General features: G+C 57.7%; 63 protein-coding genes (2 of these 63 only partly in view). 35 read left to right on the forward strand and 28 right to left on the reverse strand.

Features of this window, described 5'->3' with window-relative positions; genetic code table 11:
* The 13 genes from AADJ11_RS06390 to AADJ11_RS06450 form a co-directional block, all read left to right on the forward strand.
* A protein-coding gene (locus AADJ11_RS06390) for a TRAP transporter substrate-binding protein (protein ID WP_341233726.1) crosses the window boundary here: on the forward strand, window positions 1-119 show its 3' end. Its footprint begins 916 nt before the window's first position; 119 of the gene's 1,035 nt are visible here — the last part of the coding sequence; the start codon falls outside the window, past its left edge; the stop codon is at window positions 117-119.
* Window positions 120-203: 84 nt separating this feature from the next.
* Complete coding sequence (locus AADJ11_RS06395; protein ID WP_341233727.1) at window positions 204-785, forward strand: TRAP transporter small permease; 582 nt, start codon at window positions 204-206, stop codon at window positions 783-785.
* A 1-nt stretch (window position 786) separates the two neighbouring features.
* Window positions 787-2,106 (forward strand): TRAP transporter large permease, encoded by a 1,320-nt coding sequence (locus AADJ11_RS06400; RefSeq protein WP_341233728.1) that lies wholly within the window; start codon window positions 787-789, stop codon window positions 2,104-2,106.
* A gap of 78 nt (window positions 2,107-2,184) precedes the next feature.
* Entirely contained in the window at window positions 2,185-3,999 is a 1,815-nt protein-coding gene (locus AADJ11_RS06405) for a feruloyl-CoA synthase (protein WP_341233729.1), read from the forward strand.
* An 86-nt stretch (window positions 4,000-4,085) separates the two neighbouring features.
* Window positions 4,086-5,630: a benzoate-CoA ligase family protein gene (locus AADJ11_RS06410; RefSeq protein WP_341233730.1), complete on the forward strand. Its 1,545-nt coding sequence runs from the start codon at window positions 4,086-4,088 to the stop codon at window positions 5,628-5,630.
* Entirely contained in the window at window positions 5,627-6,454 is an 828-nt protein-coding gene (locus AADJ11_RS06415; RefSeq protein WP_341233731.1) for an alpha/beta hydrolase, read from the forward strand. Before AADJ11_RS06410 ends, AADJ11_RS06415 begins: the two co-directional genes overlap by 4 nt.
* A 33-nt stretch (window positions 6,455-6,487) precedes the next feature.
* The gene (locus AADJ11_RS06420; RefSeq protein ID WP_341233732.1) at window positions 6,488-6,901 is read left to right on the forward strand and encodes a DUF309 domain-containing protein; all 414 of its coding nucleotides are present in this window, start codon (window positions 6,488-6,490) and stop codon (window positions 6,899-6,901) included.
* 124 nt (window positions 6,902-7,025) lie between these two features.
* The gene (gene boxC, locus AADJ11_RS06425) at window positions 7,026-8,684 is read left to right on the forward strand and encodes a 2,3-epoxybenzoyl-CoA dihydrolase (protein WP_341233733.1); all 1,659 of its coding nucleotides are present in this window, start codon (window positions 7,026-7,028) and stop codon (window positions 8,682-8,684) included.
* 71 nt (window positions 8,685-8,755) lie between these two features.
* Window positions 8,756-10,207 (forward strand): benzoyl-CoA 2,3-epoxidase subunit BoxB, encoded by a 1,452-nt coding sequence (gene boxB / locus AADJ11_RS06430; protein ID WP_341233734.1) that lies wholly within the window; start codon window positions 8,756-8,758, stop codon window positions 10,205-10,207.
* A gap of 94 nt (window positions 10,208-10,301) precedes the next feature.
* A complete protein-coding gene (gene boxA, locus AADJ11_RS06435; protein ID WP_341233735.1) occupies window positions 10,302-11,480 on the forward strand; it encodes a benzoyl-CoA 2,3-epoxidase subunit BoxA in 1,179 nt (392 codons plus the stop codon).
* Entirely contained in the window at window positions 11,481-11,906 is a 426-nt protein-coding gene (locus AADJ11_RS06440; protein WP_341233736.1) for a thioesterase family protein, read from the forward strand.
* A 77-nt stretch (window positions 11,907-11,983) separates the two neighbouring features.
* Window positions 11,984-12,874 carry a helix-turn-helix transcriptional regulator gene (locus tag AADJ11_RS06445; RefSeq protein WP_341233737.1) on the forward strand — a complete coding sequence of 297 codons (891 nt, stop codon included), beginning with the start codon at window positions 11,984-11,986 and terminating at the stop codon, window positions 12,872-12,874.
* On the forward strand, window positions 12,871-13,908 hold the full coding sequence (locus AADJ11_RS06450) for a 3-hydroxyacyl-CoA dehydrogenase family protein (RefSeq protein ID WP_341233738.1): 1,038 nt from the start codon (window positions 12,871-12,873) through the stop codon (window positions 13,906-13,908). Before AADJ11_RS06445 ends, AADJ11_RS06450 begins: the two co-directional genes overlap by 4 nt.
* A gap of 61 nt (window positions 13,909-13,969) precedes the next feature.
* Here AADJ11_RS06450 and AADJ11_RS06455 read toward each other — a convergent pair whose 3' ends face one another.
* From AADJ11_RS06455 to hmgA, 6 genes are all read right to left on the reverse strand, one after another.
* Window positions 13,970-15,637, reverse strand: coding sequence for an ABC transporter substrate-binding protein (locus tag AADJ11_RS06455; protein ID WP_341233739.1), 1,668 nt, complete (start codon window positions 15,635-15,637; stop codon window positions 13,970-13,972).
* 290 nt (window positions 15,638-15,927) lie between these two features.
* Window positions 15,928-16,122 (reverse strand): DUF2783 domain-containing protein, encoded by a 195-nt coding sequence (locus AADJ11_RS06460; RefSeq protein WP_341233740.1) that lies wholly within the window; start codon window positions 16,120-16,122, stop codon window positions 15,928-15,930.
* Window positions 16,119-17,723, reverse strand: coding sequence for an FAD-dependent oxidoreductase (locus AADJ11_RS06465; protein WP_341233741.1), 1,605 nt, complete (start codon window positions 17,721-17,723; stop codon window positions 16,119-16,121). The genes AADJ11_RS06460 and AADJ11_RS06465 overlap by 4 nt, the downstream gene beginning before the upstream one ends.
* Before the next feature lie 7 nt (window positions 17,724-17,730).
* The gene (locus AADJ11_RS06470) at window positions 17,731-18,681 is read right to left on the reverse strand and encodes an MBL fold metallo-hydrolase (RefSeq protein WP_341233742.1); all 951 of its coding nucleotides are present in this window, start codon (window positions 18,679-18,681) and stop codon (window positions 17,731-17,733) included.
* 81 nt (window positions 18,682-18,762) lie between these two features.
* Window positions 18,763-20,016, reverse strand: a complete 1,254-nt coding sequence (gene fahA, locus AADJ11_RS06475; RefSeq protein ID WP_341233743.1) for a fumarylacetoacetase — start codon at window positions 20,014-20,016, stop codon at window positions 18,763-18,765.
* A 46-nt stretch (window positions 20,017-20,062) separates the two neighbouring features.
* Window positions 20,063-21,376 carry a homogentisate 1,2-dioxygenase gene (hmgA, locus tag AADJ11_RS06480; protein ID WP_341234467.1) on the reverse strand — a complete coding sequence of 438 codons (1,314 nt, stop codon included), beginning with the start codon at window positions 21,374-21,376 and terminating at the stop codon, window positions 20,063-20,065.
* Window positions 21,377-21,493: 117 nt separating this feature from the next.
* Here hmgA and AADJ11_RS06485 point away from each other — a divergent pair, with 117 nt between their 5' ends.
* Both AADJ11_RS06485 and AADJ11_RS06490 read left to right on the forward strand, forming a co-directional pair.
* Window positions 21,494-21,943 carry a MarR family winged helix-turn-helix transcriptional regulator gene (locus AADJ11_RS06485; RefSeq protein ID WP_341233744.1) on the forward strand — a complete coding sequence of 150 codons (450 nt, stop codon included), beginning with the start codon at window positions 21,494-21,496 and terminating at the stop codon, window positions 21,941-21,943.
* A 26-nt stretch (window positions 21,944-21,969) separates the two neighbouring features.
* The gene (locus tag AADJ11_RS06490) at window positions 21,970-22,839 is read left to right on the forward strand and encodes a DMT family transporter (protein WP_341233745.1); all 870 of its coding nucleotides are present in this window, start codon (window positions 21,970-21,972) and stop codon (window positions 22,837-22,839) included.
* Here AADJ11_RS06490 and AADJ11_RS06495 read toward each other — a convergent pair.
* Together AADJ11_RS06495 and AADJ11_RS06500 are read right to left on the reverse strand one after the other, a co-directional pair.
* Window positions 22,829-23,638 carry a division plane positioning ATPase MipZ gene (locus AADJ11_RS06495; RefSeq protein WP_341233746.1) on the reverse strand — a complete coding sequence of 270 codons (810 nt, stop codon included), beginning with the start codon at window positions 23,636-23,638 and terminating at the stop codon, window positions 22,829-22,831. The two genes, AADJ11_RS06490 and AADJ11_RS06495, sit on opposite strands and share 11 nt — an antisense overlap.
* Before the next feature lie 193 nt (window positions 23,639-23,831).
* Entirely contained in the window at window positions 23,832-24,083 is a 252-nt protein-coding gene (locus tag AADJ11_RS06500) for a hypothetical protein (protein WP_341233747.1), read from the reverse strand.
* Window positions 24,084-24,298: 215 nt separating this feature from the next.
* Here AADJ11_RS06500 and AADJ11_RS06505 point away from each other — a divergent pair, with 215 nt between their 5' ends.
* Window positions 24,299-24,715, forward strand: coding sequence for a VOC family protein (locus tag AADJ11_RS06505; protein WP_341233748.1), 417 nt, complete (start codon window positions 24,299-24,301; stop codon window positions 24,713-24,715).
* Window positions 24,716-24,814: 99 nt separating this feature from the next.
* Here AADJ11_RS06505 and rpmE read toward each other — a convergent pair whose 3' ends face one another.
* The 10 genes from rpmE to AADJ11_RS06555 all read right to left on the reverse strand — a co-directional run bounded on the left by rpmE (window position 24,815) and on the right by AADJ11_RS06555 (window position 31,726).
* Window positions 24,815-25,036 carry a 50S ribosomal protein L31 gene (gene rpmE / locus AADJ11_RS06510; protein ID WP_219579389.1) on the reverse strand — a complete coding sequence of 74 codons (222 nt, stop codon included), beginning with the start codon at window positions 25,034-25,036 and terminating at the stop codon, window positions 24,815-24,817.
* A gap of 11 nt (window positions 25,037-25,047) precedes the next feature.
* A complete protein-coding gene (gene rplS / locus AADJ11_RS06515; protein ID WP_093917553.1) occupies window positions 25,048-25,431 on the reverse strand; it encodes a 50S ribosomal protein L19 in 384 nt (127 codons plus the stop codon).
* 236 nt (window positions 25,432-25,667) lie between these two features.
* Entirely contained in the window at window positions 25,668-26,627 is a 960-nt protein-coding gene (locus AADJ11_RS06520) for a phosphoribosylaminoimidazolesuccinocarboxamide synthase (protein WP_341233749.1), read from the reverse strand.
* Window positions 26,624-27,463, reverse strand: coding sequence for a tRNA (guanosine(37)-N1)-methyltransferase TrmD (gene trmD / locus AADJ11_RS06525; protein WP_341233750.1), 840 nt, complete (start codon window positions 27,461-27,463; stop codon window positions 26,624-26,626). The genes AADJ11_RS06520 and trmD overlap by 4 nt, the downstream gene beginning before the upstream one ends.
* A 78-nt stretch (window positions 27,464-27,541) precedes the next feature.
* A complete protein-coding gene (gene rimM / locus AADJ11_RS06530; RefSeq protein WP_341233751.1) occupies window positions 27,542-28,063 on the reverse strand; it encodes a ribosome maturation factor RimM in 522 nt (173 codons plus the stop codon).
* Between the two features lie 301 nt (window positions 28,064-28,364).
* Entirely contained in the window at window positions 28,365-28,766 is a 402-nt protein-coding gene (gene rpsP / locus AADJ11_RS06535) for a 30S ribosomal protein S16 (protein ID WP_341233752.1), read from the reverse strand.
* A gap of 43 nt (window positions 28,767-28,809) precedes the next feature.
* A complete protein-coding gene (locus tag AADJ11_RS06540; RefSeq protein ID WP_341233753.1) occupies window positions 28,810-29,106 on the reverse strand; it encodes a chorismate mutase in 297 nt (98 codons plus the stop codon).
* Window positions 29,106-29,438, reverse strand: coding sequence for an NIPSNAP family protein (locus AADJ11_RS06545; protein ID WP_341233754.1), 333 nt, complete (start codon window positions 29,436-29,438; stop codon window positions 29,106-29,108). Before AADJ11_RS06545 ends, AADJ11_RS06540 begins: the two co-directional genes overlap by 1 nt.
* Complete coding sequence (gene ffh, locus AADJ11_RS06550; protein WP_341233755.1) at window positions 29,435-30,943, reverse strand: signal recognition particle protein; 1,509 nt, start codon at window positions 30,941-30,943, stop codon at window positions 29,435-29,437. Before ffh ends, AADJ11_RS06545 begins: the two co-directional genes overlap by 4 nt.
* Before the next feature lie 204 nt (window positions 30,944-31,147).
* Window positions 31,148-31,726 (reverse strand): NAD(P)H-dependent oxidoreductase, encoded by a 579-nt coding sequence (locus AADJ11_RS06555; RefSeq protein ID WP_341233756.1) that lies wholly within the window; start codon window positions 31,724-31,726, stop codon window positions 31,148-31,150.
* A gap of 129 nt (window positions 31,727-31,855) precedes the next feature.
* Here AADJ11_RS06555 and AADJ11_RS06560 point away from each other — a divergent pair, with 129 nt between their 5' ends.
* Both AADJ11_RS06560 and AADJ11_RS06565 read left to right on the forward strand, forming a co-directional pair.
* Complete coding sequence (locus AADJ11_RS06560) at window positions 31,856-32,740, forward strand: LysR family transcriptional regulator (protein WP_341233757.1); 885 nt, start codon at window positions 31,856-31,858, stop codon at window positions 32,738-32,740.
* Complete coding sequence (locus AADJ11_RS06565) at window positions 32,730-33,623, forward strand: DMT family transporter (protein ID WP_341233758.1); 894 nt, start codon at window positions 32,730-32,732, stop codon at window positions 33,621-33,623. Before AADJ11_RS06560 ends, AADJ11_RS06565 begins: the two co-directional genes overlap by 11 nt.
* Window positions 33,624-33,837: 214 nt before the next feature.
* Here AADJ11_RS06565 and AADJ11_RS06570 read toward each other — a convergent pair whose 3' ends face one another.
* Window positions 33,838-34,194, reverse strand: coding sequence for a metalloregulator ArsR/SmtB family transcription factor (locus tag AADJ11_RS06570; RefSeq protein ID WP_341233759.1), 357 nt, complete (start codon window positions 34,192-34,194; stop codon window positions 33,838-33,840).
* Between the two features lie 254 nt (window positions 34,195-34,448).
* Between AADJ11_RS06570 and AADJ11_RS06575 the strand changes: the two genes are divergently transcribed.
* From AADJ11_RS06575 to AADJ11_RS06595, 5 genes are all read left to right on the forward strand, one after another.
* Window positions 34,449-34,778, forward strand: coding sequence for an AtpZ/AtpI family protein (locus tag AADJ11_RS06575; protein WP_341233760.1), 330 nt, complete (start codon window positions 34,449-34,451; stop codon window positions 34,776-34,778).
* A gap of 1 nt (window position 34,779) precedes the next feature.
* A complete protein-coding gene (locus AADJ11_RS06580; RefSeq protein ID WP_219579402.1) occupies window positions 34,780-35,538 on the forward strand; it encodes a F0F1 ATP synthase subunit A in 759 nt (252 codons plus the stop codon).
* Between the two features lie 67 nt (window positions 35,539-35,605).
* Window positions 35,606-35,842, forward strand: a complete 237-nt coding sequence (locus tag AADJ11_RS06585) for a F0F1 ATP synthase subunit C (protein WP_008227326.1) — start codon at window positions 35,606-35,608, stop codon at window positions 35,840-35,842.
* A gap of 86 nt (window positions 35,843-35,928) precedes the next feature.
* Entirely contained in the window at window positions 35,929-36,480 is a 552-nt protein-coding gene (locus tag AADJ11_RS06590) for a F0F1 ATP synthase subunit B' (RefSeq protein WP_341233761.1), read from the forward strand.
* A gap of 3 nt (window positions 36,481-36,483) precedes the next feature.
* Entirely contained in the window at window positions 36,484-37,044 is a 561-nt protein-coding gene (locus AADJ11_RS06595; RefSeq protein ID WP_341233762.1) for a F0F1 ATP synthase subunit B, read from the forward strand.
* Between the two features lie 71 nt (window positions 37,045-37,115).
* On the opposite strand, the gene AADJ11_RS06600 is transcribed toward AADJ11_RS06595, so the two are convergent.
* Complete coding sequence (locus AADJ11_RS06600; protein ID WP_341233763.1) at window positions 37,116-37,886, reverse strand: FCD domain-containing protein; 771 nt, start codon at window positions 37,884-37,886, stop codon at window positions 37,116-37,118.
* 106 nt (window positions 37,887-37,992) lie between these two features.
* Between AADJ11_RS06600 and AADJ11_RS06605 the strand changes: the two genes are divergently transcribed.
* Both AADJ11_RS06605 and smc read left to right on the forward strand, forming a co-directional pair.
* The gene (locus AADJ11_RS06605; RefSeq protein WP_341233764.1) at window positions 37,993-38,400 is read left to right on the forward strand and encodes a hypothetical protein; all 408 of its coding nucleotides are present in this window, start codon (window positions 37,993-37,995) and stop codon (window positions 38,398-38,400) included.
* 117 nt (window positions 38,401-38,517) lie between these two features.
* Entirely contained in the window at window positions 38,518-41,973 is a 3,456-nt protein-coding gene (smc, locus tag AADJ11_RS06610) for a chromosome segregation protein SMC (RefSeq protein WP_341233765.1), read from the forward strand.
* Between the two features lie 15 nt (window positions 41,974-41,988).
* Here smc and AADJ11_RS06615 read toward each other — a convergent pair whose 3' ends face one another.
* Window positions 41,989-42,963 (reverse strand): glutathione S-transferase family protein, encoded by a 975-nt coding sequence (locus AADJ11_RS06615; protein ID WP_341233766.1) that lies wholly within the window; start codon window positions 42,961-42,963, stop codon window positions 41,989-41,991.
* A gap of 166 nt (window positions 42,964-43,129) precedes the next feature.
* Between AADJ11_RS06615 and AADJ11_RS06620 the strand changes: the two genes are divergently transcribed.
* Window positions 43,130-43,489, forward strand: a complete 360-nt coding sequence (locus AADJ11_RS06620) for a hypothetical protein (RefSeq protein ID WP_341233767.1) — start codon at window positions 43,130-43,132, stop codon at window positions 43,487-43,489.
* 3 nt (window positions 43,490-43,492) lie between these two features.
* Here AADJ11_RS06620 and AADJ11_RS06625 read toward each other — a convergent pair whose 3' ends face one another.
* Window positions 43,493-44,662 (reverse strand): MalY/PatB family protein, encoded by a 1,170-nt coding sequence (locus tag AADJ11_RS06625; RefSeq protein WP_341233768.1) that lies wholly within the window; start codon window positions 44,660-44,662, stop codon window positions 43,493-43,495.
* Window positions 44,663-44,761: 99 nt separating this feature from the next.
* On the opposite strand from AADJ11_RS06625, the gene def (AADJ11_RS06630) reads away from it, so the two are divergent.
* The 5 genes from def (AADJ11_RS06630) to AADJ11_RS06650 are packed head-to-tail and all read left to right on the forward strand — an operon-like array spanning window position 44,762 to window position 47,401.
* Window positions 44,762-45,280 carry a peptide deformylase gene (gene def, locus AADJ11_RS06630; protein WP_341233769.1) on the forward strand — a complete coding sequence of 173 codons (519 nt, stop codon included), beginning with the start codon at window positions 44,762-44,764 and terminating at the stop codon, window positions 45,278-45,280.
* Window positions 45,277-45,744 (forward strand): peptide deformylase, encoded by a 468-nt coding sequence (def, locus tag AADJ11_RS06635; RefSeq protein ID WP_341233770.1) that lies wholly within the window; start codon window positions 45,277-45,279, stop codon window positions 45,742-45,744. Before def (AADJ11_RS06630) ends, def (AADJ11_RS06635) begins: the two co-directional genes overlap by 4 nt.
* Entirely contained in the window at window positions 45,741-46,238 is a 498-nt protein-coding gene (def, locus tag AADJ11_RS06640; RefSeq protein ID WP_341233771.1) for a peptide deformylase, read from the forward strand. Before def (AADJ11_RS06635) ends, def (AADJ11_RS06640) begins: the two co-directional genes overlap by 4 nt.
* 4 nt (window positions 46,239-46,242) lie before the next feature.
* Window positions 46,243-47,157, forward strand: a complete 915-nt coding sequence (fmt, locus tag AADJ11_RS06645; protein WP_341233772.1) for a methionyl-tRNA formyltransferase — start codon at window positions 46,243-46,245, stop codon at window positions 47,155-47,157.
* Window positions 47,158-47,161: 4 nt separating this feature from the next.
* The gene (locus AADJ11_RS06650; protein WP_093917577.1) at window positions 47,162-47,401 is read left to right on the forward strand and encodes a hypothetical protein; all 240 of its coding nucleotides are present in this window, start codon (window positions 47,162-47,164) and stop codon (window positions 47,399-47,401) included.
* A gap of 2 nt (window positions 47,402-47,403) precedes the next feature.
* On the opposite strand, the gene AADJ11_RS06655 is transcribed toward AADJ11_RS06650, so the two are convergent.
* The 6 genes from AADJ11_RS06655 to AADJ11_RS06680 form a co-directional block, all read right to left on the reverse strand.
* The gene (locus tag AADJ11_RS06655) at window positions 47,404-48,027 is read right to left on the reverse strand and encodes a trimeric intracellular cation channel family protein (RefSeq protein ID WP_341233773.1); all 624 of its coding nucleotides are present in this window, start codon (window positions 48,025-48,027) and stop codon (window positions 47,404-47,406) included.
* The gene (rnhA, locus tag AADJ11_RS06660) at window positions 48,024-48,479 is read right to left on the reverse strand and encodes a ribonuclease HI (RefSeq protein ID WP_341233774.1); all 456 of its coding nucleotides are present in this window, start codon (window positions 48,477-48,479) and stop codon (window positions 48,024-48,026) included. Before rnhA ends, AADJ11_RS06655 begins: the two co-directional genes overlap by 4 nt.
* Window positions 48,467-49,060, reverse strand: a complete 594-nt coding sequence (locus AADJ11_RS06665) for a methyltransferase domain-containing protein (RefSeq protein ID WP_341233775.1) — start codon at window positions 49,058-49,060, stop codon at window positions 48,467-48,469. The genes rnhA and AADJ11_RS06665 overlap by 13 nt, the downstream gene beginning before the upstream one ends.
* Complete coding sequence (locus AADJ11_RS06670; protein WP_341233776.1) at window positions 49,057-49,509, reverse strand: DUF3429 domain-containing protein; 453 nt, start codon at window positions 49,507-49,509, stop codon at window positions 49,057-49,059. The genes AADJ11_RS06665 and AADJ11_RS06670 overlap by 4 nt, the downstream gene beginning before the upstream one ends.
* Window positions 49,506-50,456: a 4-hydroxy-3-methylbut-2-enyl diphosphate reductase gene (ispH, locus tag AADJ11_RS06675; RefSeq protein ID WP_341233777.1), complete on the reverse strand. Its 951-nt coding sequence runs from the start codon at window positions 50,454-50,456 to the stop codon at window positions 49,506-49,508. The genes AADJ11_RS06670 and ispH overlap by 4 nt, the downstream gene beginning before the upstream one ends.
* A 285-nt stretch (window positions 50,457-50,741) precedes the next feature.
* On the reverse strand, window positions 50,742-51,287 hold the full coding sequence (locus tag AADJ11_RS06680) for an NYN domain-containing protein (RefSeq protein WP_341233778.1): 546 nt from the start codon (window positions 51,285-51,287) through the stop codon (window positions 50,742-50,744).
* 129 nt (window positions 51,288-51,416) lie between these two features.
* On the opposite strand from AADJ11_RS06680, the gene folK reads away from it, so the two are divergent.
* The 4 genes from folK to AADJ11_RS06700 all read left to right on the forward strand — a co-directional run.
* Window positions 51,417-52,019, forward strand: coding sequence for a 2-amino-4-hydroxy-6-hydroxymethyldihydropteridine diphosphokinase (gene folK / locus AADJ11_RS06685; RefSeq protein WP_341233779.1), 603 nt, complete (start codon window positions 51,417-51,419; stop codon window positions 52,017-52,019).
* Window positions 52,020-52,088: 69 nt separating this feature from the next.
* The gene (rpoZ, locus tag AADJ11_RS06690; RefSeq protein ID WP_093731733.1) at window positions 52,089-52,442 is read left to right on the forward strand and encodes a DNA-directed RNA polymerase subunit omega; all 354 of its coding nucleotides are present in this window, start codon (window positions 52,089-52,091) and stop codon (window positions 52,440-52,442) included.
* 36 nt (window positions 52,443-52,478) lie between these two features.
* Window positions 52,479-54,629: a bifunctional (p)ppGpp synthetase/guanosine-3',5'-bis(diphosphate) 3'-pyrophosphohydrolase gene (locus AADJ11_RS06695; RefSeq protein ID WP_341233780.1), complete on the forward strand. Its 2,151-nt coding sequence runs from the start codon at window positions 52,479-52,481 to the stop codon at window positions 54,627-54,629.
* Between the two features lie 34 nt (window positions 54,630-54,663).
* On the forward strand, window positions 54,664-54,700 hold the beginning of the coding sequence (locus AADJ11_RS06700) for a DUF2062 domain-containing protein (protein ID WP_341233781.1). The gene runs 659 nt beyond the window's last position; only the first 37 of its 696 coding nucleotides appear in the window; it begins with the start codon at window positions 54,664-54,666; the stop codon falls past the right edge of the window.

The following is a 54,700-nucleotide window of genomic DNA, read 5'->3' on the forward strand; positions in this document are numbered from 1 at the left end:
GGCGGGATGCGGCGCAGCCGATCTATGCCAGCTGGATCGCAGATATGGACAGCAAAGGCATCGATGGTCAGGCGCTGATCGACGAAGCCCGCAGCCTGATGGACGCCTACGGCAAGTAAGCTGACGACCATAGCCATGGCCTGCGGCGTATCAAACGCCGCAGGCCTTTCGCCATACAGATTACCCAACTTAAGAGATGTCACATGCATCGGCTGATACAATTTCTTGCCCGGTTTACCGCAGTTATCGGGGGGCTCGTCTTGGTCGTTCTGATCCTGATGACGACGCTTTCGATCATCGGGCGCACCGCGAACAAGGTGCTTCATAACGAGTTTTTCCAAACCCAGCTAAACGGTCTGTCACAAGCCCTGCTTGATCTAGGCGTCGGAGAGATCAACGGCAATTACGAACTGCTTGAGGCGGGCATTGCTTTCGCGATTTTCTCGTTTCTGCCGATCTGCCAGTTTTACGGGGCCCATGCGAGCGTTGATATCTTTACCTCGGTTCTGTCGCGGCGCGCCAACCGCTGGATCGCGGCCTTTTGGGAACTGGTCCTGACAGCCGTGATTATCCTGATTGTCTGGCGGCTGTTCGAGGGGATGCAGCGGTATATCGGCAATGGCGAGACGACATTGTTTTTACAATTCCCCGTCTGGTGGGCCTATGCCGCCAGCTTTGCTGCAGGCATCATATCGTGCATCGTGGCGGCATATTGCGCCGTTGTGCGCGTGATCGAAGCAGCGACCGGCGAAAATATCCTACCCAGCGAACAAGGGGCGCATTGACGTGACCAATCTAGAACTGGGCTTTTGGTCCTTCCCTGTGCTTTTGTTGATGATTTTTTTGCGCGCGCCGATCGGGTTGGCGATGTTGCTGTGCGGATTTGGTGGCTGGTATTTCGCCATGGGCGGTAACCCGACCCCGCTGCTGGCCAAGCTGAAATCCGAGACTTACACGACATTCTCGAGCTATTCATTGTCGATCATTCCGATGTTTTTGCTGATGGGGCAATTTGCGACCCTGTCGGGCATGTCCACGGCGCTGTTCAAAGCCGCCGAAAGCTTTCTGGGGCATCGCAGGGGCGGTGTCGCGATGGCCGCTGTTGGGGCTTGTGCCGGCTTTGGCGCGATCTGCGGCAGTTCGCTGGCCACGGCGGCAACCATGTCCAAGGTCGCCCTGCCTGAATTGCGCCGCTATGGCTATTCGGGGGGGTTTTCCACCGCAACGCTGGCGGCAGGCGGCACCTTGGGCATCCTGATCCCGCCCTCGGTCATCTTGGTGATCTATGCGATTTTGACGGAACAGAATATCGCGAAACTGTTTTTGGCGGCGTTCATTCCCGGCATTCTGGCTGCCCTTGGCTATATCGTCACGATTTCCATTTATGTGCGCCTGAACCCCAATTCGGCAGGCACGCGCCCCGCGGTCCCCATGGCAGAGCGGTTCAAGGCGCTGGCAAATACTTGGCCGGTTCTGGTGATCTTTTTCATCGTTGTGGGCGGCATCTATCTGGGCTGGTTCACCCCGACCGAAGGGTCGGCCATCGGCGCGGCGGGCACGGGGCTGGCGGCGTTGCTGTCAGGCAGTTTGAACTGGTCCTTGCTGCGCGAAAGCCTGCTGGGCACCGCGAAAACCACCGGCATGATCTTCTTTATCGTGCTGGGGGCCGGGTTCTATAACGGCTTTCTGGCGCTGTCGGGCGTGCCGCAGTTCATGGCCGATTGGGTCGTGGGCCAAGGGTACAGCCCGTGGTTTGTGCTGACGATCATCTTGGTATTCTACCTGATCTTTGGGTGCCTGATGGACAGCCTGTCGATGATACTGCTGACCGTGCCGATTTTCTTTCCGGTGATTTCGGCGATGGATTTCGGGATGAGCACGGAACATCTGGCGATCTGGTTTGGTATCTTGGTGCTGATTGTTGTCGAGGTGGGGCTGATTACGCCGCCCGTGGGGATGAACCTGTTCATCATCAACTCGATGGACCGCGAAACGCCCATGACCGAAACCTATAAGGCTGTGATGTATTTCGTGGGGTCCGACATCGTCCGCGTGATTATTCTGGTGATGTTCCCCGCGATCACATTGTTCCTATTGCCGGGCTAGCCGGGCCTTTGGCCCCTCATTCCGGCAGTCGAAAATAGTAAATGGCTCTGCCCGACGTGCGGCGGACAAGGAGAAATCATGACGAATAGCGCCAATCTGCTACCGCATAAGGTGACCAGAACGGACCGCCCTGATGGGACGATCATACTGGAATCCGGCTATGATCTGGGGCCGGTGGCCCGCTGTACGGGCGATTGGTTGCACGACTGGGCAGCGGCGGCACCGGACCGGGTGTTTCTGGCAGAGCGGTCGGGTGCCGGTTGGCGCACGGTCACCTATTCACAAGCACTGGAAATGGTGCGTGCCATAGCGGGGCATCTTTTGTCGCGTGATCTGGGGCCGGAAAAACCCATTTTGATTATTTCGGGCAACAGTGTTGATCACGGTTTGCTGTCGCTTGCCGCGCAATATGTGGGCGTGCCGACGGTGCCTGTGGCCGAGCAGTACTCGCTGATCCCTGCGGCCCTGCCACGGCTTGATTACGTGGCCAAGCTGGTGAAACCCGGGATGGTCTATGCGTCGGACGGGGGCACCTATTCCTGCGCTTTCGGGTTGGACAGCCTTTCGGGCGTGGAAAAGCTTTCCTTGGCACCCGGTGATACAGGGGCCACGGATTTCAACAGTTTCCTGACGCCAAGCGGGGCAGATGTGGATGCGGCATTCGCCAAGATCACACCGGATACGTTGGCGAAAATTCTGATGACCTCGGGCTCGACCTCCGACCCCAAGGGGGTGTTGACCACGCAAAAGATGATGACCACGAACCAAGCGCAATTGGCCCAAGCCTTGCCCTTTGTGACGGCGCGCCCCCCGCAATTGGTGGACTGGCTGCCGTGGAACCACGTTTTTGGCGGGTCGCATAACTTTAACCTGATGCTGGCAAATGGCGGCAGTCTGTACATCGACGAAGGCAAACCCGCCGCTGGAATGTTCGACAAGACCCTTGCCAACCTGCGCGAGATTTCGGGCACCATCAGCTTTAACGTGCCGGTCGGGTTCGCCCAATTGGTCACAGCGCTGAAGGCCGACAAACAACTGCGCGAACGCTATTTTGCGCAGCTTGATATGATCTTTTACGCGGGGGCGTCGCTGCCGCAGGCAACCTGGGCCGAGCTGGAACGCCTTGCCATGGAGACGCGTGGCAAGCTGCCGCTGATCAATTCATCTTGGGGTCTGACGGAAACCGCGCCAGCCGCGTTGTTGCAGCATGAACCGGCCAAGGGCGCGGGGATCGTGGGCGTGCCGCTGCCCGGTGTGATGGTGAAACTGATCCCCGACGACGACGGGCGCTGCGATGTGCGTGTGGCGGGGCCGACAATCACCAAGGGCTATCACGACAACCCCGAAAAATCTGCCGAGGCGTTTGACGAAGAAGGGTTCTTTGTCACCGGCGATGCGATGCGGTTGATTGACCCGAACGACCCTGCGCGCGGGTTGATGTTTGACGGGCGCATGTCCGAAGATTTCAAGCTGATGACGGGCACATGGGTGCGCGCGGCGCAGTTGCGGTTGGACCTGCTGGCTGCCTTGGCCCCCTATGTGTCGGATCTGGTGCTGACCGGTCAGGGCCGCGAGGAAGTGGGCATGTTGCTGGTGCCCAACCACGCCACGATCAAGGCAGAGGGGTGGCAGGTGTCGGATGATGCGGGCGCAATGATTTGCCCGCCGCTGATGGAGAAAATCGGGGCCGTGATGAAAGAGCTGGCCGCAAAAACGACCGGCAGCGCGTCGCGTGTGACCGGGGCTGTTATCCTGACCGATCTGCCGTCAATGGGCGACGGAGAAGTCACGGCCAAAGGCAATCTGAACTTTCCTAAAATGCTGATGCGCCGTGCCGATTTGGTCGCCCGGATTTATGACACTGCGGACGGGGCCCGTATATCGGCGGATTAATGCAATAAATTGCCCATATAGGCGAGTTATCTTGCGGCAGCATTTTGTAAATGCACAATAAAGCATCGACGTTTGGGAGGACCGAGATGACCGCTGCCAACACTATAGCTAATGCAGTCACATATTTCGTCGACCGTCACACAGAAGAAGGACGTGAGGACAAGGTCGCATATCGGGAAATTGGCCGTGGCCGGACATTAACCTACGGGGACATGGCCACGGGCGCAGCACAAGTGGCGGGGGCATTGGCGCGTGCCGACATTCGCCCCGAAGAACGCGCCGCGGTACTGGTGCTGGACCAGATCGAATTCCCGCAGATTTTCTGGGGTGCCATTAAATGCGGTGTCATTCCGGTGCCGATCAACACGCTTTTGGCGGCGGCCGTCTATGACGCGATCCTGCGGGATGCGCGCGCTGCGATCCTTTTCGTGTCGGCTGAACTGTGGGACGTCGCCAAACACGCAGTGGCGGGAAACCCCTATTTGCGGCATGTGGTTGTGATCGGTGATCCGGTCGACGGGACCACCAGTTTTGACGATTTTTTATCGGGCGCAGAGCCGCGCGCAACCTTGCCGGTCAGCCCGGACGAGGTTGCGTTCTGGCTCTACTCATCAGGATCGACAGGCCAGCCGAAAGGCGTGGCACATGTGCATTCATCCTTGCGGGCGACATCAGACACCTATGGCAAACAGGTGCTTGAGATCGCTGAGGATGATGTTGTGTTTTCCGCGGCCAAGTTCTTTTTCGCCTATGGCTTGGGCAATGCCATGTCGTTTCCGCTGTCTGTCGGGGCAACCACCTTGCTGCTTGCAGGGCGCCCGACGCCGGATGGCGTGGTGGATATTCTGAACACGGAAAAGCCGACGGTGTTTTGCGGTGTGCCGACGCTGTATGCGGCGATGGTCGCGCATATGGACAGCGCGGGAGGTCTGAAGGCCCCGCTGCGCACCTGCATTTCGGCGGGCGAAGCTTTGCCGGAAGAAGTGGGGTTGAGGTGGGAAAAACACGTCGGTACCTGCATCCTTGACGGGGTCGGATCGACTGAAATGCTCCATATCTTTCTAAGCAACCGTAAGGATGATCTGGTTTACGGCACCTCGGGCGTTGCGGTGCCCGGCTATACGCTGCGTCTGGTGGACGAGCTGGGCGAAGACGTGCTGCCCGGCGGCGTGGGGGAGTTGTTGGTGAACGGGGCCTCGGCCGCGAATTCGTATTGGAACCAGCGCGACAAATCCCGCAGCACGTTTGAAGGGGTCTGGACCCGCACCGGCGACAAATACGAGCTGGGTGAGGATGGCCGGCTGACCTACTGCGGGCGCACGGATGACATGTTCAAAGTCTCCGGCATCTGGCTGTCACCGTTCGAGGTCGAAGGCGCGCTGGTCAGCCATCCACGCGTGTTAGAGGCCGCCGTCGTTGCTGCTGAAGACGCGGACGGGTTGGAGAAACCCAAAGCCTTTGTCGTGTTGAAAGAGGGTAGCGCCGACGATGCCCTGCTGGCCGAGCTGAAAAGCCACGTCAAAGAAAAGATCGGCAAATGGAAATATCCCCGCTGGATCGAGGTGGTCAACGACCTGCCCAAAACAGCGACGGGAAAAATACAACGTTTCAAATTACGAGAGGAAGCATGATGGGTGTGACATGGGCAAACGAGGCAGGTCAGCGGCTGACGGCAGGCGGTAAATCACTGGAATACGCCGCATGGGGGCCGAAGCCTGCGGATGCGCCAACGCTTGTGCTTTTGCATGAGGGGTTGGGCAGTGTCGCGCTCTGGCGCGATTTTCCGCAGGCCTTGGTTGATGCCACCGGCTTTGGTGTGCTGGCCTATTCGCGGGCGGGCTATGGGGCGTCTGATCCCGTCGATTTGCCGCGCCCGCTGGATTACATGACCCGCGAGGCCGAACAATCGCTTGGCGATGTGTTGGACGCGGCCGGCGTCGAGCACGCGATTTTACTGGGCCATTCCGATGGTGCCACGATTGCCACGATCTATGCCGGTTCCGTGTCGGATATGCGCATCCGGTCGCTGATCCTGATGGCCCCTCATTTCTTTACCGAACCGGGCGGGTTGAGGGCGATCAGGTCGGCTGGCGACGCCTATAACGATGGCGATCTTAAGCAGAAGCTGGCCAAGTATCACAGCAATGTCGATGTGGCGTTTCGGGGCTGGCACGACGCCTGGACCGATCCGAAATTCGAGGCATGGAATGTCGGCGACAGCATCGACCATCTGCGCATTCCGGTTCTGGCCATTCAGGGGCGTGATGATCCTTATGGCACGTTGGCGCAAATCGAAGAGATCGAGACGCGAATATATTCACCTGTTGAAACGGCCATTTTGGACAATTGTGGCCATGCCCCGCACATGGACCAACCCCATGCCAGTTTGGATGCGATCCGCGAATTTTGCGCCCGGCTGGACCGGATCGAGCGTGAAATCGTTCAGGTCGCTTAAGCGGTGGGCGTTTCGGTCCCTCCGCATGCACATGTGCCGGGCCTGAACGCGCGCCATCCCGAGGATTGGTTCGATCACATCAAGGCAAGTGTGACCGAGGAGACGCCGATTGAGCTGCTGGGCCAGACCGAGGCTTGGCAGGTTGGGCTGTTCTATTTCCATGACGGGTATTTTTGGGAATGCCACGAGGTTCTTGAGGCGGTTTGGATGCGTGCACCGGATCCTTCGCCGGAACGGGCCATCATACAGGGGATGATCCAACTGGCGAATGCACGGCTGAAAATCCGGATGGGAAAACCGAACGCGGCCCGCAGGCTATGCGCCATGGTGGACGATCTTTTGCGGCAATGCGGGGCGGCTGAAACGATTCTGGGCCTTAGGCTGCGTGATATTGAGGCTTGGGTTCATGAGACCCGAGATCAGATTGAATTGCGATATGATGCATAAAATGTGCATATATTTAGAATGAATCCAGAAATATATGGCAGTATCCTGCCATATTGCGCATCTATCTAACAAACAGCCGGTACTGTGATGCAGCATATCACCGGACCACGAGGGGGGACTGCCTGTGACCAAGATTATCGATTTCCAAACTGATCCGTCAAAATACCGTCATTGGAAGATCGAATATGATGGTCCCGTCGCGAACCTTTATATGGACGTGGATGAAAAGGGTGGGCTGTTCGAAGGCTATGAGCTGAAGCTGAATTCCTATGATCTGGGCGTCGATATCGAATTGTCCGATATTGTGCAGCGGATGCGGTTTGAGCACCCGGAGGTCAAAGTCGTGGTGATGCAATCGGCCAAGGAAAAGGTGTTTTGCGCTGGTGCTAATATTCGCATGCTTGGCGGCGCTGCGCATAGCCACAAGGTTAACTTTTGTAAGTTCACCAACGAGACGCGTAATACCTACGAGGCAGCGCTGGCCGACAGTGGTCAGAACTATATCTGCGCGGTCAAAGGGGCCTGCGCGGGCGGAGGATACGAGTTGGCGCTGGCGTGCAATCACATCATGCTGACCGACGACAGCACATCCTCGGTTGCCCTGCCAGAAGTGCCCCTGCTGGCGGTTTTACCCGGCACAGGCGGCCTGACGCGCGTCACCGACAAGCGCAAGGTTCGCCGCGACCGCGCCGATGTGTTCTGCTCGATCGAGGAGGGGGTGAAGGGCAAGCGCGCCAAGGAATGGCGTTTGGTCGACGAGGTGATCCCCAACTCGAAATTCGATGAAATGGTGGTTGAGCGCGCGCAGGAAATGGCCGCCAATTCAACCAAGGCAGATGTGGCGCAGGGTATCGAGCTGACACCCCTCGCACGGAGTTTCACGGCGGATGGCATTACCTATTCCACGGTGGAAGTGGTCCTGAACCGCGGTGCAAAGCGGGCGACGGTGACGATCAAAGGGCCGGATGCAGCTGCCCCTGCCGATATGGATGCGCTGACGGCCCAAGGCGCAGACGCGTGGATATTGCGCTGCGCGCGTGAACTGGACGACGCGATCCTTCACCTGCGCAATAATGAAAAAGAACTGGGCCTGATCGAATTCCAGACCCAAGGCGACCCAGAACTTGTCGTCGCACACGAGGCGCTGTTGCTGGCCAACAAGGACCACTGGCTGGCCAATGAAATCCTGCAATATTGGAAGCGCGTGTTGAAGCGGGTCGATATGACCTCGCGCAGTTTGGTTGCGATTGTCGAACACGGATCGTGTTTCGCCGGCCCCTTGGCCGAACTGCTGTGGGCCGTGGATCGCAGCTATATGATGCTTGAGGAATTTGACGGCGATAACCGGCCCCTTGCAACGGTGACCCTGACCGACGGCAACTTCGGCACCTATAAAATGGGCAACGACCTGACCCGGCTTGAAACGCGGTTCTTGGGCACGCCCGAGGATATCGCGACGCTTGAGGGATTGAAGGGGCAACCGCTTGAGGCCGATGCCGCCGACGAGGCCGGACTGGTCACTTATGTCTATGACGACATCGATTGGGAGGATGAGGTGCGCCTGTTCATGGAGGAGCGCGCCAGCTTTAGCCCCGATGCCATGACGGGGATGGAGGCGAACCTGCGCTTTGCTGGCCCCGAAACCATGGAGACCCGCATATTTGGCCGTCTGACCGCATGGCAGAACTGGATTTTCCAACGTCCAAATGCCGTTGGCCCAGATGGCGCGCTGCAACGTTACGGCACAGGCGTGCGCGGTGAATACAATATGGAACGTGTGTAACGGGCACGGATTTTTTCAAAAAATCCGACCCAAAATCTTTGAAAGATTTTGACCCCACGAGGAGGAAATCAATGATCGACCTAATCAACGTAAGCTACGACACTCAGATTCCGAACAACGTGAATCTGAGCCAGGATAAGAAGGTGCTGAAAGCGCTGGAGAAATGGCATCCAGGGTACATCAACTGGTGGAATGATCTGATCCCTCAGAACTTTCAGGAATCGATGGTGTATCTGCGCACCGCCGTGTCAGTTGACCCGAAAGGCTGGGCAAAGTTCGATTATGTAAAGATGCCCGAATACCGCTGGGGTGTTTTGCTGGCCCCCGCCGTGGAAGATCGTAAAATCCCGATGGGTGAGCATTACGGCGAACCCGCGTGGCAAGAAGTGCCCGGCGAATACCGCAATATGCTGAAGCGCCTGATTGTGATCCAAGGCGATACCGAGCCGGGATCGGTCGAACAGCAACGCTTCCTTGGGCTGACCGCGCCGTCGCTTTACGACATGCGCAACCTGTTCCAAGTCAACGTAGAGGAAGGTCGCCACCTTTGGGCGATGGTCTATCTGCTGCAAAAGTACTTTGGCCGTGATGGCCGTGAAGAAGCCGATGACTTGCTGGTGCGGTCCTCGGGGTCGGATGACAGCCCGCGCATGCTGGGCGCGTTTAACGAGGAAACGCCGGATTGGCTGTCGTTTTTCATGTTCACCTATTTCACCGACCGCGACGGCAAGATGCAGTTGGAAAGCCTTGCGCAGTCGGGCTTTGACCCGTTGTCGCGCACCTGCCGCTTTATGCTGACCGAAGAAGCGCACCACATGTTTGTCGGTGAAACCGGCGTGGGGCGCACCATTCAAGCCACGCTTGAGGCGATGAACAAGGCGGGCATCACCGACCCCTACGACATCAATAAAATCCGCGACTTGGGCGTGATCGACCTGCCCACGATCCAGAAAAAGCTGAACCTGCACTATACGTTGTCACTGGATCTGTTCGGGCAAGAGGTATCAACCAACGCGGCGAATGCGTTCAACTACGGTATCAAAGGCCGGTATATGGAGCAGCGGATCGACGACGATCACAAGCTGCAAAACGATACCTATGCGGTCACATCGGTCAAAGATGGCAAGATCGTTACCGAAGACGTGCCTGCGCTAACCGCGATCAATATGCGTCTGCGCGATGACTATGTGCGTGATGCCGCAGGCGGTGTCGGGCGCTGGAACAAGCAGATTGCCAAAGCGGGTGTCGATTATGCGTTCAAGATGCCGCACGAAGGGTTCCACCGTCAGATTGGCGTGTTCAGCGCCGTGGCTGTTGACCCCGATGGTAATATCATGTCGTCGGATGAATGGCATAAACGCAAAGACGAATGGCTGCCGACCAAGGCCGATGGTGATTATATCCAGTCGTTGATGGTACCGTGCTATGAGCCGGGCAAATACGCCAGCTGGATCGCCGCACCCAAAGTTGGCATCGATAACAAGCCGGGCGACTTTGAATATGTAAAGTTGCACATGGCCTAGAGCGCGCGGTGGGTTGTACCCACCCTACGCAGATAACAACGGTGGGTGGGCTTTGGTCCGCCCATCCGCACATAAAGCCGCAGGAGCATTCGCCATGAACCAGCCCGTCAAACAGCACCTCATCGACCCCGAGATCTGTATCCGGTGCTATACCTGCGAAATGACCTGTCCGGTGGGCGCGATTGAGCATGACGACAACAACGTCGTTGTGAATTTCGACGCCTGCAACTTTTGCATGGATTGCATTCCGGTCTGCCCGACTGGGTCGATCGACGAATGGCGCGTGGTCGATACGCCCTATACGCTGGAACAGCAGTTCGAGATGGACGAACTGCCCGATCAGGAAGACATCGCCGCACCCGCCCCATTGTCGGACGAGGGGGCCGTGGACCCAATCGCGGCACTGCTGGCCGAAGCGCATAAAGGCGCGGGTGGTAAGGCCATAGCCCCCCTGACGGCCAGCAAGCCAGCGGTCAACATGTACAACCTTGGCAAGCCTGCCAAGATGAAGGTGCAGGGCAATTACCGTCTGACCGACGACCCTGACCATGACGTGCGCCACATCATCCTTGACCCCGGCGCGCTGCCGTTTCCGGTGCTTGAAGGGCAATCGGTCGGCATCATCCCCCCCGGCACCGATGCCGAGGGCAACGCGCATCTGCCACGGCTTTATTCGATCTCAAGCCCGCGGGACGGTGAGCGCCCCGGTTACCACAACATCTCGCTTACGGTGAAACGCGAGGATAAGGGGCTGGCGTCGAACTATCTGTGCGATCTCGAGACCGGGGCCGAGGTCGAGGTGACAGGCCCCTTTGGCGCGACATTCCTGATGCCAAGCGATCCGCAAGCGCATTTGCTGCTGATCTGTACAGGCACCGGTTCCGCACCCATGCGTGCCTTTACCATGCAGCGCCAGCGCAGTGGCGCGACAGGTGGGATGACCATGTTCTTTGGTGCGCGCACGCCGCAAAGCCTGCCGTATTTCGGCCCGCTCAAGAAGATACCGGAAAGCCTGATGAAACAGCATCTGGTGTTCAGTCGCGAGGCGGGTACAGACAAGGAATATGTGCAGGACCGGATTATCGCCGAGCAGGAAACCGTCGCGGAATTGTTGGCCGACGATCACACCTATATTTATATCTGCGGGTTGCGGGGCATGGAGGAAGGTGTTGAAAGGGCGATGACTTCAATCGCCGAAAGCATGGGGCAGCAATGGGAAGCGTTGCGCGACACCATGCGTGAAGACGGCCGTTACCATGTGGAAACCTACTGAATGACCGACACGCCTTTTGTTCATGAAATTCGCGTAACATGGGGCGATTGCGACCCGGCGCAGATTGCATATACCGCCCGTTTGCCTTGGTTCGCCCTGGATGCGATTAACGCGTGGTGGGAAGAGCATTTCGACGGTGAAGGTTGGTTTCAGATGGAAATCGATCGCAATATGGGCACGCCCTTTGTGAACCTGTCGATGGATTTCAGCAGTCCCGTCACCCCGCGCCACCGTCTGATGTGCGAGACCTATCCGACGCGGCTGGGCGAGAAATCGATCACCTTCGGGATGAAAGCCTATCAGAATAATGTGCTGTGTTTCACGGGCAGCTTTACCTGTGTGTTTACCCAAGCGGACGTTTTCAAAAGCATGCCCGCGCCTGATCGTATTCGCAAAGTAGTCGAACCGCTGATCCGCGACGCTTAATGCACTTTTTTGCAGATTTTTGTTGATCCCACAGGGATGGGGGTTAATCTTGCATTATTGTTCATTAATGGATGCTTATGCCCGATATTCACCCCCCGTCCACCCCCGGCGAAGAGCTGATCAAGCGGATCGCCGTTCGGGTGCGAGAGGCGCGAAAATCTCGGGGTTTGCCGCGCCGCGTTTTATCCGAGATGTCAGGCGTGTCACCGCGTTATCTTGCTCAGCTTGAGGCGGGGGAAGGCAATATCTCGGTCATTTTGTTGCAGCGGGTAGCCGGTGCGCTTGAGCTTAAGATCGAGGCGTTGCTGGCAGAGACCATACCGCTTGATCGGGATGCAGAGCGGATTGCGCAGGTTTTCAGCAAGGCGAACGCTGACGTGCAGCAACAGGTGCGTGCGTTATTGTTCGCGCAAAGCAAGACGGAACTGCGGGCGGGTCGCATCTGTCTTATCGGTTTGCGTGGTGCCGGGAAATCGACATTGGGCAAGTTGGCGGGTGATGCGCTGGGGCTGCCCTTTGTTGAGCTGAACAAAGAGATCGAGGCCGCATCCGACATGCCAATCGCCGAGGTGATGGCGCTGTACGGGCAAGAGGGATATCGCGAGCTTGAGGCCGAGGCGTTAGAGCGGGTCGGTGCCAAGCATGACAAAATGATCCTTGCCGTCGCCGGTGGCATCGTCGCCGAGAAAACGACCTATACCCGGCTATTGCAGCGGTTCCATACGATCTGGGTCCACACTAGCCCTGCGGAATATATGCAGCGCGTGCGCGCCCAAGGTGATGTGCGCCCGATGGAAGGCAACCCCGCCGCGATGACGCAGCTGAAGAACCTGCTGGATACCCGCACCCCGCTGTACGAGCGTGCGGATGCGCAGATCAACACGTCAAACCGCCCCGTAAAGGCATCGCTTAAGGACCTGCTGCGTATTATCGAAAAGCGGCATTTTCTGGATGTGCTTGACGGGTGACAGCGTCAGCGCACAGGCATGTGGTTCTATACGATCTGGGCACGGCGAGTGCCGATTTGATCCACGTCTTGTCCAAGGCCGGTTTGACCGTCAGCGTGATAGAGCCTGACCCGGGAGACGCGGCCCGTGTGGGCGCGGTTCTTGGGCGGCGATTGCCTGATCTGGATATGCGTGTGGACAGCGCCGTGCCGATGCACTGCGACGTGTTTGTTAGCCGTGCTGCGAACGCTGGCCAAGCGCTGCAGGGCGCATTGGGTGTGGTTCTGGATGGGCCGCAGTCGCTGGTTGGGCTTACTGATCCTGCGCACGCGGTGTCGATGGATTTACTGGACCCACGATTGGTAGAACTCAGTTTTGGCAGCGCCTCCGCCGACGCCCGCCGAATGGCCGTGGAGTTTGTAAAATCCCTGAATGTACCGTTCATGCAAAGCAGAGGGGATGCGTTCGCGGGCACTGTCTTGCAAGACGCGGCCCTCGCGTTGGTGGACCGGCTTTTGCTTGTGGGCGTGACCCCGTGGGAGCTGGACGAAGCGCTGGAACATGCGGGGTTCCGCGAGGGGCTTTTGAAGGCGCAGGACCATATTGGTTTGGACGTCGCGTTTGCACGGCGCAGGGCGGCGGGCACCGATCTTTTGGTTGCCGACCGCATGGTCCGCGAGGGGCGATTGGGGCGGTCTATTGGGGTCGGCTGGTATCGGTATCCCGGTGGTGGCGGTGCTGTGATCGACCCGCTGATGGAGGATATGGTCGTCGAAGAAGCCCGCTTTGCCCAGATAGATCAGATGCCGCTTACGGCGGCGGAAGCCGCAGACGCTTTGATTGTCGGGGTGATGAATGCGGCCAGTGGCATGTTGCAAAGCGGCGTGACGCCGCAAGAGCTGGATCAACTGGCGTTTTACAAATTGGGGCTGCCGGACATCATCGCGCGTGCGCGATCAATGGGGCAGGCGGCGTTGGAACAGCGCTTGCGAGACCTGCAAGTGATCCACCCTACGCTTTGGGCACCATCGCCTGCCTTGTCCCTGCTTTTCTAACGCGCAACGAAAAAAGGGGCCACGAAAACGCGGCCCCTTTCCCAAAATTTTATGGACGTGATTACATGGTCCACGCCATACGTGCCGGGTGGTATTCGAACCCGATGTGGTGGTTCGCGCCAACCAGACCTTCTTTGGTGTGGTTATACAGCGACCGCCAATAGGGCTGGATCGTCACGCCTTCGCTTTGGATCAACGCTTCACCTTCGGCCATGATCGCACGGCGTTTTTCAACGTCGGCAACCGACAGTGCTTTGGTCAGCAGGGCGTCGAATTCGGGGTTGGACCAGCCGAATTCATTCCATGCTTCGCCAGAACGATAGGCCAGCGCCCAGATTTGCACGCCCAAAGGCCGCGCGTTCCAGTTGGTCGACGAGAACGGGTATTTCGTCCAGTCGTTCCAGAAGGTCGAACCGGGCAGAATTGTCCGCTTTACCTTGATGCCCGCATCACGCAATTGCGCGGCAACCGCATCGGTGGTGTCTTTGCGCCATGCATCGTCGATCGAGAACAGCTCGTGTTCGAAATCGGCCATGCCCGCCTCGTCCATCAGCGCCTTAGCGGCGGCAGGATCGACCTTGCGCGGGGGTAGTTCCGCATATTCGGGGTGCATCGGGCCGACATGGTGGTTTTCGGCGACCAGACCGCGCCCCGCATAGCCCAGTTCAAGCAGGACGGCGTTATCAACGGCCATCATAATCGCCTGACGGACCCGCGCATCTGCGTATGGCTTCATGCCGTCCACCTCGGCAAGCTGGTTGGGACGGATTACGATGGTTGCCGCAGTGGCGATTTCGTTTTCGTTCCAGCCATCAAGCGTGCCGAACACGTCAATGAATTCACCCTCAATGGAATAGGTCGCGTCGATCTCGTCCGCCTCGGCTGCCGCAACAAAGGCGGAGGGGTCTGTACCGTAATCGATATATTCAAGCCGGTCGATGTAGGGGCCGCCATATACGTCGGTGCCCCACCATGTGTGATCGGGGTTCTTGACCAAGACACTTTTCACGCCGACCTCAAGAGATTCAGGCAGGTAGGCACCTGTGCCAACAGGATTGTCCAGCATGGTTTCGGCGTCGAACCCTTCGGGAACGATTGCAGCAGGGTAATCGGCCATGCCGGGGATCAAGGTGATGTCCGGACGCGGCAGCATCAGTTTGACGGTGTGATCATCGACCGCAACGATGGACCCTTCGATTGCTTTTCCTGTGCCCTCGTCGATCAGGGTCGCGAAACGGCCAGCCATTGAGTTGCCTTCGACGGATTTGTCACACCAACCTTCGATGTTGCGCACCACGTCGGCGGCGGTAAAGGCGTTGCCATTGTTCCAGGTTACGCCCTTACGAACGTTCAGTGTATATTCGGTGGCGTCGTCGTTAATCTCCCAGCTTTCCAGCAAGGCCGGGGTAAACGTGCCGTCATTTTCCCAGATCGCGAGGTATTCGAGCCACCCGCGCGAGAAGTTTGCGATTTGCGACCAGTCATAGGTACGCGGATCTTTGAGGGCGCGCACTTCCATCTGCATGCGTACTGTACCGCCTTCTTTGTGGGCGGCGGCGCTGGCAGGGGTGGGCAGACCAATCATTGCATAAGCGGTGGCAGTGGTTGCGCCAAATGCGCTGGCCAGTGCCAGAAATTCGCGTCGGTTTACCGGATCAGCCTTGGCGGCCTCGGCTGATTTTAGAATGGCCTCTGGCAGGGGCTTACCGGTACGGGTCAAAAAACTCATGATCTTCCTCTCTGTTGGTGTGGCTGCGGCTTTTGCCGCTTTCCACGTTCGCCCCCTTGGCTGTGGCCGCAGGGTTGGTGATGCAGTTGATCTGCGCTTGTCGCCTAGTTGAACCTAGGTTTGGTCGGTTGAGTGTCAACTTTGCATTGCCATGCGTCAAGGCTGTAGCCGGAGATTAGCCCGTAAAGCCTCGGAAATGAGGAAAATGCGGCGCGCTGCGCCATATGATTTTTGGCATCTGCCAAGGGCAGATGAGTGCCTCCGGCGGGGATATTTATGAGCCAGAGAAGTCAGGACGAGGTGGTTTGCCCTGCGGTGGCGAGCAGGTTTTCGAGTCTGTCCAGATTACCGATTTCGTTTGCGAAGATCAGCACGAGCCGTGCGTTAAGGGCATGGCTTTGCGCGTCGGTCAAACCGGCATGGGTATCCATCAGCGCATTGTAAAAGCTGTCTGCATCTGGGCCGAGGTTATCGTCGAGGATCATATTATTGCTCCGAGGGCGCGGTCGCGGGCCGCGATGATTGCGGCGGGGTCGGGTGTGTCGAAGACGGCGCAGACATGGCCGTCGGGACGCAGGAGATAGATTTTATCTGTACCGTAGCGGGTTTCGGCGTGGCCATCCGTGGCGCGGTAGCAGGGGTAATCTGCAGATTGATTGATGCCAAAGCGCGCAATGCCCGCGATATCGGGCAGTGGCATCGGGCTGGCGGTAAGAAGGGTAAAATCGCCGTGGGTTACGGTCAGCAGCCATGTTTGCCCCTGCCCGTCATGAAGGGGAGCGTCGATCAACGCGGTGCCCGGCGGCACGGGCGCGGCCCCCGTGGTTTGCAATGGTGATGCGGAGAGGTCGCAGGGCTGCGACAGCCGGCCCGAGTTGATCAGTTTGCGCGCAAAGGGGTGTTCGGCGGCAAGGTGTAGAACCTGATCACGAAAGAGGGCCTCGACTGAGGATTTGGGGGTCATGAAATTGGTGGCGCGCGACGAGTTGAGTATGTTTTCTGCGGAGCCGTGGACCCGTTCGATGTTGTAGCTTTCGATAAGTGGTTGGCGGGCTTTGCCTTGTAAGACTGCGGCGAGTTTCCAGCCCAGATTATCCACGTCCTGAATGCCGCCATTGCCGCCGCGCGCGCCAAAGGGGCTGACCACATGGGCGCTGTCACCCACAAAGATCACGCGGTTATGCACGAAGCGGTCCAGCTTGGCACAGCGAAATTTATAGACGCTCATCCAATCAAGGCGAAAGGGTGTGTCGCCGACAATGGCCTTGATGCGGGGGATGACTTTGGCTTCGGCCGCTTCTTCCTTGGGGTCGGTGTCGGGGCCAAGTTGCAGGTCGATGCGGTAGATGTTGTCGGGCTGTTTGTGCAGTAGGGCGGATTGGCCGTTGTGGAACGGCGGGTTGAACCAGAACCAGCGTTCGGGCGTGTCGTCGCTGCCAAAGGGGGAGGTTTCCATTTCGACGTCAACAATCAGGAAGTGTTCCTCGAACGTTTGGCCGTTGAAGGGGAGGTTCATGCGGGTGCGTGTCGCCGATCCTGCGCCGTCGCAGGCGAGATAGTAGTCGGCTTCGAGTGTGTAGTCGCCGTCGGGGGTGGTGATGTCGAGGGTGACATGGTCGCCGTGATCAGTGTGATTTGTGACCTTGTTGAGGAAGCGCAGGTTGATCAGATCGGGGAATTCTTGGGCACGTTCGGCGAGGTACTGTTCAACGTAATATTGCTGCAGGTTGATGAAGGCGGGGTACTTGTGACCCGGTTCGGGCAGCAGATCGAAAGCGTAGACCTGATTTTCCCCGTGAAAATTACGCCCGACTTTCCAAGTGACCCCCTTGGCCAGCATCCGTTCGCCAATGCCAAGACGGTCAAAAATCTCAAGGCTCCGCTTGGCCCAACAAATCGCGCGCGAGCCGATGGATACCACGTTGTTGTCATCCAGCACGACCGAAGCCGTGCCGCGTTGGGCCAGATCAATCGCCATCGCCAAGCCGATGGGACCCGCGCCGACGATCACCACCGGATGGCGGGGTTCGGGGCGCGTCAGGCCCGGCGGGGGCGTGTAGGGGAAGGGGGCGTAATCATAGGCCATGACGGGTTTAGCTTTGCAATTCTTCCCACATCTCTATGTCGCGCTTGTCGGTCCAGATGCGGGGGTGGCTGATCCCGCGGGCCTCGTCATAGGCCCGGGCGACGTTGAACGGCAGGCAATGTTCGTAGATCGCGTAGTCGGCAAATTTCGGATCACACTCGGCGCGCACGGCGTCCCATGCGTCTTTGAGCGTGCCATTGCGTGCTGCAACGCGAGCAGCAGGGCGATAGGTGCTTTCGACGAAATCGCGGGTATTCTCGATGGCGGCGTTTACCATGTCACGGCCGACCAACGCGTCACCACGACCGGGGGCGATGGCATCGACATCGTAGGCTTTGATCGCGTCCAACGTGTTGCCCCAATCGGCGAAATACCCGTCACCGCAGTAGCAGGCGGAATGGTATTCGACGATGTCGCCCGTAAACATGACGTTTTCATCGGGGACATGGACGACGATATCGCCTGCAGTATGCGCGCGGCCAAGGTGCATCAGGTCAACGCGGCGATTGCCGAGGTAGACGGTCATGCGGTCGTTGAAGGTGGTTGTGGGATAGGTCAGGCCGGGAATGGATTCGTGGCCTTCGAACAGGCGGGGGAAACGTTGGAATTCGCTGTCCCAATCCTCTTGCCCGCGTTCATTGACCATACCGCGTGCCATTTCCGACATGATGATTTGGTCGGCGTTGAAGGCAGAGGCCCCGAGGACGCGCACGGCGTGGTAGTGGGTGAGTGCCACATGGGTGATGGGCTTGTCGGTGACTTCACGGACCTTTTCGATGACTTTATTGGCAAGTCGCGGGGTCGCCTGCGCCTCGATGATCATGACGCTGTCATCGCCGATGATCACGCCAGAATTAGGGTCGCCCTCGGCGGTGAAGGCCCATAGGTCTTTGCCCACTTCGGTAAAGGAGATTTTCTTTTCGGTCATGTCCCCTTGGGAGGCGAATTTCTTGGACATTTGTATTCCTTTATCGGGTGTCTGCGCGCGGGGCGATTGTTGGAGCCTCCGGCGGGAGTTTATTTGGCAAAATGAAGCAGGTTAGCGCTGCGGTTTGGCGGGGAGGATGGTGCCAGCGCAGGCCCCGAACCCGATGCGGTAACCGTCGCCTTGGGCGTGGCCGGTGAGGATCATGGTATCGCCGTCCTCGACAAAGCTGCGGGTGGTACCGTCTGACAGGGTGATCGGTTCCTTGCCGCCCCAGCTAAGTTCCAGCAGGCTGCCGCGTTCGTGTTTTTCGGGGCCGGAGATCGTGCCGGAACCAAGCAAATCGCCGGCGTTCATGGAGCAGCCGGAGGAGGCGTGATGCGCCAGTTGTTGCGGTGCCGAATAGTACATTGTGTTGTAGTTGGTGCGCGCGAGGACTTCTTGTTCGCCGCCGTCGGGTTGGATCAACACGCTTAGGTCGACGTCATAGAGCATCGGCTTGGGTTCTTGCAGGTAGGGCAGGAGTTGCTTTTCACGTTCGGGCGTAGAGGTGCGGAACGGCTCAAGTGCTGCGCTTGTTACGATCCAGGGGGAGATCGACGTTGCAAAGGCTTTGGCCTGAAATGGGCCGAGCGGCTGGTATTCCCACGCCTGGATGTCGCGCGCCGACCAGTCGTTGAGCAGCACATAGCCAAAGATCATTTCATCCGCTTCGGCCACGCTGATGGTGTCGCCCATGTCGGTCGATGTCCCGACGATTGCCCCCATCTCAAGCTCGATATCTAGGCGTTTGCAGGGGCCGAAGGTTGGCGTGTCAGCGTCCGGTGCTTTGAGCTGGCCATTGGGCCGATGGATGTCGGTGCCTGAAACAACCACAGTCGAGGCGCGGCCGTTATAGCCGATGGGGATATGCAGCCAGTTCGGCGGCAGCGCGTTTTCTGCCCCGCGAAACATCGTGCCGACGTTGGTGGCGTGGTGACGGCCTGCGTAGAAATCGGTGTATTCAGACACAACGAGGGGCATGTGCAGGCGGATTTCGGACATGGGCACAAGATGCGGCGCGACTTTGGCCTGATCGGGGCTGCCAGTGGCGAGAAGTTCAGTCAGTTGTGACCGCAGCTTGGCCCATGCGTCAGGCCCCAGATCCATCACGTCGTTCCAATAGGGCACATCGAACACGGGATCAAAATGCAGCAGGATTAGGTCTTCTGCCTCAACCGCGGCCATATCCAGTACCATATCGCCAATTGCAACACCGCAGCGCGGTTCAAGGCTGTCGGTCGAAAATACGCCGTAGGGCAGGTTGTTGAGCGGAAAATCAGTATCGGCGCTGTTCGCGCTTTCCACCCATGAAGTGAGCAATGTCATAATCTGTCCTTGAATTAATATGTCTGCGCGACCCTTGGGCCAAAGTCTATTTCTTGCCCGATGTGCCGTCGAACTTTTTCTCGAGGCTGTCCCAGCAATCGATGTAGTCATCCTGCAGGGGGGCCTCTTTCGCGGCGAATTCGGTGAGGTGTTGGGGGAAACGCGTTTCGAACATGAACGACATGGTGTTGTCGAGCTTTTCCGCCTTTAGATCGGCGTTCGATGCGCCCTCGAACGCATTTTTATCAGGGCCGTGGGGCAGCATCATATTGTGCAGCGACATACCACCCGGGATGAACCCTTTGGGTTTGGCATCGTACTGCCCATAGATGTTGCCCATCAGTTCGGACATGACGTTTTTGTGGTACCATGGCGGGCGAAAGGTATCTTCGGCGACCATCCAGCGTTCGCGGAACAGCACAAAGTCGATATTTGCCGTGCCTTCGACGCCCGAGGGGGCGGTTAGCACGGTGAAGATCGACGGATCGGGATGGTCGAAGAGCACAGCGCCCACGGGGCAATAGGTGCGCAGGTCGTATTTAACGGGTGCGTAATTGCCGTGCCACGCAACGACGTCCAAGGGGGAATGGCCGATCTTTGTCTCGTGGAATTGTCCGCACCATTTGATTGTCACGGTTGAGGGCGCATCGCGGTCTTCGAACGCTGCGACCGGCGTTTTGAAGTCACGGCGGTTGGCCATGCAGTTTGCGCCAATGGGGCCACGACCGGGGAGTTCGAATTTCTGACCGTAGTTTTCGCAGACAAAACCGCGCGCTGGGCCTTCGATGACTTCGACGCGGTAGACCAAACCGCGCGGGATGATCGCGATTTCCTTGGGCTCTAGGTCGATCACGCCCAGTTCGGTGCAAAACCGCAACCGGCCCTCTTGGGGGACGATCAGCATTTCGCTATCGGCGGAGTAGAAATACGCATCAACCATGCTGTCAGTGACCAGGTAGATGTGGCTGGCCATGCCGACTTGGGTATTCACATCGCCTGCGGTTGTCATGGTCCGCATGCCGGTAAGCCAAGTGAGCCTGTCGGTTGAATGCGGCACCGGATCCCAGCGATATTGGCCAAGGCTGGTCACGTCCTGCGGGATATGCGGCGCGGATTTCCAATACGGCAGGTCGATTTTTTCATAACGGTGTGAATGCTTTACCGACGGGCGGATGCGGTAGCACCATGTGCGTTCGTTCTGGTGGCTGGGCGCGGTGAACGCCGTGCCCGACAGCTGTTCACCATACAGGCCATAGTTGCATTTTTGGGGGCTGTTCATGCCTTGGGGCAGGGCACCGGGTAATGCTTCGGTTTCAAAGTCATTGCCGAAACCGGGCATATAGCCAGCGGTGGTTCCCATCGGGCTGGTGGCGGTTGTCAGGTCGGATGGGGTTACTTGGCGGTTCACAAAAGCCTCCCTTGCAAAATCTGTTGCGTTTGTAATAGTTGTTTTTGTAACTAACAAGCGGTCCCTTACATGTCAGACGCCGATTTCGACCTTACCCAGTTCCTGCCCTATCTGCTGAACCAAGCAGCCGAGGCCAGCAGTCTGGAGTTCCAGAAAATCTATAAAGACCGCTATGGCATGCTGCGAACCGAATGGCGGGTCCTGTTTCATCTGGGGCTATACGGGCGCATGACGGCAAGCGAGATCGGCGCGCGCGCCAATATGCACAAGACCAAGATCAGCCGCGCGGTACAAAGACTGGCCGAGCGCCGCTTTGTGACGCGGACCCGCGACGATGCTGACCGCAGGGTCGAACACCTGGCCCTGACGGCACAGGGGCAGGCGGCCTATGCCGACCTGCATCAGGTGGCGCAGCGCTATGATGGCGACCTGACGGCAGGCCTTGGCCCGGACGACCGTGTTGCGCTGAAAAAGATGCTGGTGGCGCTGTCGGCCAAATTTCCAGCGGGCTTTACTTGAGCGCGGTTCGGCGTCACCGATAGCACATGAATGATCAAGCCCGTGGATTTCTAGTTACCTTGATCGGCGTCCTTTGTGTGGTGCCGGATTCGCTGTTTGTGCGGCTGATTGATGCGCCCGCGCTGACGATCGCCTTTTGGCGGTTGGTGGTGGCTGGCGGGCTTATCTGCGGGTGGATATTTTGGGCCAAGGGCCCAGGGCCGTTTCAAGCAGTGTTGAGAACCGGGCGCTACGGCGCGATATATATGGTCGGCACAGGGGCGAGCGGCGTATTGTTTGTCTTGGCTGTCAGCCTGACCTCGGTCGCCAATGTGGTATTCATCATCGCATCGCTGCCGGTTTTCGCGGCGATCTATAGCCGTATTTTTCTGGCAGAACCGATAAGCCGCCGGATGTTGATCACGATTGCTGCTGTCATGGTGGGCATGGCGTTTATCGCCTATGGGTCGGGTCACACGGGGCATGCCAGTTTGGCGGGGGATCTGCTTGCTTTGGCCGTGTCCGCCTTGTTTGCAGCTGGGTTGACGGCGGCGCGCCATGCCAAGGCCGTGTCCATGGTGCCGGGGGCAGGCCTATCCTATTTGATCGCGGCGTTGCTGATCGCCCCGTTTGCGGCACCGCTTGCCATGCCCGCTGACCAAGCGCCATTGGTACTGGGCCACGGTGTTTTCATCATGGTCAGTTCGGTGTTGTTGGCGCTTGGCCCGCGCTACATTACCTCGGCCGAGGTCGGCCTGTTGGTGCTTTTGGAATCGGTGCTGGCACCGCTATTGGTCTGGGCTGTCGTGGGCGAAGATCCGGGCGGTTATGCGTTGATCGGCGGGGGGCTGGTGATTTTGGCGCTATTTGCGTCAAATATGGTGGCCCTGTCCCGCCGAAAACCGATCAGAAATTGATTTCAACGCCCGGCAGGTTGAGGGCCTTCATCAGGTCGCGCAGTTCTTGACGGGCCGCCACGTTCGAGATGTTGAGCTGCTTGACGCCAATATCTTTGAGGTCCAGCAGGGTCAGCCCGCGCGGGAACAGCTCGCGGAAAATAACCCGCTCGTTAAAGCCGGGGGCAATCCGAAAGCCGATCCGCTTGCTAAGGTTGGCAATCGCGCGCTCCATCTTGTCTTTGTTGACCATGCGCTGCGCCCCCATGCGGTTGCGCACAACGATCCAGTCAATCGGGGCAAGGCCCGCTTGGGCGCGCAACTGCCGCGCATTCCAGACCATTTCGGAATAGACCGATGGGCCGGTGATCTTGTCGCCGGTTGCGTCAGTATGGGCCAGCAGATCAAAATCGATAAAGCTGTCATTCAGGGGGGTGATCAGTGTGTCGGCCAGTGAATGCGCGACTTGGCTCAGCCGAGTGTGCGATCCGGGGCAGTCGATCAGGATAAAGTCGCTGACCGGTTCCAGTTCGGCAATGGCGGCGCTGAGACGGTGATCATAGATGTTTTCGCCGGGCTTGAGGGCATCGGCCTCGACCTCGGGCAGTTCGTGCATCGTGGGGGACGGCAGATCAAGTTCGGCTGACGCAAGAAATGATTCACGATTGTCGATGTACCGACCAAAGGTGCGCTGGCGCAGGTCAAGGTCCAACACACTGATCCGGTGACCCATCCGCGCGAGCGCAGTCGCCACATGCATTGAAACGGTTGATTTGCCCGCTCCGCCTTTTTCATTTCCGACGACGATAATATGCGCCATTTCTAGCTGTCCCTTCTACTCCCCCGCTTTTGCCGGGGCCACATTAGGGCGAACCATATGGCAGATATGGTGCTTTTGGAAGCACTAGCGCGCCTAGATTGTGGTTAATGTATCAGGACCTTGCCGCGTTCCATCTTGCGATGGATTGGTGGGCATTATGGCGATGCGGGCTATGCGATGCGGTTGGATTGATTTACGCGGACGCGCCCAGATGGCTGCGGCAGGTCGTGATCATCTGCGTCAGTTCACGCCGGTCGCCATAAAGCCGCTTTAGCGCAGCGGCCAGCACCAATGCTTGCCTGTATTGCCTGCTGTGCATCAGGTTCAGGGCCGCCGACAGATCTTGCGTCCACAGTTCTGGCTGGGCAGGCGGTGCGTATTTGGGGGCAGAGGGCTGATTGCGAGGTTTTTGGGCGGGACGGCGGGTCAGGCAGGACGTGGTCATCAGCGAACCTTTCTAGGAGGGCTGAGGCGACGTTGCCTTGAAATCCTTTTCAAAACCTAAACGCGGGTGGGTTGGGACCCGAAAATTTATGCGAAACGCGGGTGGGTTTTCGGCACCGTGTCAGGCCGTGCGTGTTGAGCCAACGAGGATGTCGGTTTAGCATAGGGCCGTAAACGCGGTGCAATACGCAAACTTACCAGAAAGGAACGCGCAGTATGATTGCCTATGTCACTGTTGGGGCTGATGATATCGCGCGCGCAAAGCGGTTTTATTCGGCGTTTCTGCCAGCCCTTGGTTACGGGCTAAAGGAAGGCCCCGAAGGGCTAAGCTATGCGCTGCCTGTTGAGCCGGGTCAGTCGCCGGTTCTGCCGGATTTCTACGTTAAGCCAACCTTTGATGGGGCCCCGGCGTCGGCTGGAAACGGTAGCATGATCGCGTTCGAGGCACGCAGCCAAGCCCAAGTTCGCGACCTTCACGCCGCGGCCCTTGCGGCTGGCGGTTCGGATGAAGGCCAGCCGGGTTTTCGCCCATCATATGGGCCGCAGTTTTATGTGAGCTATCTTCGCGACCCTCAAGGCAACAAGATCGCCCTGTTCTCAAGCGATCCGAACGAGCCAGGGCGGGACGGATAACACGGTTTGCGCAGTGGGTGCCCGCATAGCGCCGCACCAATAAAAAATGGCGCGCCTCGGTGAGGCACGCCATTTTTCGTTCGTAATAGGCAGAAGGGTTTAGAAGCCCAGACCTGCGTATTTGTTTTTGAACTTGGACACGCGGCCGCCGGTATCCATCAAGCGGGATGTGCCGCCGTTCCATGCAGGGTGCACGGAGGGGTCAATATCCAACGCCAGCTGGTCGCCTTCTTTGCCGTATGTCGATTTCATTTCCAAGATCGTGCCGTCTGTCATTTTGACGTTGATCGTGTGGTATTCGGGGTGTGTATCGGCTTTCATGACAGCTCTCCTTACGCGTTCGCGCCAGATTTTGGCTTGTAATGGGCGTTCTCGACAATCCGTGCCGATTTGCCGCGACGGCTGCGCAGGTAATACAGCTTGGCGCGACGAACGCGGCCACGACGGACAACCGTGATGCTTTCGATGTTGGTCGAGTGCAGCGGGAATACGCGCTCTACGCCTTCACCAAAGGAAATCTTGCGCACGGTGAACGAACCGGCAATGCCGTGGCCGTTGTTGCGTGCAATGCAGACGCCTTCGTAGTTCTGAACGCGGGTACGTGTACCTTCGGTCACTTTAAAGCCCACGCGGATGGTGTCTCCGGCGCGGAAATCTGGGATTTCTTTACCCAGTTCGGCGATTTGTTCCGCCTCGATCTGTGCAATCAGGTTCATCTGATCGTCTCCTATGAATGCTCGCGGTTAGTCCACGAAGTTTTGCGCGATCCCATAGCTTCGGTCTGTCTGGCGGGCCTGCCGTAGCACCCCATCGAAGGTAGCATCATCTTTGCTTTGGATTTCTGCGGATGCAGAAAAGGCTGGAGCCGCAAAAACGATTCCAGACGTAGGCGTCGTATAGGTCGGATAGTCCCTTGGATCAAGAGGGTATCACCGCCTAAATGCGTCGCCCTTCAGGTGGTGAAATAGGGGGCCAAATTGCTGCGCACGCGGTCCAGCACTGTGTCGCCATCCATGTTGGGCACGAACGTCTGCCCGGTGATCGCCTCGTACGCGTCGATATAGACCTGCGAGGTCGCTGCAATCAGATCGGCGGGGATTTCTGGGATGTCATCCTTGTAAGGATCGCAGCGGGCATCGACCCAAGACCGGATCACATCCTTGTCAAAGGACGGGGGGCGGGTGCCGTTTTCCAATGCCGCTTGATACCCATCGGCCAGCCAGAAGCGCGAGCTGTCCGGCGTGTGGATTTCATCGGCCAGCAAGATATTCCCATCGGCGTCGGTGCCGAATTCATACTTGGTATCGACCAAGATCAACCCGTTCTTGGCGGCCATTTCCTGACCACGGGCAAACAGCCGCAGGGCGATGTCGCTGATCTGGTCCCATTGTGCTTGGGTCAGCAGGCCCTGTTCAACAATTTCAGCCTCAGTCAGCGGCGCATCATGACCGCCATCGAATTCTTTGGATGTGGGCGTGATGATCGCATGGGGCAGTGCCTCGTTATCGCGCAGCCCGTCGGGGAATGTGTGGCCGTACATCTCGCGCGCGCCCTTTTTGTACAGCGTCAGAACAGAGGTTCCGGTGGAGCCTGCCAGATACCCGCGCACGACAATCTCGACCGGGAGAATGGTCAGACGTTTGCCAATCACCACATTGGGGTCAGGGTATTCCAACACATGGTTGGGGCAGATATCGTTGGTGTGGTCAAACCAGAACCGCGCTGTTTGGGTCAAAACCTGGCCCTTGAACGGGATCGCCGTCAGGATACGGTCAAAGGCGGAGATCCGGTCGGATGAGATCAGAATGCGGCGGTCATCGGGCAGATCATAGCAATCGCGCACTTTGCCGAAATACGGGTTTGGCAGCTCGTCAATGCGGGCATGGTCAAGGGTGCGGCTGAGATCGGTCATGATTTGCCCTTTGGTTTTGGGGAGTATTTTGCCCACATATCAGGGCGGCGCTGTTCTGTCAGGAGTTCACCTTGGGCCAACCGCCATTTCGCGATTTCGCCGTGGTTGCCCGACATCAGAACGGATGGAATTTCGCGGCCCATCCATTCGGCGGGGCGGGTGTATTGCGGATGTTCGAGCAGGCCCGAGGAATGGCTTTCCTCGACGGTGCTTTCGGCATTTCCAAGCACGCCGGGCAGCAGGCGCACGGTGGCATCGATCATCGCCTGCGCGGCAAGTTCGCCACCGGTCATGACAAAATCACCCAAGGAGACTTCGGTAATGCCGTAATGTTCGATCACGCGCTCATCGACGCCCTCAAACCGGCCGCACAGCATGGTGACGCCTGAACATTTGGCCAGATCGGCGGCCATCGCCTGATCAAAACGGCGTCCGCGCGGCGACATGTACAGGATCGGCCAGCGTCCGGCAGCGCCCGACATGGCATCCTCGATGGCGGGGCCAACCACATCGGCGCGCATGACCATGCCCGCGCCGCCGCCTGCGGGGGTGTCATCAACATTGCGGTGTTTGCCAATGCCGTAGTCGCGCAGATCGTGGGTGCGCAGCTGCCACTTGCCCTCTTGCAGGGCGCGGCCGGTCAGGCTGGCCCCCAACACGCCGGGGAAAAGTTCGGGGAAAAGCGTCACAATCTCCGCGCGCCAAACGCCTGCGTAGTCGGGGGTGTCTTGCATCAATTCACGCGGTTTCAGCGTCGGGCGCACCGATTGGCGGCCGTGGGAACGGGGCTTTGCGGGCTCACTAGGGGCGTTGGTCTTGCCTGGCGGTGTTGTCATGTCACATTGGCCTTTTCCAGCACGGCTTTTGCAGGGCCGCGCGGGGTCTGGAACGCCACCCCATTTTGCAAGCGCGGCTTAATCAGCCTTGGCATCGGGGAGTATCCCGTCAGGGGGATCGGCGATAATGCGACCTGTGGCCATATCAACCGTGGGAACCGCCGCCTTGGTAAACGGCAGAAATACCGTGGCCGAGGTGCCAGCAAGCTGCGTTTCCAGCAGATCATCCGCGCCGTGGTTTTGAACGGTCTTGACCTTGCCGATCAATGTGCCGCCGGTATCAAACACCTGAAGCCCGATCAGATCGGCGTGATAGAACTCATCATCGAGCAGGGACGGCAGCTGATCCCGCCGGGCAAAAAGCACGGTGCCGCGCAGGGCGTCCGCTTCTTCCTTCGAGGCGACGTCAGCAATGCGGGCGACAAAGCCGTTCTTGATCGGGCGCACCAGGGCAATTGCAAAGCTGCGCTTGCCGTCTTCCGACGTCAGGGGGCTGTAGGTTTCGATGTCTTCGGGAACCGCGCAATAGCTTTTGATGCGCAATTCGCCGCGCACGCCATATGATCCCGCAATCGCGCCTACGGATACTTTGTCGTTCATTGCAATAACTCCGAATTCACACAGATTGTGCCGGTCCACTGACCTTCACCAGCCTTACATTCGCTTTTCATCAACGTACGTTCAAACCAGATGCCAATGGCAATACCTAAACTAAGAATAACGATGAGACGCAGCAATCGGAACATGATCGGCTTTCGGGTCGGGGACGACGTCAGGGCGCGGTCGGTGTCAGAGTGATGAGAAAGTACATCGGACAGCCTGCATTGGCAAAGCGAGGCCGGCTGTCGAATATACCTGTAGCTTCCCGGCGCAGCAAAGACCGCGCCGGGGAACCGTTTGATTATTCTGCTGCGGCTTCTTCTGCTGCAGGCTCTTCCGCTGGTGCTGCTGCGGCTTCTGCTGCTGCGGCGGCCTTGGCGGCTTTTTCTTCAACACGCTCTTGGGCTTTCTTGCCCGGTGTACCCTTCTTGGGGTTGCTGCGCTCTGTTTTTGGGGTCACGCCTGCGGCTTCGAGCATACGTGCAACGCGGTCTGTTGGCTGTGCGCCTTTGCTCATCCAGTATTGAACGCGCTCGACGTCCATTTTCACGCGCTCTTCGCTGTCTTTGGCCAGCAGAGGGTTATATGTGCCCAGCTTTTCAATAAAGCGGCCATCGCGTGGCATGCGGCTGTCGGCAGCAACGATACGGTAAAATGGGCGCTTTTTGGAACCGCCACGGGCGAGACGAATTTTCATGGACATGATGTATTTCCTTTAGGTTTAGGTGTGGTGGGTTTCACCCACCCTACGACTGGTGTTGTTTGTGGTGCTGAATGACTTCAGCGATGATGAAGTTCAGAAACTTCTTGGCGAATTCGGGATCGAGGTCAGCCTCTTTCGCCAAATCTTCGAGACGTGCGATCTGACCGGCTTCGCGGTTGGGATCGGACGGGGGAAGGTCGTGTTCAGCTTTGAGTTTCCCCACAGCTTGAGTGTGTTTGAACCGCTCGCCCAGCGTGTAGACAAGGATCGCATCTAGGCGGTCGATGCTCGCGCGGTGTTCTTTAAGAACCTCGGCGGCCAATTTAACACTATTGGTCATTACAGCCCCAATTCATCTACGGTCGCGCCGTCGAACATCGGCTTGGTGAACGAACGGTCATAACGGCGGATGCATTTGGTGCGTTTGGCGTGTTCATAGGCGCGCAGACATTCAGGATCGGCCCACATCTTGTCGCGGTACGCCTCGTAATCGGTGAGCGACGGAAAGGAAAAGTGGCAATATGCGATGTCGTTGGGGCCCTCGTGCGGCATATGATAGCCGTGATGGATGCCACCCAGCTTCACCACAAGGTGCAGCCACGCTTTTGCATAGATTTCGAATTCCGGCAGTTTGTCGGGGTCGATTTCATATCTGACGGTGCAACTGATCATTTCTTTTTCCCAAAGCCTGACAGGCCGCCGGGCAGGTCCATGCCGCCGCCCATACCACCCATGCTGGGCAGTTTGCCGCCCATTTGTTTGGCCGCCGCTTCAAGCGCTTTGGGGTCCATCCCTTGTGCCATTGCGGCAGGATCCATGCCGCCTTTGCCGCCCATCATGCCCTTCATGGCTTGTTTGAGCATGCCGCCTTTGCCCATTTTGCCCATCTTTTTCATCATATCGCTCATCTGGCGCTGCATCTTCATCAGCTTGTTCAGCTCGGACACTTCGAGGCCGGCACCCTTGGCGATACGTTTTTTGCGGCTGGCTTGCAGCAGCGCGGGGTTGGCGCGTTCTTTCTTGGTCATCGACTGGATCAGGGCGATCTGGCGTTTGAGCACTTTGTCGTCAAAGCCAGCTTCCTCGACCTGTTTGGCCATTTTACCCATGCCGGGCATCATGCCCATCATGCCTTGCATCCCGCCCATCTTGAGCATCTGTTCAAGCTGCATTTTCAGGTCGTTCATGTTGAACTGACCCTTGGCCATGCGGCGCATCATCTTTTCGGCTTGTTCGGCCTCGATGGTTTCTTGGGCTTTTTCAACAAGGGCGACGATGTCACCCATGCCAAGGATACGGCCCGCGATACGTTCAGGCTCAAACGTCTCGAGCGCGTCCATCTTTTCGCCAAGGCCGACGAATTTGATCGGCTTGCCGGTGACCGCGCGCATGGACAGGGCTGCACCACCGCGACCGTCACCGTCCATACGGGTTAGGACCACACCGGAAATGCCGATGCGGTCGTTGAAGTTTTCAGCCGTTTGCACGGCGTCCTGGCCGGTCAGACCATCGACCACCAGCAAGGTCTCGCGCGGGTTGGACACGTCGCGGACGGCTTCGACCTGTTGCATCAACTCTTCGTCGATGGACAAACGACCGGCGGTGTCGAGCATATAGACGTCATAGCCGCCCATGGCCGCTTGGGTCTTGGCGCGTTTGGCGATCTGGACGGGGTTTTCGCCTTTGACGATGGGCAGGGTATCAACGCCGATTTGCACGCCAAGGATCGCCAGCTGTTCCATCGCGGCGGGGCGGTTGACGTCAAGCGATGCCATCAGCACGCGTTTGCCGTCGCGGTCTTTCAGACGTTTTGCCAGTTTTGCGGTGGTTGTGGTTTTACCGGAGCCTTGCAAACCGACCATCAGGATCGGGGCGGGGGCGTTGTCGATTTTCAGGGAGCCGGGCTCGCCCTCGCCGCGCAGCACATCAATCAGGGTGTCGTGGACGATCTTAACGACCTGTTGACCGGGGGTGATCGATTTGGTGACCGCTTGGCCGGTGGCCTTGTCTTGGACGGCTTTGACGAAATCACGGGCAACGGGCAGGGATACGTCCGCCTCAAGCAGGGCGACGCGGACTTCGCGTAGGGCGGTTTTGACGTCTTCTTCGGACAGCGCACCTTGTTTGGTGAGGCGGTCAAAGACGCCGGAAAGGCGTTCGGATAGATTCTCAAACATGGGCCATGGCCCCCTTCGGTCGGTTGCGGATGATCCCAATTTAGGAACGCCGCGTTAAATACACAAATGCCCCCACGGGCGTAACACGCTGGTGGGGGGCGATCTCTGGCCGCGCCAGAGACCGGAAGGCATAGTGCTTCCGGGATTTGTGGGTCGTTTAAGTGAGGGGCGGGTTTGAGTCAACCCGCCCGTCGTGCCCGATGATCAGGCGGCCAGTGCGTCAATGGCGTCGTTGGCGCGCGCCATCGTGCCTTCGGGGTCTTTGGCCAGCGCATCTGCCGAAACGATGGTGACGTCTGTCATGCCCATAAAGCCAAGAACGGTTTTCAGGTAGCTGGTATTGAAATCCGCGGGGGATCCCGCTGGAACGCCGCCCGATGCCATGGCGATGATCACGCGTTTGCCTTTTACCAGACCTTCGGGGCCGGTTTCGGTATAGCGGAATGTAACGCCGGTGCGAGCGATCAGATCGATCCACGCTTTCAGGGATGCAGGCACGCTGAAGTTATAGAGCGGCGCGCCGATGACGATGGTATCTGCGGCCATCAGTTCGGCCACCAGTTTATCGGATTCGATCAAAGCCTCGGCTTGCTCGGGGGAGCGGGTCTCGGCCGGGGTGGCGCGGGCAACGGCCCATGTTCCGGTGATTTGCGGCAGCGGTTCCAGTGCAAGGTCGCGCACGGTTACATCTGTGTCGCCCAGCGTGGCGATGATGCGGTCGGTCATGGCGCGGGTTACGGAATCGGTGGTGTTGGCAGAGGAGTCAACGCGTAGAATAGACATGGGAGATGTCCCTTATTTTGAGTTTCTGTTCCCTGATCTAGATGCGCCTTGCACGGGCGGACGCAACTTGCGAAAACCGCGTAGGATCTGTTCGATTTTGCACATATCTCCGTTTGAAAGGGTGCCGCAGTGGATAATTGGGATGAGATTAAGACAGCTTATCAAGTCGCGCGCATGGGCACCGTGAGCGGCGCTGCCGAAGTTTTGGGCGTGCATCATGCCACCGTGATCCGCCATATTGATGCGTTAGAGGCGCGCCTGTCCGTCAAACTGTTCCAGCGGCATGCGCGTGGCTACAAGGCGACCGAGGCGGGGGAGGACCTGTTGCGCGTGGCGCAGGCGACGAACGACCAGTTCAGCCAGTTGGCCAACCGCATTAAGGGGCGCGGAGAGAGCGTATCAGGCGAGCTGGTCGTGACGTCCTTATTAGGACTTGCCGACTGGGTCACGCCCTTGCTGGTTGAATTTCAAAAGCAGAACCCGGAAATTTCCATCCGCTTCCTGACCGGCGAACGCTTGTTCCGGCTTGAATACGGCGAAGCGCATGTGGCGATCCGCGCGGGCAAGGTGCCAGAGCAGCCGGACAATGTTGTGCAGCCCTTCAGGGCGCTTAGGGTGGGGCTGTTTGCGCATCGCAGTTATATCGAGGCGTTTGGCAAGCCGTCGGGGGTCGAGGATTACGGAAACCACCGTTTTGTTATTCACGACGATATGGAAAACCGCGCGCCGTTCTTTCAGTGGATGCGAGCCGTGGTGCCGAAAAGCGCGATGACCTTTCGCTGTTTGGATTCAAATGCGCTGACAACGGCCATTCGCAGCGGTGCCGGTATCGGGTTTGTTGGATACGAGGAAGTGCTGGATGACCCCGATCTGATCGAGGTCCATCCGCAGTTGCCTGAATGGGATTCAGCCCTTTGGCTTGTTACCCATGTCGATTTGCACCGAACGCCCAAGGTTCAGGCGCTGCTGAAATTCTTGAAAGACAGCGCGAAGGGGCAATCTGGTGCGGCCTGATATTCAGGGGCATCTGGCGATGCTCACGTTCTCGGCTTTGGTGGCGGGGTCATTTTCGTTGGGGTCGATGTCGGCGAACATGATATCGCCTGCGGCATTGAACGCGGCCAGGTTCGTTATTGCGGGGGCTGTGATCGCTGTCGCGGTTGCCGCGACAACGGGGATCACCCGTGAAGCTGCCCGTGCGCCGTGGCGCTATGTGATATTGGGCGGGCTTTTCGCCATCTATTTCGTGTTGATGTTCGAGGGGTTGAAAACTGCGCAGCCCGTTAGTGCGGCGGCAGTTTTCACGCTGACACCTGTTATTGCTGCTGGTTTTGGCTGGCTGTTGCTGCAGCAGAAAACAACGCTGCGGATGGCCTTGGCGCTGGCCATCGGTGCGGTTGGGGCGCTGTGGGTGATTTTCCGGGCTGATTTTGCCGCCCTGCAACGGTTTGAGGTCGGGCGCGGTGAGGCAGTGTATTTTATCGGCTGTGTCAGTCACGCGCTTTACACGCCGATGGTGCGCAAGCTGAACAGGGGCGAGCCTGCGGTAGTGTTCACGCTGGGCACGCTTATTGGCGGTGGCGTGTTGATCTTTATCTATGGGTGGCGCGATGTGTTGGGCACGGACTGGCTGGCGCTGCCGCCTATCGTCTGGATCACCATCCTTTATGTCTCGGTGGCGGCGTCCTCTGCCACTTTTGTTTTGCTCCAGTTTGCGTCGCTGCGGCTGCCCTCGGCCAAGGTGATGGCCTATACCTATCTAACACCAAGCTGGGTGATCTTATGGGAGATCGCATTGGGTAATGGTGCCCCATCCCCGCTTGTGCTGGGCGGCGTTTCACTGACCATTCTGGCACTGTATCTGCTGCTGAGAAATGATCAGGCCCCGGTAACTTAGATAAATAATTAATTAATTTTGGAACCAACCGTCGCGGTACCGCGTTTTGATCACGGAAAGTTCATAAAGGAATCGTTACATGCGTAGCATTATTTATCTTATCGGTCTGGTCGTAGTTGTTCTTGCCATCTTGCGCTTTGCGTTCGGCATTATCTAACTACATCAAGCATGGCTCTTTCGTGTTATTACCTCGTCATGGAAGAGCCAGCAAAACCTACTCCGACTCGATAGCTTCAGCGTTTGACGATTCCGCTTTAATCTCCGCTGCCAGAAATTTCTCAAAATCATCCAGATTTACAGGGTCAAACTGACCAAACCCTTGCATCCACACCGATGGCGACTGCAATGCGGAAGGTTCAAGTTTGCACCACTTAAGACGCCCGCGCTTTTCCTGCGCGATCAGGCCGGCCCGTTCCAACACGCCCAGATGCTTTGAAATCGCGGCAAGGGACATATCGAACGGCTCGGCGACGTCCGTGACGGCCATGTCATCCTCCAGCAACATCGACAGAATGGCCCGACGGGTCGGGTCAGCAAGGGCTGCAAATATTGCGTCTAGCTGGGCGGACATGGTGCTACTTTATTGAAGGTCAAAGGGCGTGGATCTGCTTTCAGATATCCATAGCGGATCGGACTCTCAACCAAAAGGTTGAATAACAATCAGGCGCAATTTCGGGCGGTTTTGACCCTGCGACAGGGCGTTTTGGTTGGTTTTGAATTCACAAAATTAAGTAAAATCAATTAGATAGATGAATATTCAATCCTGTTGACTCGGATGGGCAGTAAAAGTAGCTAAGCACCAACACATCCACGGGGATTTTTGGCGTGACCGATCCGGACCAACAGCAGCGACTAAAGCAGCTTGAGGCCAAGATTGCAGCGGCTAAAAAATCGCAAGCACCAAAGCCCCGCGTGGATGAGCATTATTCTCAGGCATCGCTTGCCTGGCGGATGGTGATTGAACTTTGCGCCGGTCTTGGGATCGGTTTTGGCATCGGATATACGTTGGACTGGTTCTTTGGAACGCTCCCGATATTCATGGTGCTGTTTGTAATGCTGGGCCTTGCGGCTGGGGTAAAGACGATGCTCCGCTCTGCGCAAGAAATCCAGGAAAAGAAGATGGCCGAAACGGTCGAAGAAGATAAAGGGCCCTGACATGGCGGCAGAAGCACACGGCGAAGAAGCGGGCGGCTTGGTTTTCCACCCGATGGATCAGTTCATCGTTAAGCCGTTCTTTGGCGATGGCGCTGTTTCTTGGTACACGATCACCAACGCAACTGTCTGGATGGCACTGGCCGTTCTTGCAGTGTTTGCCTTGCTGGTTCTGGGCACGTCCAAGCGGTCGGTTATCCCAACGCGGATGCAGTCGGTGGGTGAGCTTGCTTATGGCTTTATCTACAAAATGGTCGAAGACATCTGCGGCAAAGACGGGGTTAAGTATTTCCCCTACATCATGACATTGTTCATGTTCATCGTGTTTTCGAACTTCCTTGGCCTGCTGCCAATGGCGTTCACACCAACGTCGCATATCGCTGTCACAGCGATCATGGCGTTTGCAGTATTCTTTGCCGTCACCATTCTGGGTTTCGTCAAAAACGGCGCTTCTTTCTTGGGTCTGTTCTGGGTGTCCAGCGCGCCACTTGCGCTGCGTCCTATTCTGGCGCTGATCGAAGTTATCTCGTATTTCGTGCGCCCCGTCAGCCACTCCATTCGTTTGGCGGGTAACATGATGGCCGGTCACGCCGTGATCAAGGTTTTCGCAGGCTTCGCCGCGATTGCAGCCATCGCGCCTTTGTCCATCGTCGCGATCACCGCGATGTACGGCCTCGAAATCCTGGTGTCCTTTATCCAGGCCTACGTGTTCACCATTCTGACGTGTGTCTATCTGAAAGACGCGCTTCATCCGCATCACTAACAACGGGCGTGGGTCATTCCGACCTGCCCCACCTCATCACCTCAATTCCATCGTAAGGAGAATTCTCATGGAAGGCGATATCGTACAAATGGGCGCATACATTGGCGCGGGTCTAGCATGCATGGGCATGGGCGGCGCGGCAGTCGGTGTGGGCAACGTTGCAGGCAACTACCTTGCCGGCGCACTGCGCAACCCTTCGGCAGCTGCTGGTCAGACTGCAACACTGTTCATCGGCATCGCGTTTGCAGAAGCCCTGGGGATCTTCTCGTTCCTCGTTGCTCTGCTGTTGATGTTCGCCGTTTAAGCGTCAGACTGACACTTCCTTACGCTTCGGGCAGCGCGTTACGGCGCGCTGCCCAAGGGATTTGAACGTTTTGACAGGAGGCCACAATGGCAACTGAACCAATTGATATGGAAGTCGCTGGCATGTGTGTCAACGAATTCGGCGGTGCCATTGGCATGCCCCAACTTTGCGGCGAATGGTTCGGCAACCAGATCTTCTGGCTGGTCGTGGCGCTGGTTGCGATTTACTTCATTCTGTCCCGCATCGCTTTGCCGCGCATTGGATCTGTTTTGGCTGAACGCCAAGGCACAATCACCAATGACATCGCTGCTGCCGAAGACCTGAAGGTCAAGGCAACAGAGGCAGAAGCCGCATATGACAAAGCGCTGATCGATGCCCGCGCCGAGGCGCACCGCATCGTTGCAGCTGCAAAAGCAGATATTCAAGCCGATCTGAACAAGGCAATTGCGCAAGCAGATGCCGAGATCGCCGAGAAAGCTGCAGAATCCGAAAAAGCCATCACTGAAATCCGCGCAACCGCGCTGCAAAATGTCGAAGAGGTGGCGAAAGACACCGCTCAGGCGATTGTGGCTGCTTTGGGTGGTTCCGCTGATGCGAAAACTGTTACCGCGGCTGTCGAAGCCCGGATGAAAGGATAAGCCATGCGTTTGACTTTCTCAGCTTTGATTGCGGGTCTGGTGGCATCACCAGCTTTTGCAGCGGGCGACGTTTTCTTTTCGCTGAAAAACACAGATTTCATCGTGTTGCTCGCGTTCATCTTGTTCATCGGTGTTTTGTTCTACTTCAAAGTACCTTCGCTGTTGTCGGGTATGCTCGACAAGCGCGCGGACGGGATCAAATCGGAACTGGACGAAGCCCGTGCCCTGCGTGAAGAAGCGCAGACACTGTTGGCCAGCTACGAGCGCAAGCAGCAAGAAGTCAAAGATCAAGCCGACCGGATTGTAACAGCTGCAAAAGCCGAAGCGACCGAAGCTGCGGATCAAGCCCGTGCCGATCTGGAGAAATCCATCGAACGTCGTTTGGCCGCCGCAGAAGAGCAAATCGGTTCGGCGCAGGCCGCTGCTGTTAAAGAAGTGCGCGACCAAGCGATTGTGATCGCTGTTGCCGCTGCAAAAGATGTTATCGCCAAGAAAATGACTGCCGCAGAAGGCAATGCCCTGATCGCAAGTGCAATCGCGGATGTAGATTCAAAGCTGCACTAAGCTTACCAATCTTAACGAAAGGCCTCGGATATTCTCCGGGGCCTTTTGTGTTTTGGGGTGTCTTCTAGAGATCAGTCTTGCTGCGTCTCGTGTTGTAATCTTTGATGCGCAACAACTTCGTTACGCTCTGCCCGTTGCTGATCGCGTAGTGCGTTTTCGACATAGTTCAGATGTGCTTCAACAGCCGCGCGCGCAGCATCTGGATCGCGGGCTTGTAGGGCGTCGTTGATGGCGCGGTGCTGATCCAGCAGGGCAGATCGGGTGGTCCGTTGTTTGAACATCACTTGGCGGTTATAGAACACGCCACCTTGCAGCAGATCATACATCGACCGCATCATATGCAGCATCACCACATTATGGCTCGCCTCGATAATGGCCATGTGGAACTGCGCATCTAGCTGTGCTTCGTCCTCTGGCGCGCGGGTGTTCTGTGCTGCTTCCATCTTGCGGAATGTTGCGTCGACAACCTTGAGGTCCGTTTCTGACGCCAAACGTGCTGCGCGCTCTGCGGCAAGCCCCTCCATATCGCGGCGGAAAGACAGATAGTCGAACACCGCCTCGTCGTGGCGGGCGAAAAGCTCAATCAGCGGCGGGGAAAAGGCACCCCCAAGCACGTCAGCAACATAGACGCCGGCACCCGGTTTGGCCGTCAGCAGCCCCGATTTTTCAAGCCGTGCAATCGCGTCGCGCAACGATGGGCGCGACACATCGAGCCGTTTGGCCAATTCGCGCTCGGCCGGCAGGCGTTCGCCGGGGCGAAGGATACCGCGCAGGATCAGTTGTTCGACCTGCCGAACGACTGCTTGCGATAGCTTTTCGGACGATACAGGTTGGAACGGCATAAAAAGACCCCTTGAATTGGTCAAATTATATGACCAACGCGGCGCGCCGACAATATCTTTGTCCGAGTTTCATTGGCTGTTAATCACGGTGTCCTAACGATTGGGCATGAAAAATCTATGCTTACTTGTTTTCACCCTTCTCAGCTTATCCGCCTGTAACTCGGCTGGCCCGCATTTCCGGGGGCTGCCAGCGACCAGGGTCGAAGTTGATGGATCCGCATTTGATGTGCGGGTGCGCGGTGATCTGGCCGAAGCGATGCGGATTAACCCGGAATACGCGCCCCGTTTTGGCCCAATCAGGGATCGTGCGGCTTTTGCGATGTCTGCGGTCAGCGGCTGCGACGTGACGGATGTCTTGGGCGATCAGGCGTTGGCGACGGGTGTTCTGGCCTGCGGCGTATCAGCGAGGCCCCGCACGGTACGGCCGCCCATCAAGTGCCGTTTGACAGCACATAAACCGGCAAAAATGCACGATCCGCCGCATCGCAGCCTTTTGTGCAAAACAGGGGCATAGCTCAATATCTTGTGGATAAGCGGTGTCTTGCCTCTTTCCCTAGCGTCTTTCGATTGACAGGACGCGATGCATCACGCCTAGTTGTATGCATCTTGGGAATCAGACCAGTGAGGGCAATTGCGGTTTTCCAAACTTAGACTGACGGGGTTCAAAAGCTTTGTTGATCCAACTGACCTGATCATCGCAGATGGTCTGACAGGTGTGGTCGGCCCCAATGGCTGTGGGAAATCAAACCTGCTCGAGGCGTTGCGTTGGGTGATGGGTGAAAACCGCCCCACCGCCATGCGCGGCGGCGGTATGGAAGATGTTATCTTTGCCGGTGCCTCGACCCGCCCGGCGCGCAACTTTGCCGAAGTCGCCCTGCATATCGACAACACTGAACGGTTGGCCCCAACTGGTTTTAACGATGCGGACCAGATTGAAATTATCCGCCGCATCACGCGTGACGTTGGCAGCGCCTATAAGGCGGCGGGCAAAGATGTGCGCGCCCGTGATGTTCAGATGCTGTTTGCCGATGCCTCGACGGGGGCGCATTCGCCCGCGTTGGTCCGGCAAGGGCAGATTTCAGAACTGATCAACGCCAAGCCAAAGAACCGCCGCCGCATTCTGGAAGAGGCTGCGGGTATCTCGGGGCTATATGCGCGACGTCACGAGGCCGAGCTGAAACTGAATGCTGCCGAGGCGAACCTCGCCCGTGTTGATGACGTGATTGAGCAGCTTGCCGCGCAATTGGCGCAGCTTGCACGGCAAGCCCGACAGGCCGCACGTTACCGCGAGATTGGTAATGATCTGCGCAAATCCGAAGGGATGCTTTTGTATCGTCGCTGGCGGGAAGCGGATGATGCGCGTGCGGCAGCTGCGGATGAATTGCGCACCCGCGTAACCGAGGCTGCGCAGGCTGAAGGCGCGGTTCGGCAAGCCGCCAAAGCACGTCAGATCGCAGAAGACGCGCTTCCGCCGTTGCGCGAAGAAGATGCCATCGCGGCAGCCGTCGTTCAGCGACTTGGGGTGCAGCGCGATACGCTTGCCGATCAAGAGGCCCGCGCGCAGGAAACCATCGACGCATTGACCAATCGGATCGCGCAATTGACCCGCGATATCGAACGCGAAGCGGGGCTGAACCGCGACGCGGGTGAGACAATCGAACGACTAGAGTGGGAAGCGAAAGAGCTTGAGAAAGCCGGAACAGGTCACGGTGCCGCCTTGGAAGCCGCCGCTGAAACTGCCCGCGAGGCCGCATCGGTTTTGCAGACCCATGAAGCATCGCTATCGCAGATGACCGAAGACGTTGCCCGCCTTGCCGCACGGCACGGATCGGCGGAACGTCTGCTGGGCGACAGCCGCAAAACATTAGCCAAGTCAGAGAGCGAGGCCGAAAAGGCACGCGATGCTGTCGCGCAAAGTAAGGCTGCCTTAGTGAAAGCCGCTGCTGATTTCGATGCAGCGACCACAGCCGAGGCCGCCGCCGCGCAACAGGCCGCAGATGCTGAAACGGCACTCAACGAGGCGGAAGAGGTCCGTGCGTTGACCCAAAGCCGCGAAGCCGAAGCACGCGCGGAGCGGTCGGAAGCTGAAGGCGAGATGAACGCCCTGCGCGCCGAAGCTGGTGCGCTGGCCAAGCTGGTGGAACGCGATACTGCTGAAGGCGGCCAAATTCTGGACCGCTTGCAGGTCGAACACGGCTTTGAAAAAGCGCTTGGTGCGGCGCTGGCGGACGATCTGCGTGCCCCTCAGGTCGACGAGGATGGCCCGTCGGGCTGGGCTGTATTGCCCGCCTATGACGTCGTGCAGCCTTTGCCGGACGGGGTAACCGCGCTTACGGCGCATGTGTCCTTGCCCGATGTTCTAGCCCGCCGGATGAGCCAGATCGGCCTTGTCGAGGCGGATGAGGGACCACGGCTTCAGGCGGCATTGCGCCCCGGACAGCGGTTGGTGTCGCCCGAGGGGGATCTGTGGCGGTGGGACGGTTTCCGCGCGTGGGCAGAGGATGCGCCATCGGCGGCCGCGCTTCGATTGCAGCAGATCAACCGGTTGGAAGTGTTGAAGCAGTCGCTTGAGCAGGCCAGCCAGCGCGCTGACGGCGCACGGGATGCGCATGAAGCGCTGCAACAAACGTTGATCGCGCAGACCCAAGCGGACAAACTGGCGCGCGATGCCCGCCGCGACGCAGATCGCGCGGTTGCGGATGCAGGCCGCGCGCTTAGCCGGGCAGAGGCGGACCGCAACCTTGCCGAAGGGCGGCTGGAAAGCCTTGGGTTGGCGGTGTCGCGCCACGAGGAAGAAGCCATGGCAGCGCGTCAATCCGTGACCGAGGCCGAGCGCGCCCTGGCCGAGCTAGATGATGTGGCTGAGGCCCGCGAAGGGGTTGAGAACCTGCGGATGACGGTGGAGGGCGCGCGTATTGCGATGATGTCGCGCCGGTCGGCCCATGATGAATTGCGCCGCGAGGGCGATGCCCGGCTTAAGCGTGCGCAAGAAGTGACCAAGGAATTAAGCGGCTGGCGTCACCGTTTGGACACGGCTGAAAAACGCAGTGCCGAGTTGGTGGATCGGAAGATTGCATCTGAGGCTGAGCTGAAGGATGCGAGTGCCGCGCCTGCCGAGATTGCTGCCAAGCGGGATGAGTTGACCCAGGCGATCACCACAGCAGATGCCCGCAAGGCAGAGGCCGCGGATCGTCTGTCTGTGGCCGAGGGTGTATTGCGCGAGGCGACCGTGGCCGAGCGGGATGCAGAACGGCTGGCCTCAGAGGCGCGCGAAGCACGTGCCCGCTCCGAGGCACGTGCGGATGCTGCGAAAGAGACGGTTGCCTATGCCGCAGAGCGCATCGCCGAAGATCAGCAGGTAACGCCAAACCAGTTGTTGGCATCGCTGGATGTGGACCCTGACAAGATGCCGACATCTGAGGTGCTAGAGGCTGATGTGAACCGCCTGAAACGGCAACGGGAAGCGTTGGGCGCGGTGAACTTGCGTGCGGAAGAGGACGCCCGAGAGGTTCAGGAAGAGCATGACAATCTAGCCACCGAGAAAGAGGACCTGACCGAGGCGATCAAGACCCTGCGCAGTGGCATATCCAGCCTGAACCGCGAGGGGCGCGAACGTCTTTTGACGGCGTTCGAGCAGGTAAACAGCAACTTTACGATGCTGTTTAGGCACCTGTTCAATGGTGGTGAGGCGAATTTGGTCATGGTTGAATCTGATGATCCGCTGGAAGCCGGGCTTGAGATTATGTGCCAGCCGCCGGGCAAAAAACTGAGCACGCTAAGCCTGCTATCCGGGGGGGAGCAAACCCTGACGGCGATGGCGTTGATCTTTGCGGTATTCTTGGCCAACCCGGCACCAATCTGCGTACTGGATGAGGTCGACGCCCCGCTGGACGACGCCAACGTGACGCGGTTCTGCGATTTGTTGGATGAAATGTGCCGCCAGACCAACACGCGGTTTTTGATCATCACCCACCACGCCGTCACCATGGCGCGGATGGACCGTCTGTTTGGCGTCACGATGGCCGAACAGGGCGTCAGCCAGTTGGTGTCGGTGGATCTGAAAAAAGCTGAAACGCTCGTTGCCTAGAACAGCGGCAGGCGGCTAACCCCGTCCATGCGGCGCGCTGAAGCCAATATTCGGGTTGATCGGAATGATCCGGTTCGGGTTTATCGTCTCGTGGCTATAGTGATAATGGCGCACGATATGATCCATTTTTACCGTCTCGGCCACGCCCTGCATCTGATACAGTTCGCGCGTATAGGCCCAGAGGTTCGGGTAATCGATGATACGCCTGCGATTGCATTTGAAATGTAGGTGATAAACGTTGTCGAAGCGTACCAATGTTGTGAACAGACGCCAGTCAGCTTCTGTTAGGGTGTCGCCCACAAGGTATCTATTGTTGGTCAAAATCCCCTCTATCCAGTCGAGGCTGTCAAAGAGGGGGTGCACCGCTTCGTCATAGGCGGTTTGAGTCGTGGCAAACCCGCATTTATAGACGCCATTGTTGACGGTGTCATAGACGCGGCTGTTAACCGCTTCGATGTCATCGCGCAGGTGTTCGGGCCAGTAGTCGGTGGTGTTGCCGGTGATCGCGTCGAACGCGCTGTTGAACATCCGGATGATTTCGGAGGATTCGTTCGAAACGATTGTTTCGTTCACTTTGTCCCACAAGATCGGCACGGTCACGCGGCCGCTGAATTTAGGATCTGCGCGGGTATAGATGTCGCGGGCATAGGGGTAGTCAAACAACGTATCGCCCGTGGCACCGGGGAAATCTGTTGCGAATGTCCAACCGTCGCCCAACATGTCGGGGTGAACGGCCGAGAGGGATATGTGTTCTTCGAGACCTTTGAGGGCCCGGAATATCAAAGCACGATGGGCCCATGGGCAGGCGTAACTGACGTATAAATGATAGCGACCGCTTTCGGCCTTGAACCCGCCATCGCCGCTGGGGCCGGCGCTGCCATCAGCCGTCACCCAGTTGCGAAATTTCGCAGCAGAGCGTTCGAATTTCCCGCCAGAGGATTTCGTATCGTACCATTGGTCTTTCCAGACGCCATCTACCAAAAGACCCATTGATCACTCCTTTACTTAATCAAACTAAGCTAGCGTTTTGTATGAGTATGGCCACAGGTATGCGCGCACATCGGCATCTGCAAAGATGCACCAGTGTGAACTTTTTGAAAGCACCGGTTGATTTCGCGCAGCTTCACGTCATCTTGGTTAATAATGGGGGTGTGACATGGAAATTTCTCTGCCAAAGGATATCCAAGCCGGATTGGATGCGGCGCGCGTTGAAAGTTTGCGCAAAGCGTCCAAGCTGCGGATTGACGTGAATGGAACGCAATACCCGGTTCTGCGCTTTTGGAAGACCGGTTTTGCAATGGACATTGAAATCGCGCCAAAGCTGCGCGGCCTTGTCGACATGTATGACGGATCAATCCATCTATTTCAGTGCCTGATCGTCGCCGCCGAGGAAGAAGGCGGCGAGATGCAGTTTGAATTCAAACGGGCAACCAAAGTGGCCCAAAAACCGGCGCTTGATTTTGTGCGAGCAGCTGATGCGCCCGTGGCGTTGATCGCCATGGACACACCAACCTAGCCTTTACTGAAGGTCGCTGAACGCGTCGCGAAGCCGGCTGCAGGCTTCCTCGATTCGGGCGCGCGGTGTGGCGAGGTTAAAGCGCATGAATGTCTCGCCGCCCTTACCAAAGGTCGGACCATGGTTCGCCGCAATGGCTGCGGTTTCCTCGACCCGTTTGGTGAATTCGGATCGGTCCATGCCTGTCCCGTCAAAATCGACCCAAGCCAGATAGGTTGATTCCAGCGGCATCGACTTTAGCCCCGGAATCGCATTGATCGTGGCGTCGAAAATCCGGCGGTTGTCGTTCAAATAGGCGACCAGATCATCCACCCAAGCGGCCCCTTCGGGCGAATAGGCTGCGGTGGCCATCACCAAACCGAACGAATTCGGCGATATGCCCATTGCGTTCATCCGCTTTGTAAACGCTGCGCGCAGCTTGGGGTCTTGGATAATCACATTGCCGCAATGGCCGCCCGCGATGTTAAAGGTCTTGGTCGTCGCGGTCATCATCACCAGACGATCTTGTACATCGCCGATCAATGCCATCGGTGTGTGGGTAATGCCGGGCATGACCAGATCATGGTGAATTTCATCAGACACCAAAACCAAGTCGTGACGTTTGGCAAAGGCTGCAACCTGCGCCAGTTCATCTTTGGTCCAGACGCGGCCACCCGGGTTATGCGGCGAACAGAACACCAGCATGGTCTCGTTGCCTGTCATCTGGGCGTCATATGCGTCAAAATCCAGCTCGTACCGGCCATCGTTGTTCACCATCGCACATTCAACAACCTTGCGGTCGGCAGCGGCGATCACGCGTGCAAAGGCGTGATAAACGGGGGTGAATAGAACCACACCATCGCCGGGCTTGGTAAAGGCGTCGACACACATTGACGTACCGTTCACCAACCCATGTGTCGTAAAGATCCAGTCTTGTTCGATTTTCCAGCCGTGACGATTCTCCATCCACCATTGGATCGCGCCCAGATATTTGCTGTCGTCGCCAAAATAGCCGTATACGCCATGGTCCAGCATGTCTTGTAATGCGTCTTGAACGACCGCTGGCGGGCGGAAGTCCATATCAGCGACCCACATGGCAATGCCCGTATCGGCTGGCACACCGTAAATCGGCTCCATCTTGTCCCATTTTGCGCAATGGGTGCCGCGGCGGTCGATGATTTCGTCAAAACTCATAGGGCGCTCCTGAAATAATTCGCCTGCAAGCTAAACCTAATCTGCCTGACCGCAAGCCCCGAGGTTGCGGTGTGGCACCGGTTGTCCTAAATCACATGCATGAAACGTAACATTCTTCTTCACCCCGATCCTCGCCTGAAAAAGGTCTGCGCGCCTGTCACGGATATGACAGATGAATTGCGCGCTTTGGCAGATGATATGCTGTCCACCATGTACGAGGCACCGGGCATTGGCCTTGCCGCGCCCCAGGTGGGTGTTCTTGACCGGTTGATTGTCATGGATTGCATCAAGGAAGAGGGCGAAGCGCCGCGCCCTTTGATCATGTTCAACCCTGAAATCATCGCAGGGTCTGACGATCTGAACACCTACGAGGAAGGGTGCCTGTCGATTCCTGATCAATACGCTGATGTGACCCGCCCTGCCGAGGTTGACGTGCGTTGGATTGATCGCGACGGTAACGAACAGACCGAGACATTTAGCAAGCTGTGGGCCACCTGTGTGCAGCACGAGATTGACCACCTCGATGGTAAGCTTTTCATCGATTACCTCAAACCGTTGAAGCGCCAGATGATCACCCGCAAAATGACCAAGCTAAAACGCGAACTGGCCCGCGGATGAGCGTGCTGGACATCGTGATCTGGCCAGACGCCCGGTTGACGCAGGTGTGCAAGCCGGTCGACATCATCACGCCCGAGATTGTGCAGTTGATGGCCGATATGTTCGACACGATGTATGACGCCCCCGGGCGCGGCTTGGCCGCCCCTCAAGTAGGGCGGAGCGAGCGTATCTTTGTATTCGATGCAGGTTGGAAGAACGGCACGCCGACCCCTATCGCCTGCGTGAACCCCGACATTGTGGCCCTGTGCGACGAACGCCTGACCGGGGAGGAAGGGTGCCTGTCGATCCCTGATGTCCCCATGGATATCGCGCGCGCGGCTCAAGTAACCTTGCGCTGGACTGACCTTGAGGGCAGCCACGAACGCAGTTTTACCGGCGCAGAGGCGGTGATCGTTCAGCATGAATACGATCACCTTGATGGCATCGTGATTTATGACCGTGTGGAAAAGGATACTGCCCAATGACGGTTCGGAAAACTGTGCCATGGCCCAATGCCTGTCTGCGTACAGCCGCGGCGGATGTGCCCGAGATTACGGATGAAATTCGCGGTCTGTGGGATGATATGATCGACACGATGGATGCCATGCCCGGCGTTGGCCTTGCCGCGCCGCAGATTGGGGTGATGCTGCGGGTTGCGGTGGTCGATGCTTCGCAAGGGCGGGACAAGCGGATCAGGTTGGCCAACCCCGAGATTTTGGATGCCTCCGCGATCATGAACGAACATGAGGAGGCAAGCCCGAACCTGCCCGGTGTCTCCGCCAAGGTGAAACGCCCGCGCGGTGTGACGGTGCGCTATCTTGATGAAAGCGGCGTTATCACGCGCCGCGATTTTGTCGGTCTTGAGGCCACAAGCGTGCAGCACCAGATCGACCATTTGGCGGGCAAGATGTATTTCGATAATCTGAGCAAAACCCGCCGGGATATGCTGCTGCGCAAGGCGCGGAAATTCAAAGGATAGCCACATGCGCGTGATCTTTATGGGAACGCCCGAATTTTCAGTGCCGGTGCTGGATGCGCTGGTATTGGCGGGGCATGATGTCGTTTGCGTCTATTGCCAGCCGCCGCGCCCCGCAGGCCGGGGCAAGAAAGATCGCGCCAGCCCTGTTCAAGCACGGGCCGAGGCTTTGGGCTTGCCTGTCCGGCATCCCGTTTCGCTTAGAACGCCCGAGGCGCAGGCGGAATTTGCAGCACTCAATGCCGATATCGCGGTTGTGGTTGCCTACGGTCTGATCCTGCCGCAAACGATCCTTGATGCGCCCGCGCAGGGATGTGTGAACATTCACGCCAGTCTGCTACCGCGCTGGCGGGGGGCTGCACCCATTCACCGCGCTATCATGGCTGGTGATGCGGAAACCGGCGTGTGCATCATGCAGATGGAGGCTGGCTTGGACACCGGCCCCGTGCTTTTGCGCGAGGCGACACCGATCCGAGCGACTGAAACCACAATTCAACTGCACGACCGGCTGAGCGAGATGGGCGCGCGATTGATCGTGGATGCCTTGGCGCAGCTGCCTGATCTGGTGCCAGAATCGCAGCCCGAGGATGGCGTGACCTATGCCGCCAAGATCGATAAATCCGAGGCACTGATTGACTGGACCAAACCAGCGGTTGATGTCGACCGTCTGATCCGTGGGCTTTCACCCTTTCCGGGTGCGTGGTTCGATCTGGACGGTACGCGGATCAAGGTACTGGGGTCGTCCCTTGCAGATGGGAACGGTACGGTGGGAGAGGTGCTGGACGCAAACCTGAGGGTTGCCTGCGGAACGGGGGCCGTGCAACTGACACGCTTGCAACGTGCGGGCAAAGCGGCACAAGATATCGATGTGTTTCAGCAAGGCGCGCAAATCGTGCCAGGCACAATTTTGGGCAAAGGATAACGCTATGTTTCCATCGATAATCGGCACCGTCGTGATCGCAGGGATCGTTGGCTATCTGGCGGAAAAGTCGGGCTTTACCCGCAACGGGATTCTGGCGTCGATCATCATCTGTGTGGGCGGCGCGTTTCTGTTTTACTTTGTGCGCCTGATGTTCGGGTTCGGGTTCAATTCGCCGGGGCTAAACGCGATTGTTTCATCCATCGGCGCGCTGATTATTGTCCCGTTTCACTGGCGTCGCAAATAGCCTTAGACGCGGGGCGGGCGGCCTTTGTAGACGGGCAGGTTCCACCCGAAATAGAGCGATCCAGCACGCAAAATCCATGTCACGCAGGCCCCTGCAAACAGGGCTATGGCATCGTCATTTAGAAAAATGCGCAGCACGACGGCCGTGGCCGCCCCTGCAAATGCGGCTGTGACGTATAATTCACCTTGCTTCAGAACCAGCGGCACCTCGTCCACCACCACGTCGCGCATCAAGCCGCCCATGCAGCCGGTGATCATACCCATCAGGACCACGATGACCGGCGACTGATCTAGGGAAAACGCGACACCGACACCGGCGGCAACAGCCACGGCCAGTGCAAAACTATCCAGCCAAATCAATGTGCGGTAACGGCTTTCAAGTCGGTGCGCGGTAAAGAACACCACAAAGGCCGCCGCAGCGGCGACGCCCAGATAGGCAGGGTTCGCGATCCAGAAAATCGGGTTACGGTCCAATAGCAGGTCGCGCAGCGTGCCGCCGCCCAAGGCCGTCAGGCATGCGATAAACCCAAACCCCACAAGATCAAGCTGGGCCCGGCTGGCTACCAAGGCACCTGTGATCGCAAAGACCAAGACGGACGCGTAATCAAGAAGGTCGGTCAAGATCATTTGCCTTTGAACGGGGCCATGCCCGCCCTTGCCAATTCATCCGCGCGCTCATTTTCGGGGTGACCCGCGTGGCCCTTGACCCATTCCCACGTGACTTGATGGCTTGCATTGGCTGCATCCAGACGTTGCCAAAGCTCGGCGTTCTTCACCGGCTTTTTCGCGGCGTTCTTCCAGCCGTTTTTCTTCCAGCCGTGGATCCAGCCGGTGATGCCATTTTTGACATAGTTGCTATCGGTCACGATGGTGATTTCGGTCGCGCGGGCCAGTGCCTCAAGCGCGCTGATCGCGGCCATCAATTCCATCCGGTTGTTGGTGGTGGCTGCTTCGCCGCCCTTCAACTCGCGTTCTTTGACAATCTTGCCGTCTTCGGTTGCGCGCATCAAAACGCCCCAGCCGCCGGGGCCGGGATTACCTGAACAGGCCCCATCGGTATATGCAGTCAGTTTCGCCATGCGCGCAGGCATACCCAGTCTGCGAGGGTGCCGTCCAGCCCCTTATCGCGTCCTGTTGCATGCTCTTTGACCGTCAAGCCCGCGTTGGCCAAAAGACCGGTCAACTCGTCTTGGGTGAAATAGGTATAAAGCCGGCCCAGAGTGTCGCGATTTTCGCCTGTGCCTGTCTTTACCCCGATGTGGAAAACCCCGTTTGGGCGCAGGGCGGTGGCGATGTTTTGCAGGTGGCGCGGCATGTCACTGCGGGGCGCGTGCAAGAGGCTAAAGTTCGCCCAAACCCCATCATACAGATCGGCGCCCGTCAGATCATCAAAGCTGGCTTGTTTGGCCGTGACCCCATGCTTTTGCGCGGCGAGGGCCACCATTTCTGGCACAGGGTCTATTGCGGTGACGACAAGGCCCGCGCGGGCCATATGCTCGGCTGCGATGCCCGGACCGCAACCCAGATCCAGAACAGTGCCGCCCGGTTTTACCGCGCGAATGAACGCGTGGAGTTGTGGATCACCAGTGATGCTCTGGTTAAAGTCCGCATATTCCTGCGCTTTGGCCGCGTAGACGCCAAGTGTTTCTGGATCGCTCATAAAAATACGCCTGTCGCGAGGCAGATCAACACGATCGCGGTCAGCAAGACACGCAGTTTCATCCACCATTCAGGGGCCAGCCCCCACCGCCAAAACGCGAAATCTAGCGCCAGCAATCCGGCAAAGCCGAACATCAGGTTCATGCCAGCCCCGACCGGGCCGCCGCCCGTCATAAAAAACGCCCAAAGGGCCGGAATGACTGCAAGGGTGTACCCCGTCGCAGCCTGCGCGCCGTCCGCCTTTGTGGCAAAGCCCCACAAGACGCCGGACATGAACGACAAAATCACAGCGCCATAGAACAGCTGGATATAGGGGCCAACAAAACGGCCCCCCAGATTGGTGGCAGCCCAAGTGGCCAAGGGGTCATTCACCACGGTCAACGCGCCCCAGATAAATGGGATCAGCCCGGCAAGGCCAAGAATAAGCGGGGCGCGGGGGATGGTCGTCATGCGGGCACCCGCAAGACGCGCGGCACCTTGAATTCGACGTTCTCAACGGCGGTCTCAACCAGTTCTTCGGTGACGTCGTAGCGGGATTTAAAGGCGTCGATGACTTCGTTGATCAACACTTCGGGGGCGGATGCGCCCGCCGTGATCCCGATGCTTTTAATCCCGTCCAATGCACGCCAATCGATGTCATCCGCACGCTGAACAAGCTGGGCATAGGAACAGCCCGCGCGGGATCCGACCTCGACCAGCCGCTTGGAGTTGCTGGAGTTCGGGGCACCGACCACCAGCATGGCATCGCATTTGGGGGCCATGGCCTTGACCGCTTCTTGGCGGTTGGTCGTGGCATAACAGATGTCTTCCTTGTGGGGGCCGACGATGGCGGGGAACCGCGCGTTCAGGGCTGCGACGATGTCTGCGGTGTCATCAATGCTGAGGGTTGTTTGCGTAACATAGGCCAGCTTTTGCGGGTCCCGCACGGTCACGGTTGCCACGTCTTTCGGGGTTTCGACCAGCAGTACTTCGCCGTCGGGCAGCTGACCCATGGTGCCAACGGTCTCGGGGTGCCCTTCGTGGCCGATCATAATCATCTGAAGGCCCGCATCCGCATGGCGCTGCGCTTCGATATGGACCTTGCTGACCAACGGGCAGGTGGCATCGACATAGACCATATTGCGGGCCTGCGCGGCATTGGGGACGGATTTCGGCACGCCGTGGGCGGAAAAGATCACCGGGCGGTCATCGGGACATTCCGAGAGTTCCTCGACAAAAACTGCACCCTTTTCACGCAGCCCGTCGACCACGAATTTGTTATGCACGATCTCATGGCGCACATAGACAGGTGCGCCCCATTTTTCGATCGCCATTTCAACGATCTTGATGGCGCGGTCGACCCCTGCACAAAACCCGCGCGGGGCCGCAAGATAAAGGGTCAGGGGTGATTTTGACATGTCCGGCTCCTTGGGCTTGGTGATTAGATAAGTGTTGCAGGCACAATCGTCCAGACGGGGAGGGGTGGCCGATCTATCCGAGCCGTTGCAGAAGACTGTTTTGCGCAGCATTTCAACGGCGCGCGGCGCTGTCTTCAATGGGCCACGCACCACAAGGGGGTCGAACGAATCAGAAGATATGGTATAAATCTGATGCAGTGTTGATTTTAGACTGCGCAAAAAACCATTTCAGAACGCGTGCCCGCAGTGGTTAAACCACAATTACTGCGGGCTATTTGTTACCGATCAGGCGTCGTTGGTTTCGCGTGGCGGGCGACCGATGACATCGCGCAGGTCTTCGAGTTCGATAAAGTTGTCCACTTGGCGGCGTAGATCATCCGAGATCATCGGTGGTTGGCTGCGAATGGTGCTGACGACCGACACGCGCACGCCTTGACGTTGCAGGCTTTCGACCAGAGGCCGGAAATCACCGTCGCCCGAAAAAATTACGATGTGGTCAAGATGCGGTGCCAGTTCCATCGCGTCGACGGCCAGCTCGATATCCATGTTACCTTTGACTTTGCGGCGGCCCATGCTGTCGGTGTATTCTTTGGCGGGCTTGGTCACCATCGTGAAGCCGTTATAGTTCAGCCAATCGACCAAGGGGCGGATCGGCGAGTACTCTTCGTTTTCAAGCAATGCAGTATAATAGAATGCGCGCAAAAGCTTGCCACGTCTCATGAATTCAGTGCGAAGCAGCTTGTAGTCTATATCGAAGCCAAGGCTTTTGGCGGCGGCGTAAAGATTCGAACCATCTATGAATAGTGCTAAACGTTCGTCTTTATAAAACATATGATGTCCTTGTCGAAATAGACTTCTTAAGTATGGGGCATTAACGAATGATACTTCAGCCTACGGTTTTTTTGCGTGAAATCAATCATCCCCTTTGCGCACCCATAGCTATTTGTGACGAGGCGGCAAGTGATAAACAACTGTAAATCCGTAAGTCGCGAACCTAACCGCCAAAAACATGCGTGGGTAGCATTGGGGAGCAATCAGTCATCGGCGGCAGGTGGACCGGCTGAAACTGTGACCCGTGCGATCGCGTTGATGACGCAAAAGGGATGCGAAATCCAAGCGAAGAGCCAGCTTTTCGGCAACCCTGCCTTCCCGCGCGGGTCGGGCCCAGATTACGTGAATGCCGTGGTCGGGTTCCAAACCGATTGGACACCCGCCGCCATTCTTGAGGTATTGCATGACATCGAAGCGACCCTGGGCCGGGAGCGGTATGTCCGCTGGGGGTCACGATCTGTTGATCTGGACCTGATCGCGGTTGGGGAAGCGGTCTGCCCCGATGCGCAGACACAGAATCACTGGCGCATGTTGCCGCTTAGCGATCAGATGGCCGAAACGCCGGATAATTTGATCCTGCCGCACCCGCGAATTCAAGATCGGGCCTTTGTATTGATACCGATGGCCGAAATCGCGCCGGACTGGCTGCATCCGACGCTGGGCAAGACAGTTTTGCAGATGTTGAATGACCTGCCGCAACAGGATAAGGACGAAGTCAGACCGATTCAATAAGCCCTTGTAAATCTCGCAAAGGGCTTCTAAATAGTCGGCTTCTTGCAGCATTCATGATTGGAGCATCCTATGGCCCGCGTCACCGTTGAAGATTGTGTGGACAAAGTTCCAAACCGGTTTGAGCTTGTTATGCTTGCCGCGCACCGTGCCCGTGAAATTGCAGCAGGTTCCCCTGTTACAGTTGATCGTGACAATGATAAAAACCCTGTCGTTTCCCTGCGCGAAATCGCTGACGAAACGCAGTCTGCTGACGATCTGCGCGAGCGCCTGATCGAAAGCAATCAGAACCAGATCGAAGTTGACGAACCAGAAGAGGACGCAATGGCGTTGCTTATGGGGGCTGAACAGGACAAGCCGGAAGAAGACAGCATGTCCGAAGAAATGTTGCTGCGGCAATTGATGGCAGCGCAAGGGCAGGGCTAAGACCCGCGCCCTTCGGGGCTATGAGGCAGTACAGGCATGAACACCGCCGAAATTACGGCTGACGATCTTGTCGCGCTTGTTCGCGCCTATAACCCTAAGTCCAACGAAGACCACATCCGCCTCGCCTATGACTACGGCGAGAAGATGCACGAGGGGCAGTTTCGCCATTCAGGCGAGCCCTATTTCACGCATCCGGTTTCTGTCGCCGCTATTCTGACCGAGCAGCAGCTGGACGATGCCACGATCATCACCGCGCTGCTGCACGACACGATTGAAGACACCAAGGCGTCTTACGCCGAGGTCGAAAAACGATTTGGCCAGGATGTGGCCGAGCTGGTTGATGGCGTTACAAAGCTGACCAATCTTCAGCTGAATTCGACCGAAACCAAACAAGCCGAGAATTTCCGCAAACTGTTTATGGCGATGTCCAAGGACCTTCGGGTGATTTTGGTCAAGCTGGCGGACCGTTTGCATAACATGCGCACCATCAAATCGATGCGCCCGGACAAGCAGGTTCAAAAGGCCCGCGAAACCATGGACATTTATGCGCCGCTTGCAGGGCGCATGGGTATGCAGTGGATGCGCGAAGAGCTGGAGGATCTGGCCTTTCGCGTGCTGAACCCCGAGGGGCGGCAATCGATTATCCGGCGCTTTATCACCTTGCAGCGCGAAACCGGCGATGTGATCCAGCGGATTACCGGCGATATGCGCCAAGAGCTTGAAAAAGCCGGGATCGAGGCCGAGGTCTTTGGCCGTGCGAAAAAGCCGTATTCGATCTGGCGCAAGATGCAGGAAAAGGATCAGTCGTTTTCGCGGCTGTCCGACATCTATGGTTTCAGGGTGATCACCACCACTGACGACGCCTGCTATCGCGCGCTTGGGGTTATTCACCGGCGCTGGCGGGCTGTGCCGGGCCGGTTCAAGGACTACATCAGCCAACCTAAAACCAACGGCTATCGGTCGATCCACACAACTGTTTCGGGTCGCGACGGCAAACGGGTCGAGGTTCAGATCAGAACCCGCCAGATGCATGATGTCGCCGAAACGGGTGTGGCCGCGCATTGGTCGTATCGCGACGGTGTCCGGTCGCGGAACCCTTTTGCCGTTGATCCGGTGAAATGGGTCGCGCAACTGACTGAACAGCTCGATTCCGAAGAAGATCACGAAGATTTCCTCGAAGCGGTCAAGCTTGAGATGTATGCCGATCAGGTGTTCTGCTTTACGCCCAAGGGCGAAGTGGTCAAGCTGCCCCGTGGTGCGACGCCGATTGATTTTGCCTATGCGATCCATACGCGGATCGGGTCGGCCTGCGTGGGGGCCAAGATCGACGGGATGCGGGTGCCATTGTGGACCCGTGTCAAAAACGGCCAGTCGATCGAGATTATTACCGCACAAGGCCAAACGCCGCAGGTCACGTGGTTGGACATTGCGACCACCGGCAAGGCCAAGACCGCGATCCGCCGGTCCCTGCGCGAGGTTGATCGTGCGCGGTTTGTGAGCCTTGGGCGCGAATTGGCGCGTTCTGCCTTTGAACAGATTGGCAAACGCGCGACCGAAAAAGTGCTGCGGACGGCGGCGCGGAACCTAAGATTGGACAGCCCAGAAGATTTGCTTGCGCGGCTAGGCTCTGCCGATCTGACGGGCGGCGAAATCGTACAATCCGTCTATCCGCATCTGCAGCCAAAACCGGGTGAACAGGTGGACCAAAAACGCGCCGTTGTCGGTTTGCAACCGGGGCAGTCTTATGACCGTGCCCCGTGTTGTCAGCCGCTGCCGGGTGAACGCATTGTTGGCATCACCTATCGCGGCAAAGGCGTCACGATCCACTCGATTGATTGTGAACGGCTGTCGGCCTACGAGGATCAACCGGAACGCTGGCTGGATTTGCGCTGGCATGATGGCCCGCATCCCGCCGCTTATGGCGCGACGCTGGATCTGACGATTGGCAACGGGGCCGGTGTGTTGGGGCGGATTTGCACGTTGATTGGTCAATCGGGGGCCAATATTTCAAATCTGGAATTTTTGGACCGCAAACCTGACTTTTACCGGTTGCTGATCTACGTAGAGCTGCGAGACATAGCGCATCTGCATTCTTTGATGCCGACCCTAGAGGCAGAAAGCGAAGTGGCTGAGATCAGCCGACATAGAAACATGAAGGCTTTGAAAGCGAACGACAAAGAAGCCTGAGCACGCGAAGTTTGCCAAATCCAAGGACGAAGAGTTGATTTTTAAACGTCGCGACCCGAAACCTGCATTGC

It is taken from the genome of uncultured Sulfitobacter sp. (genome assembly GCF_964021855.1).
In the GTDB taxonomy this organism is placed as follows: Bacteria; Pseudomonadota; Alphaproteobacteria; order Rhodobacterales; family Rhodobacteraceae; genus Sulfitobacter.

Bases quoted from the DNA above. Each gene is read 5' to 3' on its own strand.
- AADJ11_RS06665 (WP_341233775.1), bottom strand. From the start codon at position 49,060: ATGAGCGATCCAGAAACACTTGGCGTCTACGCGGCCAAAGCGCAGGAA.
- AADJ11_RS06410 (WP_341233730.1), top strand. From the start codon at position 4,086: ATGACCGCTGCCAACACTATAGCTAATGCAGTCACATATTTCGTCGAC.
- AADJ11_RS06545 (WP_341233754.1), bottom strand. From the start codon at position 29,438: ATGATCAGTTGCACCGTCAGATATGAAATCGACCCCGACAAACTGCCG.
- AADJ11_RS06695 (WP_341233780.1), top strand. From the start codon at position 52,479: ATGAACACCGCCGAAATTACGGCTGACGATCTTGTCGCGCTTGTTCGC.
- AADJ11_RS06495 (WP_341233746.1), bottom strand. From the start codon at position 23,638: ATGGCGCATATTATCGTCGTCGGAAATGAAAAAGGCGGAGCGGGCAAA.
- AADJ11_RS06650 (WP_093917577.1), top strand. From the start codon at position 47,162: ATGTTTCCATCGATAATCGGCACCGTCGTGATCGCAGGGATCGTTGGC.
- AADJ11_RS06540 (WP_341233753.1), bottom strand. From the start codon at position 29,106: ATGACCAATAGTGTTAAATTGGCCGCCGAGGTTCTTAAAGAACACCGC.
- AADJ11_RS06470 (WP_341233742.1), bottom strand. From the start codon at position 18,681: ATGTCCAAGAAATTCGCCTCCCAAGGGGACATGACCGAAAAGAAAATC.
- def (WP_341233769.1), top strand. From the start codon at position 44,762: ATGAAACGTAACATTCTTCTTCACCCCGATCCTCGCCTGAAAAAGGTC.
- AADJ11_RS06680 (WP_341233778.1), bottom strand. From the start codon at position 51,287: ATGTTTTATAAAGACGAACGTTTAGCACTATTCATAGATGGTTCGAAT.
- hmgA (WP_341234467.1), bottom strand. From the start codon at position 21,376: ATGGGAACCACCGCTGGCTATATGCCCGGTTTCGGCAATGACTTTGAA.
- AADJ11_RS06405 (WP_341233729.1), top strand. From the start codon at position 2,185: ATGACGAATAGCGCCAATCTGCTACCGCATAAGGTGACCAGAACGGAC.
- AADJ11_RS06465 (WP_341233741.1), bottom strand. From the start codon at position 17,723: ATGGCCTATGATTACGCCCCCTTCCCCTACACGCCCCCGCCGGGCCTG.
- rpsP (WP_341233752.1), bottom strand. From the start codon at position 28,766: ATGTCCATGAAAATTCGTCTCGCCCGTGGCGGTTCCAAAAAGCGCCCA.
- AADJ11_RS06445 (WP_341233737.1), top strand. From the start codon at position 11,984: ATGCCCGATATTCACCCCCCGTCCACCCCCGGCGAAGAGCTGATCAAG.
- trmD (WP_341233750.1), bottom strand. From the start codon at position 27,463: ATGACAACACCGCCAGGCAAGACCAACGCCCCTAGTGAGCCCGCAAAG.
- AADJ11_RS06570 (WP_341233759.1), bottom strand. From the start codon at position 34,194: ATGTCCGCCCAGCTAGACGCAATATTTGCAGCCCTTGCTGACCCGACC.
- AADJ11_RS06590 (WP_341233761.1), top strand. From the start codon at position 35,929: ATGGCAACTGAACCAATTGATATGGAAGTCGCTGGCATGTGTGTCAAC.
- AADJ11_RS06505 (WP_341233748.1), top strand. From the start codon at position 24,299: ATGATTGCCTATGTCACTGTTGGGGCTGATGATATCGCGCGCGCAAAG.
- rpoZ (WP_093731733.1), top strand. From the start codon at position 52,089: ATGGCCCGCGTCACCGTTGAAGATTGTGTGGACAAAGTTCCAAACCGG.
- ispH (WP_341233777.1), bottom strand. From the start codon at position 50,456: ATGTCAAAATCACCCCTGACCCTTTATCTTGCGGCCCCGCGCGGGTTT.
- rplS (WP_093917553.1), bottom strand. From the start codon at position 25,431: ATGAACCTGATTGCACAGATCGAGGCGGAACAAATCGCCGAACTGGGT.
- AADJ11_RS06580 (WP_219579402.1), top strand. From the start codon at position 34,780: ATGGCGGCAGAAGCACACGGCGAAGAAGCGGGCGGCTTGGTTTTCCAC.
- boxA (WP_341233735.1), top strand. From the start codon at position 10,302: ATGAACCAGCCCGTCAAACAGCACCTCATCGACCCCGAGATCTGTATC.
- def (WP_341233770.1), top strand. From the start codon at position 45,277: ATGAGCGTGCTGGACATCGTGATCTGGCCAGACGCCCGGTTGACGCAG.
- fmt (WP_341233772.1), top strand. From the start codon at position 46,243: ATGCGCGTGATCTTTATGGGAACGCCCGAATTTTCAGTGCCGGTGCTG.
- AADJ11_RS06595 (WP_341233762.1), top strand. From the start codon at position 36,484: ATGCGTTTGACTTTCTCAGCTTTGATTGCGGGTCTGGTGGCATCACCA.
- rpmE (WP_219579389.1), bottom strand. From the start codon at position 25,036: ATGAAAGCCGATACACACCCCGAATACCACACGATCAACGTCAAAATG.
- AADJ11_RS06555 (WP_341233756.1), bottom strand. From the start codon at position 31,726: ATGTCTATTCTACGCGTTGACTCCTCTGCCAACACCACCGATTCCGTA.
- AADJ11_RS06415 (WP_341233731.1), top strand. From the start codon at position 5,627: ATGATGGGTGTGACATGGGCAAACGAGGCAGGTCAGCGGCTGACGGCA.
- AADJ11_RS06600 (WP_341233763.1), bottom strand. From the start codon at position 37,886: ATGCCGTTCCAACCTGTATCGTCCGAAAAGCTATCGCAAGCAGTCGTT.
- AADJ11_RS06615 (WP_341233766.1), bottom strand. From the start codon at position 42,963: ATGGGTCTTTTGGTAGATGGCGTCTGGAAAGACCAATGGTACGATACG.
- AADJ11_RS06500 (WP_341233747.1), bottom strand. From the start codon at position 24,083: ATGACCACGTCCTGCCTGACCCGCCGTCCCGCCCAAAAACCTCGCAAT.
- AADJ11_RS06670 (WP_341233776.1), bottom strand. From the start codon at position 49,509: ATGACGACCATCCCCCGCGCCCCGCTTATTCTTGGCCTTGCCGGGCTG.
- AADJ11_RS06620 (WP_341233767.1), top strand. From the start codon at position 43,130: ATGGAAATTTCTCTGCCAAAGGATATCCAAGCCGGATTGGATGCGGCG.
- AADJ11_RS06455 (WP_341233739.1), bottom strand. From the start codon at position 15,637: ATGAGTTTTTTGACCCGTACCGGTAAGCCCCTGCCAGAGGCCATTCTA.
- AADJ11_RS06605 (WP_341233764.1), top strand. From the start codon at position 37,993: ATGAAAAATCTATGCTTACTTGTTTTCACCCTTCTCAGCTTATCCGCC.
- AADJ11_RS06490 (WP_341233745.1), top strand. From the start codon at position 21,970: ATGAATGATCAAGCCCGTGGATTTCTAGTTACCTTGATCGGCGTCCTT.
- rnhA (WP_341233774.1), bottom strand. From the start codon at position 48,479: ATGGCGAAACTGACTGCATATACCGATGGGGCCTGTTCAGGTAATCCC.
- AADJ11_RS06520 (WP_341233749.1), bottom strand. From the start codon at position 26,627: ATGACCGATCTCAGCCGCACCCTTGACCATGCCCGCATTGACGAGCTG.
- AADJ11_RS06485 (WP_341233744.1), top strand. From the start codon at position 21,494: ATGTCAGACGCCGATTTCGACCTTACCCAGTTCCTGCCCTATCTGCTG.
- AADJ11_RS06440 (WP_341233736.1), top strand. From the start codon at position 11,481: ATGACCGACACGCCTTTTGTTCATGAAATTCGCGTAACATGGGGCGAT.
- AADJ11_RS06655 (WP_341233773.1), bottom strand. From the start codon at position 48,027: ATGATCTTGACCGACCTTCTTGATTACGCGTCCGTCTTGGTCTTTGCG.
- AADJ11_RS06460 (WP_341233740.1), bottom strand. From the start codon at position 16,122: ATGATCCTCGACGATAACCTCGGCCCAGATGCAGACAGCTTTTACAAT.
- fahA (WP_341233743.1), bottom strand. From the start codon at position 20,016: ATGACATTGCTCACTTCATGGGTGGAAAGCGCGAACAGCGCCGATACT.
- rimM (WP_341233751.1), bottom strand. From the start codon at position 28,063: ATGAACGACAAAGTATCCGTAGGCGCGATTGCGGGATCATATGGCGTG.
- ffh (WP_341233755.1), bottom strand. From the start codon at position 30,943: ATGTTTGAGAATCTATCCGAACGCCTTTCCGGCGTCTTTGACCGCCTC.
- AADJ11_RS06625 (WP_341233768.1), bottom strand. From the start codon at position 44,662: ATGAGTTTTGACGAAATCATCGACCGCCGCGGCACCCATTGCGCAAAA.
- boxB (WP_341233734.1), top strand. From the start codon at position 8,756: ATGATCGACCTAATCAACGTAAGCTACGACACTCAGATTCCGAACAAC.
- AADJ11_RS06395 (WP_341233727.1), top strand. From the start codon at position 204: ATGCATCGGCTGATACAATTTCTTGCCCGGTTTACCGCAGTTATCGGG.
- def (WP_341233771.1), top strand. From the start codon at position 45,741: ATGACGGTTCGGAAAACTGTGCCATGGCCCAATGCCTGTCTGCGTACA.
- AADJ11_RS06585 (WP_008227326.1), top strand. From the start codon at position 35,606: ATGGAAGGCGATATCGTACAAATGGGCGCATACATTGGCGCGGGTCTA.